We start from the raw sequence: 55,551 nt of genomic DNA on the forward strand, positions 1-55,551 counted from the left end.
CTGCTCAGCAAGCTGGCCTGCGGCCTGGGCATCGATCGCCACGACCGGCGGGCGGGGGTCGATCGCTGGCTCGTGGTGTTCGGCCTGATCCCCCGGGGCCTGCCGGGGCTGGTGTTCGCCACCACGGCGCTGAACCAGGGACTGATCGATGCCGTCCAGTTCTCCTCTCTTGTGTTGATGGTGACCGTCACCACCGTGGTGGGGCTGGTGCTGCTGGAGCGGCGGCTGCAGCCGTCAGGAGTGCAGGGCGAACGGGAGCCGGACGAACCCATGCCTAAGGTTTGGGCCACCCGTGATCCGCCGCGTTGACCGCTCCCGCCACCGCGACCGCCTGGCACGCCCTGGCACCTGAGGCCTGCCTGCAGGCGCTGGAGGCCAGCAGCGAAGGGCTGAGCACCGCCCAGTGCGCCGAACGCCTGGCCAGGGTGGGTCTGAACCGACTGGAACTCAAGGCGGGGCGCAGCAACCTGCGCATCCTCTGGGACCAGTTCAGCAACGTGATGCTGATCATGCTGCTGGCCGTGGCGGCAGTGTCCGCAGGTGTGGCCTACGCCGCCCAGCGGTTCCCCAAGGATGCGATCGCCATCGTGCTGATCGTGGGCCTCAACGCCCTGCTGGGCTACCTGCAGGAAAGCCGCGCCCAGCAGGCCCTGCAGGCCCTGCGCGACATGGCCCAGCCCCTGGTGACCGTGCGCCGGGACGGCATCTGGGAACGGCTGCCGAGCGAGCAGCTGGTGCCCGGGGACCTGATCCGGGTGGAGGCGGGCGACCGGGTACCGGCCGATGCCCGCCTGCTGGAGGTGGCCGAGCTGGGCCTGCGGGAAGCGGCCCTCACCGGCGAGGCCGAAGCGGTGAACAAGCTGGCCGTGCTGGTGCTGGAACCCTCCACGCCGGTCCTGGAGCGCCAGAACTGCCTGTTCCAGGGCACCGAGGTGGTGCGCGGCCGCGGCCTGGGGGTGGTCACCGCCACGGGCATGCAGACCGAACTGGGCAAGATCGCCGAGATGATCAACACAGCGGGTGGCGAGACCACACCGCTGCAGGAACGGCTCGATGGCCTGGCCAACGTGCTGGTGGGCTCCGCCCTGGCCCTGGTGGCCGTGGTGGTGCTGCTGGGCTGGCTGCTGGGGCAGCGCCTGCTCGACCTGCTGGAGGTGGCCCTGTCGATGGCCGTGGCGATCGTCCCCGAGGGTCTGCCGGCGGTGATCACCGTGACCCTGGCGATCGGCACCCAGCGGATGGTGCAGCGGGCCGCCCTGATCCGCCGCCTGCCGGCGGTGGAGGCCCTGGGCTCGGTCACGGTGATCTGCACCGACAAGACCGGCACCCTCACCCTCAACCGCCAGGTGGTGCAGGAGCTGCGCAGCGGCACCACGGCCCTGGCGGTGAGCGGCAACGGCTACGACCCCCACGGTGAGTTCCGCGCCACCGACCTGGCCCCGCCAGCGGGTGCCGCGGGCGGCCTTGCCGCAGGTGGCCGAAATCTGCTGCTCCAGGCCGGGGTCCTGTGCAGCGACGCCGAACTCAAGCAGGAGCCGGACGGGCGCTGGGAGATCCTCGGTGATCCCACCGAGGGGGCCCTGGTGGTGGCGGCCGCGAAGGCCGATCTCGATGGCTTCGCCCTGCGCAGCCACTACAAGCGGGAAGCGGAGATCCCCTTCAGCTCCGAACGCCAGCTGATGGCCGTCTGGGTGCAGGACAGCGAGGGCAGCCTGCAGGCCCCCCTAGGGGCCAGTGCCGCCGGTTCGGCCACCCTGATGATCAGCAAGGGGGCCCCCGAGGTGATTCTCGGCACCTGTGACCGCTGGCTCGATGGGCCCGGCGTGGCGGTCCTGAGCGACGACCAGCGCCAGTGGTGGCTGGAGCAGGCCAGGGACCTGGCCGCCTCCGGCCTGCGGGTGCTCGCCTTCGCCTGCGCCCCCCACCACCCCAGCCCCGAGCACGAACTGGAGCACCAAGTGCTGCTCGGCCTGATGGCCCAGCTGGATCCCGCCCGCCCCGAGGTGGCCCTGGCTGTCTCCCGCTGCCGCGAGGCCGGCATCCGCCCGGTGATGATCACCGGCGACCATCCCCTCACCGCCCGGGCCATCGGCGTCAACATCGGCCTGGTGGACGACGGAGCCGAGGTGGTGCTCGGCCGCCAGCTGGAGGAGGCCGATGCCGGCCAGCTGGCCGCGATCGTCGGCCGCTGCAACGTCTACGCGCGGGTGGCCCCGGAGCAGAAGCTGCGCATCGTCAAGGCCCTCCAGGGCCTCGGGCAGATCGTCGCCATGACCGGCGACGGCGTCAACGACGCCCCGGCCCTGAAGCAGGCCCATATCGGCGTGGCCATGGGCATCACCGGCACCGAGGTGAGCAAGGAGGCCTCCGACATGGTGCTGCTCGATGACAACTTCGCCACGATCGTCAATGCGGTGGAGCAGGGCCGCTTGGTGTATGCCAACATCCGCCGCTTCATCAAGTACATCCTCGGCAGCAACGTCGGCGAGCTGATCACCATCGCCTCGGCCCCGCTGCTGGGGCTGGTGGGGGTTCCGATGACCCCGATCCAGATCCTCTGGATGAACCTGGTCACCGACGGCGTGCCCGCCCTGGCCCTGGCCCTGGAGCCCGGCGAGGCCGGCCTGATGCAGCGCCCGCCCGCCGAACCGGGCGAATCGATCTTCGCCCGGGGGATCGGCAGCTACATCCTGCGCATCGGCGTGGTATTCGCCGCCATCACGATCACGATGATGGTGCTGGCCTCGCGGGCCGGTGCCCCCTGGAAGACGATGGTCTTCACGATGCTGTGCCTCGCCCAGATGGGTCATGCCCTGGCGGCCCGCAGCGACCGTCCGCTGGTGCAGGTGAATCCCTTCACCAACCCCTGGCTGCTGGGGGCAGTGGTGTTCACCACCCTGCTGCAGTTGTCGCTCCTCTACGTGCCGGTGCTGGCCAAATTCTTCGGCACCGTTCCCCTGTCCGCCCGCGACCTGGGCATCTGCGTGGGCTTCAGTCTGGTCTTCTTCCTCTATCTGGAGCTCGAGAAGGTGTGGCGTCTGTGGCGCCGCCATCGCAGCGCCGACGCCTGAGTCCCGCACTGCCCCGGGCCGACTGATAACGAGTACTTGGTGAACCCATAGGTCTTTCCTTCCTGGAAAGGCCTCCGCCCGGCGCCTGGGATCTTAGTGTTCGCCACCACGCGGGCCATCTCCGGTCCCGACCGTTCTCCCGCCATGACCCTGTTCTTCGCCCAGACGGCCTGGCTGGTCCCCCTCTACCCCCTGGTGGCGTCCCTGCTGTCGCTGCTTTGGTCTCCGGGGCTGATCTCCCGCACGGGCCCACGCCCCTGCGGCTATCTCAACCTCACCCTGGTGAGCGTGGCCTTCGTCCACAGCTCCGCCGCGCTGATGGCGCTGCATTCCAATTCCGGCGCCGGTGCGGCCGCTCTCTACAAGCCCCTCGCCTTCGGCTGGACCTGGCTGGAGACCGCCGGGCTCAAGGTGGGCTTCGACGGCCTGATCACCGAGCCGGCCCTGATCGCCATGACGGTGATCACCGGCCTGCATGTGCTGGTGCAGATCTACGCCATCGGCTATCTGGAGATGGACTGGGGCTGGCCCCGCTTCTTCGGGTCCCTGAGCTTCTTCGAGGCCGGTCTTTGCGCCTTGGTGCTCACGGACTCGCTGTTCTTCAGCTATGTGATCCTCGAGCTGCTCACCCTGGGTACCTACCTGATCGTGGGCACCTGGTACAACCAGCCCCTGGTGGTCAAGGGCGCCCGCGATGCGTTCCTCACCAAGCGGATCGGCGACCTGATCCTGCTGGCGGGCCTGATCGCCCTGCTGCCGATCACCGGCACCTGGAACTTCCACGGGCTGCAGGCCTGGGCCGCCGATCAGGTCAACAACGGCAACCCCCTTCCCCAGGTTCTGCCGTTGATCCTGCTGGCCCTGATCGCCGGGCCGATGGGCAAATGCGCCCAGATCCCCCTGCACCTGTGGCTCGATGAGGCCATGGAGAGCCCCTTGCCCTCCACCGTGCTCCGTAACTCCGTGGTGGTGGTGGGCGGCGCCTGGGTGCTGCTGCGGCTCGAGCCCCTGATCGAACTGAGTCCCCTGGTTCAGACCGTGCTCGTGATCGTGGGCGGAACCACTGCGCTGGTGGCCTCCCTGATCGCCCTCGCCCAGATCGATGTGAAGCGCGCCCTCTCCTTCCTTGTGAGCAGCTGGCTCGGCCTGCTGTTCGTGGCGGTGGGTCTGGGCGGTATCAGCGTGGCCGATCACCTGATGCTGGTGTATCCCCTGCCGATGGCGCTGATGTTGATGGTGATCGGCGCCATCGTGATCACCAACGTCACCCAGGACCTCACCCAGCTCGGGGGCCTGTGGAGCAAGCGTCCGCTGATGGGCCTGGCCTTCCTCACAGGCGCCGCCGGCCTGATGGCCTTGCCGCCGTTCGGTGGCTTCGCCGCCCTGCGCGAGCTCATGGAGCTCACGGCCGAGAGCTCCCATCCGGTGCTGCTCGGTTCCCTGGTGCTGCTCACCAATGCCCTGATCAGCGCCGGCCTGATCCGGGTGTTCGGTCTGATCTGGGGCGGGCGTCCGTCGGTATTCACCACCCGCTCCCCGGAGGTGCTGTGGCTGATGGCCCTGCCCACCTTCGTGCTCATGGGTCTGGTGCTGCACCTGCCGCAGCTGATGGTGATCAACGGCGTCTTCGCCCTGTCCCCCCTTCCGGGCTGGGGTCCGCTGGCGGTGCCCCTGCTGATCTCCACCCTCGTGGGCGGCGGCCTCTCGGCGGTGTTCTACCTGCGGCCCCACCCCCTGGCCCATCTGCCCGCAGCCCTCGGCGGCCTGCAGGACTGGCTGGCCCACGACATGCAGACCGAGCGCTTCTACCACCGCACCGTGGTGTGGCTGGTGGTGGCCCTGGCCCGGATCAGCGCCTGGTCGGATGACCGGCTGTTCGAGGGCTTCAGTGGTGCCTCCGGCAGTGCCGCCCTCGAGGGTGCACGCCGCCTCAGCTTCACCACCTCCGGCCGCACCCAGGCCTATGCCCTCACCCTCCTTCTCGGGGTGCTGCTGATGGCCGCCTGGCTGCTGGCCTCCGCCCCTTCCGTTCCGTCCGAACTCGTTCGCCCGTTCCGCTGATGGGATCGTCCTCGCTCCTGCTTCTCCTGGCCGCACCCCTAGCCGGCACCCTGCTGCTGCCCCTGCTGCCGGCAACCGTTCCTTCCGTTCGGGTCCGCGGCATCGCGGCCCTGTTCGGCGCCCTTCAGCTCCTGGTGGGCCTGCTCTGTTGGCAGCACCCCCCCGCCGACCTGCAGCTGTCCTGGCTGCCGAAACTCGGGCTCCGGCTCGATCTCGGTCTGGATGGCCTCTCGCTGCCGCTGGTGCTGCTCACCGCGCTGATCACGTCGCTTTCGATTCTCTCGGCAGCGGCTGACCAGTCCCGGCCGCGGCTGTTCTTCTCCCTGATGCTGGCCACCAACCTGGGTGTCGTCACGGGTCTGCTGGCCCGCAACGCCCTGCTGTTCCTCCTGGCCTTCGAGCTGGTGCTGATTCCGATCACCCTGCTGGTGGCGGTCTGGGGGGGCAAGAAACGGGCCGGTGCCGCGGTGCGTTTCCTGCTCTACAGCGCCGTCTCCGGCCTGGCCCTGCTGGCGGCCGTGCTGGCCTTCGCCTGGTTCAATCCCGCCGGTCCGCTCTTCGCTTTCGAGGATCTTCGCCAGGCCCAGTTCTCCCCCACGGCCCAACGCTGGATCCTGGCCCTGCTGCTGCTCTCCTTCGGCCTCAAGCTTCCCGTCTTTCCCCTGCACGGCTGGCAGCCCTTCACCTACGGCCAGGCCCCCACACCGGTGGTGATGCTGCTGGCGGGCTCCGTCTCCAAGCTGGGCGCCTACGGCCTGCTGCGCTTCGGCGTGGGCTTCCTTCCTGACATCTGGGCCGCCTGGTCGCCCTGGATCGCCGCCGCCGGTGCCATCAGCGCGGTGTACGGGGCGCTCAACGCCATCGCCCAGAGCGACATCCGCCGCCTGATGGCCTTCAGCTCCCTCGGCCACATGGGCCTGCTGGTGCTTGGGCTCTCGGCGGCCACACCCCTCAGCCTGCAGGGGGCGGTGGCCCAGATGCTCGCCCACGGCATCATCGTGGCCCTGCTGTTCGCCTGCGTGGGGCTGATCGAGCGCAAGACCGGCACCACCGCCATCCCCGAGCTCTCCGGCCTGATGAACCCCCTGCGGGGACTGCCGTTCACCATGGGCATGCTGCTGCTGGCCATGATGGCGGCCGCCGGCATCCCCGGCCTGGCGGGCTTCCCTGCCGAGCTGCTGGTGTTCGAGGGCAGCTGGACCACCTTCCCCCGCGCCACCCTGGTCAGCCTGATCGCCTCGGGCTTCACCGCCGTCTACGCCATCCGCCTGTTCAACAGGGTGGGCTTCGGCCGCCTCGACAACGAGCGCGCCGACTGGACTTCCACCTGCTGGAGCGAGCGGGCGCCGGCCATGGCCCTCACCGTTCTGGTGATCGCGGCGGGCCTCTGGCCGACGGCCCTCACGGGCTGGAGTGAGACCGAATCCACTGGCCTGGCCCTGCGCACCCAGCCGTTCCTCAGCCGGGATGCCGCCCAGCCCCTCACCCTCGCCGCCGCCACCTCCCCCCTGGTCGCCGTCACCCTCCCTTCCGCCTCGGAGCTGCGCACGTCATGACGCCCCCCACCGCCACGACCCCCGAGCCCGTCACCGCTCCCCTGATCCCGCCCTCCACCCATCGCTATGCCGATGTGATCCACCGGCTGGAGGCCGGCGGCTCGATGCTGCCGGACACGCCGGAGAACCTGATGCAGATCATCGGCATCTACAAGGCCTATGCCGTGCCGATGGACTTCTACTGGCGCGACCTGCTCTATATCGCCGAGCAGGTGTTTCTCGATCCCCTGCCGGCCTTCAAGTACTTCCCCTCCCAGGAGTACCTGGATCTGCCCAACTCCTACGCCGGCGATCAGTCGAAGCTGCGGATCTGGCGTGGTGGTGAAAAGGCCCATCCTGAACTTCTGGAGTTCATGGAGAAGGGCGAAACCGGCAAGATGTCGAAGCTGCTCCATCACCTCTGGCACGACCGGATCAACATGGAGTTCGCCGAGGCGTGCATGGAAGCCATGCTCTGGCATCAGGGCATGGGCGGCCGCTTCTACGACTATCTCGCCAGTGACGCTTACCGGGTCAACGCCGATCGCGCCATCAAGGCCTACTTCCGCGGCAACCCGCTGATGCTCGGGCTCTATCGCCTGTTCCCTGAGATGTTCATGGAGCAGGTGAAGAAGATGAGCTACTACGCCAACCTCGGCCTGTTCTGGGAGGTGATGGCGCCGGTGTTCTTCGAGATGAGCGACATCTACGACGAGGGAGGTTTCAAGGGTGTTCCCGACGCCATGAACTTCCTGGTGAATGGCATCTTCGCGGTGGCGGGCCGGCCCATCTATCACCACGTCTACATCAAGGGCGAGTGTTTCGAGATCATCCCCAAGAGCGAAGGCTTCACCTGGCTCTATGAAGCGGCTCTCCCCTACGTGGAGGCGGTCTTCTATCGCACGGCGCCATTTCGCGGCACCAAGAGCTACAACGCCCAGGCCTATCAGGTTCCTGCCGATCAGGCCGATTTCCACTACGGCATCCTCTATGCCGACGTGTTCCCCGTGGGATCGGCCGGCATCCCTCCCACCCTGTTGATGCAGGACATGCTGCATTTCCTGCCGCCCTATCTGGAGGAGCTCTACAAGCAGCACAAGCGTGGCGATGAGGACAAGCTCATCCAGCTGGGCATCACCTTCCAGCGCTCCATGTACAACGTCACCTCGGCGGTGATCCAGGCCCTGCGCTGCGCCCTGCTCTATCCGCTGGATGACACCGATCCGGAACACCTGATGGCCAACCGGCGCTTCTTCGAGGCCCAGATGGATCGCTTCCTGCGCCCTGAGGCACGCCTGCCCCAGATCCAGACCCCGGACTACCGCTAGGAGACCCCCATGGCCAACATCATCGAAACCGCCAAGGGTGCCGGCTGCTTCGGCACCCTGCTGACCGCCGTCGAGGTGGCCGGACTCACCGGCGCCCTGGAGAGCCCCGGCCCCTTCACCGTCTTCGCCCCCGTCGACGACGCCTTCGCCGCCCTCCCCCCCGGCACGGTCCAGACCCTGGTGGACAACGTCCCCCAGCTGGCCCGGATCCTCAAATTCCATGTGCTCTCCGGCGCCTACCGGCGGGAGCAACTGATTGAGCAGCCGGAATGGGAGAGCCTGGAGGGGGCTCCGGTGGCGATCCGCCGGGCGGACCCCTTCGAGGTCAAGAACGCCACCGTCGTCTCCGCCGACATCGTCTGCGACAACGGCATCGTGCACGTCATCGACCGGGTGATCCTGCCCGGATGAGCGGGGCGCTGCGGCTGGCGGCCCTTGGCGGCCTGGTCGCCAGCCTGGTGGGCTGCGCCGCCGGCAACGACGCCCCCGGCAGCCCCACCATGGCCAAGATCCGCGAGCGGGGACGGCTGATCTGCGCCGTTGACGGGGCGGTGCCCGGCTTCAGCACGGTGGGACCGGGCGGGGCCTTCGTGGGCATCGACGCCGATTTCTGCCGAGCCGTGGCCGCCGCCGTCCTCGGGGACCCCGCCAAGGTGGAGTTCCGGCCGGTGACGGCGGGGGAGCGCTTCGTGGCCCTGGGCAGCGGCGAGGTGGACCTGCTCTCGATCAGCTCCACCCACACCCTCAGCCGCGACGCACCAGGGGGCAATGCCCTCAGCTTCGGCCCCGTGTTCTTCTACGACGGCCAGGGGGTGATGGTGCCCGCGGCCAGCGGTGTCCGCAGCCTGCGGGAGCTGGCGGGCAAGCCGATCTGCGTCGAGAGCGGCACCAACACTGAGCTGAACCTGGCCGATCGCATGCGGGAACTGGGGGTCGCCTACCAGCCGCTGCGCTTCCAGTCGGGCGAGCAGGCCTACCCGGCCTACGAGCAGGGTCGCTGCGCCGCCATCACCAGCGACAGCTCCCTGCTGGCGGCCAAGCGCAGCGGCTTCAAGCAGCCGGCGGCCCACGTGCTGCTCCCCGATCTCCTCAGCAAGGAGCCCAGCGCCAAGGTGACGATCCAGGCGGATCCGGCCTGGGCCGATGCGGTGCGCTGGGTCACCCACACCCTGGTCCAGGCGGAGGAGAGCGGCCTCACCCAGGCCAACGTCGAAGCCCGCCTCGCCGCGGCCCGGCGGGACCCCAGCCAGGCCGAAGCGCGCCGCTTCCTGGGGGTGGAGGGGGATTTCGGCCGCCAGCTGGGCCTGCCCGCCGACTTCACGGTGCGGGTGGTGAAGGCGGTGGGCAACTACGGCGAGCTGTTCGAGCGGCACCTGGGCAGCGCCACCCCCCTGGGCCTGGAGCGGGGCCTCAACCGGCTCTGGAACAAGGGCGGTCTGCACATCGCGCCCCCCTTCCGCTGAGGAGGTTCCTCAGGGCCTACCTGCACCGGCGCGCACCTGCAACAATGCGGCCACCTTTACGTCGCAGGCATGTTCCGGACCCGGACCCGCTCCCTGGTGGTTTCCCTCTGTGCCGCCGGCCTGCTCGCCGGTTGCGCCGGCGATGGGGGCGGGGTGCAGAGCCAGAAGCTCTCCACGATCACGGGGCGGGGCAAGCTGATCTGCGGCGTAGAAGGCAAGCTGCCCGGCTTCAGCTTCGTGGGCCCCGACGGCAAGTACCTGGGCCTGGATGTGGATGTCTGCAAGGCGGTGGCCGCCGCGGTACTGGGGGATCCCGAGAAGGTGGAATACCGGGACCTGAACTCCAGCGAGCGCTTCGCCGCCCTGGCCAGCGGCGAGGTGGACCTGCTCTCGCGCAACACCACCATGACCCTGAGCCGCGACGCGGCCGGCGGCAACGGCCTCAGCTTCGCCCCCACCACCTTCTATGACGGCCAGGGGGTGCTGGTGCCTGTGGCCAGCGGCATCAAGGACCTCAAGGGCCTGGCCGGCAAGCCCATCTGCGTCGAGAGCGGCACCACCACCGAGCTCAACCTGGCCGACCGCATGCGGGAGCAGAACATCCCCTACACGCCGCTGAAGTTCCAGACCAGCGACCAGACCTTCGCCGCCTACCTCGGCGACCGCTGCGTGGCCGTGACCAGCGACCGCTCCCAGCTGGCGGGCAAGCGCACCAGCTTCCCCAAACCGGACGACCACACCCTGCTGCCGGTGGTCATGAGCAAGGAGCCCCTCACCCCAGCCACCACCAACGGTGATCCAGCCTGGGCCGATGCGGTGCGCTGGATCGTCTACGGCCTGATGCAGGCCGAGGAGAGCGGCATCACCCAGGCGAACGTGGACGCCAAGCTGGCCGAAGCCAAGGCCAACACCAACCAGGCCGACCTGCGCCGCTTCCTGGGGGTGGAGGGTGACTTCGGCAAGCAGCTCGGCCTGCCGCCCGACTTCGTGGTCAAGGCGGTGAAGGCCGTCGGTAACTACGGCGAGATCTTCGATCGCAACGTCGGGCCCGCCTCCGCCCTCAAGCTCGACCGCGGCCTCAACCGCCAGTGGAAGGACGGCGGCCTGATCTACTCGCCGCCCTTCCGTTGATGGCGCCGGTGCCCCCCGCCGACCCGGCCCCTCATCCACCCACTCCCCCATCGCCGCCCTGGTGGCGCGACCGCCGCATCGTGCCCTGGGTGGTGCAGGCGGTGGTGGGCCTGCTGGTGCTGCTGCTGATCGCCTTCCTGCTGGGCAATCTGATCCGCAACCTCACCGCCGCCGGGCTGCTGCTGAGCTGGCGCTGGCTGCAGCAGCCCGCCGGCTTCGACATCTCGGAATCGGTGATTCCCTTCAATGCCCAGCTGCCCTACTGGCGCGCCCTGGCCGCCGGTCTGGTCAACACGATCCGGGCGGTGCTGGTGGGCCTGGTGGGGGCCACCCTGCTGGGCACCCTGGTGGGGATGGCCTCCTTCAGCCACAACGGCCTGCTCCGGCGGCTGGCGCGGGTCTACGTGGAGGTGGTGCGCAACATCCCCCTGCTGCTGCAGCTGGTGTTCTGGTATTTCGTGGTGTTCCTCACCCTGCCGAACGGCTTGGCGGCGATCCAGCTGCCCGGGGTGGTGCTGGCCAAATCGGGGCTCTACATCGCCGGGTTCGGCGAGGGGCTGCGCTGGATGGGGCCCAGCCTCGTCAACGAGGTCTGGCAGGCGCCGCTGCGCCTGAGCGTCGAGTTCGGCGCCCTGCTCACCGGCCTGATCGTGTACTCGGGCGCCTTCATCGCCGAGGTGGTGCGGGGCGGCATCGCGGCCGTGCCGAAGGGACAGTGGGAGGCGGCCTCCTCCCTGGGGCTGAGCTGGTTCGCCACCCTGCGCCGCATCGTCCTGCCCCAGTCCCTGCGGGTGATCGTGCCGGGGCTCAACACCCAGTACATCTCCCTGGCCAAGAACTCCTCCCTGGCGGTGGCCGTGGGCTACACCGACCTCTATTCCGTGGCCGAAACCACCCTCAACCAGACCGGCCGGGCGGTGGAGGTGATCCTGGTGCTGCTGGCCGCCTACCTCACCCTCGATCTGCTGATCTCGGCCCTGATGAACGGTCTCAACCACCTGGTCCAGATCCGGGAGCGCTGAGATGAACGCCCTCCTGAGACGGCTGCGCGCCGAACTGTTCGCCACCCCCGCCGATGGGGCGCTCAGCGTCGCCCTGATCACGCTGCTCAGCCTGGGGGCCTTCGGGTTCCTGCGCTGGGCCCTCACCCAGGCCCAGTGGGCCGTGGTGAAGGTCAACAGCACCCTGTTCGCCGTGGGCCGCTACCCGATCGAGCAGCAGTGGCGCCTCTGGCTGCTCACCGCCCTGCTGGTGGCGGCCAGCGGCGCCACCTGGGGCCTGCTGCGCGCCCATCCCCGTCCCGACCGCACGGGCGTGCTGTGGCCACGCAACGACCGGCTGGCCCTGGTGCTGCTCGCCCTGATCGCCCTGGCCCTGCCCTCGGCCCTCGGACTCACGCTCGCCATCCAGACCCGCTGGTGGGGGCTCCTGCTGCTGCTGGCTCTCTGCCGCTGGCTGGCCGGCCGTTTCGGGGCGAACCTTTCGCCCACCGGCCGGCGGCTGGCCGCCCTGGTGTGGCCCCTGCTCTACCTGGTGGGCATGGTGCTGATCAGCGGCGGCCTGGGTCTGGTCACCGTGTCCCCTTCGGAATGGGGCGGCCTGCTGCTCACCCTGCTGGCCTCCAGCTTCGCGATCCTGCTCTGTTTTCCGATCGGGGTGCTGCTCGCCCTGGGACGCCGCAGCGAGCTGCCCCTGCTGCGCTGGGGCTCGGTGGTCTACATCGAGTTCATCCGCGGCGCGCCGCTGATCACCCTGCTGTTCCTCGGCCAGAACATCCTCGGCTTCCTGCTGCCCGGCGGCCTGGCACCCGAGCGGGTCTGGCGGGCGGCCTGGGTGCTCACCTTCTTCGCCGCCGCCTACCTGGCAGAGGCCGTGCGCTCCGGCCTGGCGGCCGTGCCCCGGGGCCAGCTGGAGGCCGCCCGCTCCCTCGGCCTCTCCTACCCGAAGGCCCTGCAGCACGTGGTGCTCCCCCAGGCCCTGCGGGTGGCCCTGCCGGCCATGGTGGGCCAGTTCATCTCGCTCCTGCAGGACACCACCCTGCTGTCGCTGATCGGATTGCTGGAACTGCTCGGCACGGCCCGCACCGTGATGGCCAATCCGGCTTTCCTGGGCCGCAACGGCGAGGTGTATCTCACCCTGGCGGTGCTGTTCTGGGGCTGCTGTGCCGCCCTCGGACTGGGCAGCCGGGCCCTGGAGCGCCGGCTTGATCCCCACGCCGTGCCCTCCGCCACCTGAGCCGCGTTCCCCTTTCCCTCCTCCCCAGCTCCGATCCCACGTCCCGCCCCATGAGCCAACCCAGCAGCGAACTGATGATCGAGGCGCGGGCCGTCGAGAAGTGGTATCCCAACGGATTCCAGGCGTTGCGCGGCGCCAGCCTCACCGTGCGGCGGGGCGAGGTGGTGGTGATCATGGGCCCCTCGGGATCGGGCAAAAGCACCTTCATCCGCACCTTCAATGCCCTGGAGGACTTTCAGAAGGGCAGCATCACCGTCGACGGCATCGTCCTCTCCAACGACCTGCGCAACATCGACGCCATCCGCCGGGAGGTGGGCATGGTGTTCCAGCAGTTCAACCTGTTCCCGCACCTCTCGGTGCTCGACAACCTGACGCTGGCGCCGGTGCTGGTGCGCAAGCGCCCGAAGGCGGAGGTGGAGAAGCAGGCCCGGGCTCTGCTAGAGCGGGTCGGCATCGCCGAACAAGCCGGCAAGTATCCCGGCCAGCTCTCGGGGGGTCAGCAGCAGCGGGTGGCGATCGCCCGGGCCCTGTGCATGGAACCGCGCATCCTCCTGTTCGATGAACCCACCAGCGCCCTCGACCCGGAGATGGTGCGGGAGGTGCTGGAGGTGATGCAGGATCTCGCCGCCGACGACATCACCATGGTGGTGGTTACCCACGAGGTGAAGTTCGCCCGCCACGTGGCCCACCGGGTGGTGCTGATGGCCGACGGTGAGGTGGTGGAGGAGGCCGAACCGGAGGTGTTCTTCACCAACCCCAGCCACGAGCGCACCCGCCGCTTCCTGGATCAGATTCTCTGAGGGAGGCCGCTAGGCCCTGGTCGCCCAGTCGGCGGCGTTGAGCTGCGGGAACAGCCCGTCCTCCCGCTCCACGCCAACCAGCCACTCCCGGGGCAGGTCGGTGCCGTGCTCGAGGGCATCGATCAGGCGCCAGAAGCGGTCGAGGTGGCGGCGGATCCGCTCCCGCGCCAGGCCGGTGGTGGTGCCGGCCCGCAGGATGAAGCTCCAGTCGGAGCTCTGGGCCAGCAGCAGCTCGCGGCCCGCCTGGGTGAGCAGGGCCCGCTGGGCGGTGCTGCCCACGCCCCGGTTCACCCGCTGCACCATGGCCCGGGAGGCGCGCTGCCACTCCGCCACCACCCAGGCGTTGGTGTCGTTGAGCCAGTAGTCGTGGTAGCCCCCCTGGCCCCAGCTGGAGGGGGCCGGCCGGCAGACCTGCAGGGCCCGGTTCTGGCTGAGCACGTCCCGCAGGTGGGTGAAGCGCACGTCCAGGGCCGGCCCCTGGCGGAACAGCTCGGCCAGGAACCGGGGCCCCTCGAACCACCAGTGGCCGAACAGCTCCGCATCGAAGGGGGCCACCAGCAGCGGCGGCGGCTCGATCGTGGCCGCCAGCTGCCCCATCTGGGCGGCGCGGCCCCGCAGGAAGGCCTCGGCGTGCTCCATCAGCCGCTCGCCCGCCCGCTGGGGGTCGTAGGGCGCCTTGGCGTCCAGGGGGCAGCCCTGGGCGGTGACCCGGTGCAGCTTCAGCCCGAGGGGGCGGCGGTCGTGGATGCCCTGGGCCTCCAGGTCCGCTTCGGGCAGGTCCCAGCCCAGGTCGCGGTGGAACTCCCGGTAGGCCCCATCGCCCGGGTAGCCCTGGCTGGCACTCCACACCGGCAGGGTGGATTCGCTGTCACGGGCGAAGAAGGCCACCCCCGCCGGGGAGCAGATCGGCGCATAGACGCCGTAGCGGGGACGGGGCAGGCCATGGAGCAGGCCGTGGCCGTCGAGCAGGGAATAGCGCAGGCCGCATTCGGCCAGGAGCCGGTCGAGGTCCTCGTAGTAGGCGCACTCCGGCAGCCAGATGCCCAGGGGCCGCTGGCCGAGCAGCCGCTGGTGCTCCCGCACGGCGGTGAGCAGCTGGGCCCGCACCGCCTCCGGTGAATCCCGCAGCAGGGGCAGATAACCGTGGGTGGCCCCGCAGGTGATCAGATCCAGGACCCCCTGCTCCTGCAGCCGCCGGAAGCGGGGCAGGAGATCCCCCTCCATCTCCCGCCACTGGGCCTCGATGGCCGAGAGGGTGCCCTTCAGCTCCCGGGCCGGAACCTCCAGGTCGGGAGCGGCCCCGTCGAGCAGGGTGCGGCGCAGGGCCAGCCAGGCCGGGAAGCGACCGTTGAGGGCCCGGTCGCTCAGCAGCGACAGCAGGGTGGGGGAGAGGCCGAGGGTGAGCCTGGGCCGTTGCTGGGGATCGGCGGCCGCCCGCTCCAGCACCTCCAGCAGCGGCAGATAGCATTCCTGGAGAGCCTGGAAGTACCAGTCCTCCTCGAGCGAACCGGGTTCTCCGGAGCGCACATAGGGAAGGTGGGCATGCAACACCAGGGCCAGATCGCCTGCGGCCATGGGGAAACCCTCTGTGCGGCCACTCTACGTTCCGCTCCCTGACGTTCCCCTCCCGGAGCCGGGTCTTCAGGCCCGTAGAGTGGGTCTAACTCATAGCTGTTCCGCCTAACCCCATGGCCCGCGATCCCGGCCGGGTATTGATCTTCGATACCACCCTCCGCGACGGGGAGCAGTCCCCTGGCGCCAGCCTCAACCTGGAGGAGAAGCTCGCGATCGCCCAGCAGCTGGCCCGCCTGGGGGTCGACATCATCGAGGCCGGCTTCCCCTTCGCCAGCAGCGGCGATTTTCACGCCGTTCAAAAGATCGCCGCCACCGTGGGCACCCCGGACGGGCCCGTGATCTGCGGCCTGGCCCGGGCCGCCAGCGGCGACATCAAGGCCTGCGCCGATGCCGTGGCCCCGGCGGCCCACAGGCGCATCCACACCTTCATCGCCACCAGCGACATCCATCTGGAGCACAAGCTCCGCAAGACCCGCGCCGAGGTGCTTGCCATCACCGCGGAGATGGTGGCCTATGCCCGCTCCCTGGTCGACGACGTGGAGTTCTCCTGCGAGGACGCCGGCCGCAGCGATCCTGAGTTCATGCATGAGGTGATCGAGGCGGCGATCAACGCCGGCGCCACCACCATCAACATTCCCGACACGGTGGGCTACACCACCCCGGCCGAATTCGGCGCCATCATCGCCGGCATCAACCGCTCGGTGCCCAACATCGACCAGGCGGTGATCTCGGTCCATGGGCACAACGATCTCGGTCTGGCCGTCGCCAACTTCCTCGAAGCCGTCAAGAACGGCGCCCGCCAGCTGGAGTGCACCATCAACGGCATCGGTGAACGGGCCGGCAACGCCTCCCTCGAGGAGCTGGTGATGGCGCTGCACGTGCGCCGCAGCTACTTCAACCCCTTCCTGGGCCGGCCGGCCGACCAGCGCGACCCCCTCACCAACGTGCGCACCGAGGAGATCACCAAGACCTCCCGGCTGGTCTCCAACCTCACCGGCATGGCGGTGCAGCCCAACAAGGCAATCGTGGGCGCCAACGCCTTCGCCCATGAGTCCGGCATCCACCAGGACGGGGTGCTCAAGAACCGGCTCACCTACGAGATCATCGACGCCCGCACCGTCGGCCTGGCCGACAACCGCCTCTCCCTCGGCAAGCTCTCGGGCCGCAGCGCCTTCCGGGCCCGGCTGGAGGAGCTCGGCTACACCCTGGAGCGCACCGACCTCGACGACGCCTTCGCCCGCTTCAAGGAACTGGCCGACCGCAAGCGGGAGATCACCGACCGGGATCTGGAGGCCATCGTCAGCGAGCAGGTGCAGCAGCAGGACCAGCCCCGCTATGCCCTGCAGTCGGTGCAGGTGAGCTGCGGCACCAACCTGCAGCCCACCGCCACCGTCACCCTTCGGGATGGCGATGGCATCGACCTGACCGAGGCGGCGATCGGCACCGGGCCGGTGGATGCGGTCTGCCAGGCCCTCAACCACCTGGCCCAGGTGCCGAACGAGCTGGTGGAGTTCAGCATCAAGTCCGTCACCGAAGGCATCGACGCCATGGGCGAGGTGACCATCCGCCTGCGCCATCAGGGGGTGCTCTATTCGGGCCATGCGGCCGACACCGACATCGTCGTGGCGGCGGCCCAGGCCTTCGTGAACGCCCTCAACCGGCTGGTCTCCGGCAGCCAGCGCGCTCCGCTCCATCCCCAGAAGACGGCCCTTCCGGTGGCGGAACTGCCGCGTCTGTGAACGCCCCCAACCGCTCCCCGCTGGCCACCGGGCTGCAGCTGGCCCTGCTGCTGCTGGTGGCGGTGCTGCTGCTGCTGCCCCTGCTGTGGCTGGTCAGCACCTCCCTCAAGGGGCCGGCGGAGGACATCTTCACCAGTCCTCCGGCCCTGCTGCCCAGCCAGCCGAGCCTGGAGGCCTACGGGCGCCTCTTCGCCGCCAACCCGATGGGCACCTACCTGCTCAACAGCACGATCGTCAGCGCCCTGGCGGTGCTGGCCAACCTGCTGTTCTGCTCCCTGGCGGCCTACCCCCTGGCGCGGATGCGTTTCAAGGGCCGCGGACTGGTGCTCGCCCTGGTGGTGGCCACGATCCTGATCCCCTTCCAGGTGGTGATGATCCCCCTCTATCTGCTGATGGTGCAGATCGGGCTGCGCAACACCCTCTGGGCCCTGATCGTGCCCCAGGCGGCCACGGCCTTCGGCATCTTCCTGCTGCGCCAGAGCTTCCTGGCGGTGCCGGTGGAGCTGGAGGAGGCGGCCCGGATCGATGGCTGCACCCCCATCGGCGAATGGTGGAACGTGATGCTGCCGGCGGCCCGGGCCGACCTGATCACCCTGGCGATGTTCGTGTTCATCGGCACCTGGAGTGACTTCCTCTGGCCGCTGATCATTCTCGACGACCCCACCCTCTACACCCTGCCCCTGGGCCTGCAGCAGCTGGCCAGCAGCTTCTCCCTCGACTGGCGCCTGGTGGCGGCCGGCTCGGTGGTCTCGATCCTGCCGGTGCTGCTGCTGTTCGTGCTGCTGCAGCGCTACATCCTGCCCAGCGCCAGCGGCGACGCCGTCAAGGGCTGAGGCCCCCCAGGGAGCTCAGGGGGTGCTCACCGGCGGGGGGCGAAGCACGCCGCCGCCCTCGCCGCGGTCGGCCGGGGCCTGGCCGGGGCGGCCGCCGGGCCCCGGGGAGGGCATCGGTGCGGCGGGGAAGGGGTCCGGATCCCGCTGGGGGCGCCGCACCGCCCGGCCCTGCAGGTCGGCCAGGGCGGAGCGCGACTCGTCCTGCTGCTGCTCAAGAGCCTCCAGCCGCTGGGCCCCGGCTTCCAGGGTCTGGAGGCGCCCCACCATCGCCCGCTGCTGCTCCTCCAGCACGGAGGTGCGATCGAGGGCGCGGCTGTTCTCCAGCCCCTGCAGCCGCTGCTCCAGCTTCATCAGCAGCTGGCTCTGTTCCCGCGTCTTGCCCAGGATCACCAGGAACAGGACAGCGAGCATGGAGCTCAGGCCGATCTGCAGCCAGCTGGTCCAGGCCGGCGGGCCGGAGGCCGGGGGCGGGGGGGAACGCCGGGAGCCGTCGTCTTCGCGGTCGGTGATCGAGACCATGCGCCCCCTGTGCTGACCCATCCTGCCCTGAGCGGCCCGGGGCGTCAGCCGCCGGCCGCGGGCAGGCCGGCGCCGCTGCGGGCGGCGGCACCGGCCAGCAGCTCGGCCACGGTGGAGCGGTAGACGGCGCTCGCCTGCTCCGGATCCCGGCCGATGCAGGTCATGCCCAGCTTGCCGAACTCCGAGAGGCAGCCCAGCAGGTGAAACACGCTGCCCTGCAGGCGGGCCGGATCGTAGTGGAGGCCGGCCTCGGCCACGATGTCGATCAGGTCGAGGGGCATCAGGCCCCGCAGGCGGGGGTCGCTGAGGTTGTCGGTGGCGCGGTAGTGCAGCGGCTGGCCGGTGGGGGAGAGGAAGCAGCCGGTGGCGGGGTCGAGGCTGCCGGCGGTGATCGCCCGCAGGGCCATGAAGGGATGGGTGGTGCCCCCCTGGCGCAGGTTGACCTCGATGGCCTGCAGGTCCCAGCGCTCGCCGAAGCGGCGGGCGATGAAGTCGACCCCGAAGCGCTCGAGGGCCCCTTCGGCGGCGAGGGCCCGGCCGACGGCCAGGCCGTGCTCCATCAGCGCCACCCGGTAGGGCTCGGCGGCAGGGAAGCAGCAGCCCAGGTAGGTCTGGCCACCGGCGCCGCCGAGGATCTGCTCGTGGGTGGAGAGCACCTCCACCATCCCGCCCGGGTGGATCGTGCCCTGCACGCTCGGGGAGCGCAGCGCCTCGCCGCCCTCCAGCCAGGCCTCGGCCAGGGCCCCCTGGCCGGCCAGCAGCTCCGTCCAGCCGGCCGCGGGCATCGGCAGGGCCTCCAGGGCCCGCCGGATCCGCCCGACCCGCTCACGCCGGGCCAGCCCGGCCAGCGCCAGGGGCGTGAAATCGAGGCGGGCATTGCCCTCACCGCTGAAGCCCTCGTTCAGCTTGACGACACAGCCGCCCAGCCCGGGGTCGCCCTCCCAGAGGTCGGCCACCGCCTCCGCCAGGTCATCGAGGCCGTGGGCCAGCCCGGTGCCGGGGGGGTGGGGAACGCCGCAGCGGGCGAACAGCTCCCGGCTGCCCGCCTTGGTGCCCCAGTAGCCCAGGGCCGGATCGGTGCCCAGCAGGGGCACCTGCAGGCGCTCGGAAAGGGTCTTCTCCAGCTCGGTCACCACGTAGCAGATGATGAAACTCCGGCCCGGCCGCAGCCGCTCCCGGATCCGTCCGAGCAGGGCCGGCCGCTCCAGCAGCTTCTGCGTCAGGGGCCGGGCGGAGCCGTCGTCGGTGTCGAACAGGTGCAGCCGGCGGCGGGCATGGGAGGTGGGCACCCCCGGCATCAGCTCGAGGACCGCATCCACCACCAGTTCGGGCAGCAGCTTGCTGGTGACATAGACCACCTGCACGCCTGGGTTGCGCAGCCGCATCAGGGAGAAGAGCTGGCGCTCCTCGTAGTGGTGGGCCCCCGTCACCAGGGCCAGCTGGGAGGGGTCCATGGTGAGCGAGGGCACCATCAGCAGGTCGAAATCCGCACCTGCCCCGCCCCCGGCGTCGCCGTGCTCCCGGCCCCACGGGGCCTGCAGCCCCTGCTGCAGTTCGCGGAAGCTCAGGACCATGGCCGGTTGGGCGGAATGTCGTCATGCTGACCACCACAGCGACCAGCGCCAATGGAGTCGTTCACGGTGAGTGCCCTCGGCTATGGCGCCGCCTCACTCACCACCCTGAGCCTGTTCCCCCAGGCGCTGAAGACCGTGCGCAGCGGCGACACCAGCGCCATCTCGCTGCGGATGTACGGCCTGTTCACCCTCGGGGTGCTGGCCTGGGCCGTTTACGGCCTGCTGCGGGCCGACGGTCCGGTGATCGCCGCCAACCTGATCACGCTGATCCCGGCCTCGGTGGTGCTGGAACGCAAGCTGCGGGCCCTTCTGGAGGGGAGGCGCTGAGGTGGCGGCACCCATGGATAACGGCGCCCTGTTCGTCGCGATCGGAGCGGTGCCGGGGGCCTGGCTGCGCTTCCGGGTGGTCAACCACTTCGAACCGATGCTGCCCCGCAAGCACTGGGGAACGTTCGGGGTGAATCTGATCGCCTGCTTCGCCATCGGCCTGCTAGTGAGCCTGGAGGCCAGCTGCGGACTGGCGGCGGGCCGGGCCCTGCTGCTGCTGGGCACGGGCTTCCTGGGCAGCTTCAGCACCTTCTCCACCTGGATCGCCGAGCTGCACGCGACCCTGCACCAACGCCAGCGCCGCGAGGCCGTCCTGCTCTGCGGCGGTTCGGTGCTGGGGGGCCTGCTGGCCGTCAGCGCCGGCCTGGCCATCGGCGGCAGCTAGGGGAGAACGATGGCGCCATTCCCGAGCGAAAGCCCCCCCAGCCTGCGCCGTGAGGCGCGGGACCTGCTGCTGGTGGCCGCGGGGGCGGTGCCCGGCGCCCTGCTGCGCTGGCGCCTGGAGGACGTCGGCAAGGGCCTGGAGGGGGTGCCCACCGGGCTGATCGAAGCCGACCTGGTGGCCAACCTGCTCGGCACCTTCCTGATCGGTGTGATCGCCGGCCTGCACCCTCCCCGGCCCCGGCTGCTGCTGCTGGGCGGCATCGGCTTCTGCGGCTCGCTCACCACCTTCAGCAGCTGGATGCTGGAGATCAGCCTGGCGCTGCGGCGCGGCCGCCCCGATGAGGCGCTCGCCGTGGTGCTGGTCAGCCTGCTGGGGGGCCTGGTGGTGGTGGCGCTGGGGCTGGCGGCGGGCCGCTGGCTGGGGCGGTGGCGGCTCAGGCGCTGAAGGCCTTGCGGGGGGGGATGGGATAGGGAATGCGGCGGTGGCGCATGCGCTTCCAGACCCGCACGAAGGCGCGGATCACCAGCTCCAGCTCCGCCCGGGAGATGCCGCTGCCGTCGAGCTGGCCGTCGTTCTGGCGGGCCTCCACCAGCCGCCGGACCATCGCCCGGGCCTCAGCTTCGGTGGTGCCCGGCGGCAGGGAGCGCAGGGCGGCCTCACAGCCGTCGGCCAGCATCAGAATCGCCGTCTCCCGGCTGCGGGGCGCCGGACCGCGGTAGCGGAACTGCTCCTCCCGCACCGAAGGGTCCCGTTCCTTGGCCTGGTGGAGGAAGTAGCCCATCTTCAGCCGGCCCTGGTGCTCGGGGATGAAATCCGCCAGGGGGCGGGGCAGCCGGTAGCGACGGGCCAGCTTCAGCCCCTCGTCGACGTGGGCCTGGAGGATGGCGGCGCTGGCGAAGGGATCGTCGAGTTCGTCGTGGGGGTTGGCGCCGTGCTCCTGGTTCTCGATGAACCACTGGGGCCCGTGCAGCTTGCCGACATCGTGATAAAGGGCACCGGTGCGGATCAGGTCCACATCACCCTGGATGGCGCGGGCGCCCTCCTCGGCCAGGCCGCAGATCATCAGGGTGTGCTCGAAGGTGCCCGGCGCCTCCATCGACAGGCGTCGCAGCAGGGGCCGCTCCAGATCGGCCAGCTCCATCAGCCGGGCCCGGGTGAGCAGGCCGAAGAAGCTTTCCACCAGCGGCGCCAGCAGCAGGCCTCCCATCAGCAGGCCCGCCACCAGCAGGGCCTCCTGCAGCAGATCGGTGCTGCTGAACAACCCCTGGGAGGCCTCGAGGCTGCCCAGGTGGAAGAGCTGGATCAGCAGCCACTGCAGCAGCACGGCGCCGATGGGCAGCAGCAGGGCCAGCTGCAGCAGCTGGGCCCGGTTGCGCTGCCGTCCCGCCAGCACCGCCGCGATCGCGGCCACCAGGGCCGCCACCCCCAGCTGGGGAACCAGCAGGCCCTCGACAGGAACCGGCCAGAGCATGGCGGCCACAGCCAGCCAGGCCAGACCGGCGGCCGTGCCCAGCCCCTGGGAGAGCAGCAGGGTGGGGGGAACCAGCAGTGCCAGGGGGCTGACCTGGCTGCCGAGCCAGAGCTTGCACCCCTGCACCAGCACCAGCATCGCCAGGGCCAGCAGGGCCTGGCGGGGTTCGAGGCTGGCGCGCCAGCGGCGCATCACCAGCAGCAGCACCCCGCAGGCGGCCAGGGCCTCACTGAAGCGTCCCAGCCAGGCCAGGGGGCGGGGGCGATGGTTGACCAGATCGAAATGCTCCAGCACGTCGAAGGCCTGGGGGCTGATCGGTTCCCCCTGCCGTGTGATCAGGTCGTTCTTGCGCACCCGGATTGTGGGCAGCCCCTGGCGGGTGAGCAGGTCCTCGATGCGGCGCTGGCTGAGGAAGCTGTCGCCGCGGAGGTTGGTGCGGCCCTGGAGGCTGGCGGCCAGCAGGCGGCTGCCCAGGCTGCGGGCGGGGGGGGAGAGGTCCTGCAGCTGCAGCTCCGCGGCCGTGAGCAGCTGGCCCTCGGACAGGCTGGCCACGACGCCCTGGCTGAGCATGCGCTGCTGGGCCCGGCGCAGGGAGACCTTCCAGCGCATCAGGTCGGGGGGCGTCAGCCCCGTCAGCCAGCGGCGCTCCTCTTCGGTGAGATTGAGGGAATCGGGCCGGGGCTGGTCGTCGGCCACCGTCTGGCGCACCCGCTGCAGCCGCAGCTCCAGCTGCTGCACCAGGGCCTCACTGGCCTGGGGGTCGACCACCTGGATCTGGCTGCGGGGCAGCATCTGGCTGCGGCGCTGCTCCAGGTCGGTGCTGTCGATCACCGTGGCATCGCTCGGGGCCCGGGCCGTGAACGGGGCCGGCATGCCGGGACGCAGGTTCGGCTCCACCAGCCAGGGCCAGCTGGAGAGAAGCGCCACCAGCAGACAGAGCAGAAGCACGAGCAGACCGCCCCCGGGGCGCCAGGCCACCAGGGCCTGGCGGGGACGCTCGAGCCGCAGCAAGTGGCGCCACAGTCCCCTGATCCGCCGCAGCCCGAATCTCATCGGTCCAGGCTAGCCAACGGTTGAGGGTCCCCCTCCGGGTGGCTTCGGTGCATGCTGGGGTTCGGCAACGCACCCCCCCGATGGCCACCCTTCTTGATGGCAGGCGACTGGCGGCGGTGATCGAAGGGCGGCTGCACGCCGTGATCGCCGATGGGCTGGCGGTGGCGGGACGGCCCCCCGGCCTGGCGGTGCTGCGGGTTGGGGATGACCCCGCCAGCGGCGTCTATGTGGCCAACAAAGAGAAGGCCTGCCGCCGCGTCGGCATCAGCAGCCATGGCGGCCATCTGGCGGCGGACACCCCGGAGGAGGAGGTGCTGGCCCTGATCGCGCGCCTCAACGCCGACCCGACGGTCGACGGCATCCTGCTGCAGCTGCCCCTGCCGCAGGGCCTGGACGAGGGGCCGCTGCTGGCGGCGATCGACCCGGACAAGGACGCCGATGGTCTGCACACCCTCAACCTGGGTCGCCTGCTCAAGGGGGAGCGGGGTCCACGCAGCTGCACGCCGGCCGGGGTGATGGCCCTGCTGCGCAGCGCCGACGTGCCGATCGCCGGCGCCCAGGCCGTGGTGGTCGGCCGCAGCATCCTGGTGGGCAAGCCGATGGCCCTGATGCTCCAGGCCGCCGATGCCACCGTCACCATGGCCCATTCGCGCACCCATCACCTCGACGAGGTGACCCGGGAGGCCGAGATCCTGGTGGTGGCGGCCGGTCGCCCGCAGCTGATCGGCGCCCGGCACATCCGGCCTGGGGCGGTGGTGGTGGATGTGGGCATCCACCGGCTGGAGGGCAGGCTCTGCGGCGATGTGGACTACGAGGCGGTCGAGCCGCTGGTGGCGGCGATCACGCCGGTGCCCGGTGGGGTGGGGCCGATGACGGTGGCGATGCTGCTGGTCAACACCGTGCTGGCCTGGTGCGAGCGCCACGGGATCGACACAACGGACCTGGCGGATCTGCGCCCCTGAGGCCCGCCTGGGACGCCCCCCGGACGGCAGCGCCGCTCAGGGCCGGAGCGCCGTGGTGCGGGTGGCGTCGTGGGGTTCGCCGGAGCCGATCAGCAGGGGTACGGCCACGCCGATGCGGACCAGACCCGACGCCAGCAGCAGACCGGCCAGCAGGACGGCGGCGAGGCTGCCGCAGATCACTGGCACCAGGTCCGGCTCGCTGTTCAGGGGGGCCTGCATCGCGCGCTGAGACGTGACTGCATCGAGCATGGCGGCGCTGGGGTACCCGGACCGCACGCCTTCACCGGCCTTCACCGAAGGGTTCGTATCGTGTCGAAACATCAAGGTGGCGGCGCCCGGCCCGTGGCCTGAGAGAATCCGCGCCAACCCTCAGGACCCCATGACCCCGGCGGTGAGCACGGCCTTCGACTTCACCGCCTACCTGGAGGCGGCCCGCTGGCGCGTGGAGGCCGCCCTGGACAGTTCCCTGGGACCCGAGCGTCCGGAGTCGCTGCGGGAGGCGATGCGCTACTCCCTGCTGGCGGGCGGCAAGCGGCTGCGGCCGATCCTCACCCTGGCGGCCTGTGAGCTGGCGGGCGGCGATGCCGACCTGGCCATGCCCACGGCGGTGGCGATGGAGATGATCCACACCATGTCGCTCATCCATGACGACCTGCCCGCCATGGACAACGACGATCTGCGCCGCGGCCGGCCCACCAACCACAAGGTGTACGGCGAGGCCAAGGCCATCCTGGCCGGCGATGCCCTGCTGACCCGCGCCTTCGAGATGGTGGCCCTGCGCAGCCCGGGGGTGCCTCCCGAACGGCTGCTGCAGGTGGTGGGCGAGCTGTCCCTGGCCTCCGGCGCCCCCGGCCTGGTGGGCGGCCAGGTGGTGGACCTGGAGTGCGAGGCCCGCCAGGTGGATCTCGACACCCTCGAATACATCCATCTCCACAAGACCGGCGCCCTGCTGCGGGCCTGCGTGATCTCCGGCGCCCTGGTCGCCGGGGCCTCCGAGGAGCTGCTGACGGCCCTGCGCACCTACGCCCGCGGCATCGGCCTGGCCTTCCAGATCATCGACGACATCCTTGATGTCACCGCCAGCAGCGACGTGCTGGGCAAGACGGCGGGCAAGGACCTTGCCGCCGACAAGACCACCTACCCCAAACTGCTGGGCCTGGAGGAGTCCCGCCGGCGCGCCGATGCGCTGGTGAGCGAAGCCAAGGCGGTGCTGGAGCCCTGGAGCGCCAAGGCCGCCCCCCTGCTGGCCCTGGCCGACTACATCACCAGTCGCGACCGATGAGCGAGGCCATCGGCGCCCTTGACGCCCTGGGCGAGGTTCTGGCCAACGGCGTGCTCGCCTGGGGTCTGGCCGCCTGCGGTGTGGCCCAGCTCTCCAAACTTCTGATCGAGCTGGTGGTGCATCGCCGCTGGCGCCCGGCGGTGCTGATCGAGACGGGCGGCATGCCGTCGAGCCACTCCTCCCTGATGACGGGCACCGCCGCGGGCCTTGGCTGGGAGCTGGGGTTCGCCGATCCCCTGTTCGCCCTGGCGGCGGTGCTCTGCTTCGTCGTCCTCTACGACGCCAGCGGCGTGCGGCGGGCCGCCGGACTGACGGCCCAGCGGGTGAACGGGCTCCCCGACGGTCTCTGGGACACCCTTCCCCAGGGCGGCCCGCCGGAGGGGGCCCCGGTGCTGCGCCCCCTGAAGGAGAACCTCGGCCACACCCGCGCGGAGGTGCTGGTGGGCAGCCTGATCGGGCCCCTGGTGGCGCTGCCGGGCCTGGCCCTGCTCGGCTCGCCGCTGCAGATCGCCCAGGGCGCCGGCTGGCTGCCGCTGGGGTGAGCGATCACGACGGCCTGAGCGACGACCAGCAGCAGGCGGCCGCCGCCTTCGCCGACTGGCTCGGGGCCCCGGCCGACGGGGTGCCCTTCGTGCTGGAGGGCTACGCCGGCACCGGCAAGACCTTCCTGTCGATGCGGTTCCTGGCCCAGGCGGAGCGGGCCGGTCTCTGCTGGACCGTGGTCGCCCCCACCCACAAGGCGGTGGGCGTGCTGCGCCACCACCTGGCCCTGGCGGGTCTGCACCCCACCTGGTACCCCTCCACCATCCACCGCCTGCTGCGGCTCAAGCTGAAGCGGCAGGGGGACCGGGAGCGCTGTGAGGAGACCCTCCAGACCGCCCTGGCGCTGGAGAACCTCGGGCTGGTGCTGATCGACGAGGCCTCCATGGTGGATGGCGGCCTGCTGGAGATCACCCTGCGCTGCGCCCAGGCCTACCGCACCCGGCTGGTGTTCGTGGGGGATCCGGCCCAGCTGCCGCCGGTGGGGGAGGAGCGCAGTCCGGTGTTCGCCATGGGGCGGTCCCGGCGGGTGGCCCTGACCCACGTGGTCCGCCACGGGGGCCCGGTGCTGCGCCTGGCCGGCGGCCTGCGGGAAGGGGCCCTGCCCTGTAGCCGGCCGCCGCTGCTGGATCCGGTGCGCACCACCGAGGGCCGGGTGTCGCTGCTGGGGCGGAGCGACTGGCTGGCGGCCGCCCAGGAAGGCCTGCGCCGCAGCGCCGCAGCCGATGATCCCGACCTGGCCCGGATCCTCTGCTACACGAACCGCTCCCTGGAGCGGCTGGTGCCGATCGCCCGCCGCGCCCTGCACGGGGCCATGGCCGACCAGCTGCCGGTGCTCCCCGGCGAGGTGCTGATCACCCGCACGGCCGTGATGGCGCCGGCCTGCCGGGAAGGGGACGCCGCCGCCGAGGAGCCGGACCTGCTGCTGGGCAGCAACCGGGAGCTGGTGGTGCGGGACGTGCGGCCCGACCGCTGCGATCTGGCCGAGTTCGGCGTCGACGCCTGCCACGGCCCTGCGGTGATCGACACCCTCAACGCCACCGTGGAGTCGGGGGAGGCCCAGCTCAACCTGCGTCTGCTGCCGCCGATCGGCAGCGCCGCGCGGGCCTGCCTGGATGGGGTGCTGGAGCGGCTGCGGCTGCAGGCCAGGGAGGCGGGCCAGAAGGACGGCAAGGCCCTCTGGCGCCGCTTCTTCCTGGTGCGCGACGCGTTCGCCTCCCTCGGACCGGCGGCCGTGCTCACCGTCCATCGCAGCCAGGGCAGCACCTTCGGCGAGGTGTTCATCGACGAGGACGTCTTCTGGCCCCGGGACCTGCCGCTGCGCCAGCGGCTGGTCTACGTGGCGGTGAGCCGGGCCAGCCAGGCGGTGACCCTGATGGCGGGGGCCGCAGACCCCGGCGAGCGGGAGCGCTGGGACCGCTGGCTGCGGGACACCGGCGGCGACGCCGCCGGCGCCTGAAGCGGAGGGGGACCGGTGCGTGCGCAAAAGGGACCGACCCGTTACCCTCATCACGACCGACTCGTGCTGGGCGCCTGATTCGTGCTGGAATCCCGTCCCCCGTCCGCGACCCCCGGCATGGCGCTTCCCCAGGCGGGCCCGATGGCCATGATCGCCACCACCCCGGCCACGGACGGGCAGGCGGTCGGCACCAGAGCCGCCGGCGGATCCGGCGGCGGTGAACTGCTGACGGATGTGGGGGCCCTGGCGATCGCCGCGGCCCTGGTGGGCGTGGTCGTCCTGGTGCGGCGCTGGCTGATGCTGCGCTCCCGCCAGCCCCTGCCTGGCCTGCCGAAGGAGCGCGTGTTGCCCCTCTCCCGCCACGGCGCCCTGCACGACCCCAAGTATCTGGGCCGGATCCTGGAGGCCGAGGAGCCCCCGACGGGCCCCTGAGCACTCACCCCGCCCGCAGGCCTTCCACCCCCTGCCAGCCGAGGTAGATCGCCAGGCCGAAGCAGATGGCCGCCACGATCAGCTCGGCGTTATCGAACAGCCAGAGCTTGCCCGCCTGGAGCACCGGCAGCAGCCGCTCCTGACCCACCAGCACCAGCCCCGCCAGGGGCAGCAGCAGCAGGGTGCCGGAGAACAGGCTGAAGACCGCCGTGGTCAGCACCTCCCGGGGCCGGCTCAGCCCGGCCTCCAGCAGGCTGGCGGCGGTGCGGGCATAGAGGAAAAGGTCGTCCGGGCTGGACACCTGCACGGCGGCGCTGAGGCCGAGCAGGAGCGGCAGGGGCAGGGCGCAGAAGCCGTCCAGCCGGCGGGTCCAGCCGGGGGGACCGCCCCCCTGGCGGCTGCTCAGCAGACCGTTGAGGCCCAGGGCCAGCAGTCCGCCCGCCCCCAGCAGGTCGAGGCCGGTGCGCTGGTCAGTGCCCCGCTCCATCGTGAGCAGCAGGCCATGGCCCACGGTCAGCAGCAGGGCGATGGCCGCCGCGGAGGTGAGCAGCCAGCCGATCACGAACCAGCTGCCGCGGCGGAGCGGGCTGGGGCCCAGCAGGATCAGCAGCAGAAGGCCGATGTGCAGCGGACTGAAGCTGATCGCCAGGCCGAATCCGAACAGTTCACTCCAGAGGCTGGGGGTCGGCATCCATGGGAGTCGTGACGCCCCATTGTCCGGTGCTGGGGGTTCAGGTGCGGATCTCGAACCAGTCCGTGCCCGCCACGGCGACCTGGCCACTGGTGACGCCGCTCACCTGGGCGCCCTGGGGCCCCTTCTCGCACCAGAGACGCAGTTCCACCAGCCGGTCGGGCAGCCCCTCGGCCTCCACCTCCACCGACCCGTCAGGACGGTTGCGGACCCAGCCGCTGAGGCCGAGGTCGATGGCCTTCTGGCGGCAGCCCAGGCGGTATCCCACCCCCTGCACCTGACCACGGACGCTCATGCGCCAGCGCTCATGGGTGGTGGCGGTCACCCGGAGACTGGGTTGCAGGAAACGGCGTTCCTCGGCAGCGGCACGGCGCTGGCGGCGGATCTGGCCAGTCTCGAGGGAATCGCCGGGCATCCAGCCCAGTGGAGGTGCAGCCAGGTGGCGTGAACGGTCGGCGCGCTCCATCCTTCGATCCTCCCGGGTGATCCCCATCCTTCAAGTTGCCACAGGCTCTCGGCCTCTGCCAACACCTCTGCGCCCGAAGGCTGTGGCAGCAGCTGCCAGCGGTGGAACTCATGGCCGCAGAGGGATTCACCGCGGCGCACCAGAAGCCCGTCGGCCACCGGCACGGCCTGGCGGTAGCCGAGGCTGAGGGGCCCCCGTCGGGCGCGGAAGGGGAGCAGGCCGGCCATGGGGTGGGGCAGGCCGTCCGGGTCCTCCAGCTCCCGGCCCAGCAGCAGCAGACCGCCGCATTCGGCCACGATCGGCAGGCCGGCCCGGGCGGCGGCCTGGAGGGATCCGAGGCTGCGGCGGCTGGCCGCCAGCCGGGCGGCATGGAGTTCGGGGTAGCCGCCGGGCAGCAGCACCGCCCGGCAGTTCGGGGGGAGGGGATCGTCGGCCAGGGGGCTCCAGGGCACGGGGCTGAGGCCGCAGGCCTGGAGCAGCTCCTGGGCTTCCGGGTAGCGGAAGTGGAAGGCCGCATCGCTGGCGATCGCCACCGGCAGGGGGGTTCCGGCCCCGGCGGCTACCGAAGACCCGGCGGCCCCAGCCGCTGCCGCAGCCCCGGCGGGGGCCGGCTCCGGCGGGACCTGGTCGAGGCACCAGCGGATCGGATCGCGCCGTTCCGGCGCCGGCTCAGGCGGGGCCAGCAGCGGCCACAGCCGGGCCAGGTCGAGGTGCTCCTCAGCCAGAGCCGCCCAGATTCGCTGGCGCTCCCCCAGGTCGCCCAGCTCGCCCGGGGTGAGCAGGCCCAGGTGGCGGGAGGGCAGCTCCAGGCTGGGATGGCTGGGCAGCACCCCCAGCAGGGGCACCTCGATGGCGGCCAGGGCCTCGGCCAGCAGCAGCCGGTGCCGCTCGCTGCCGACCCGGTTCAGCACCACCCCCGCCAGGCTCACCCGGGGCGGGCCGTGGTCGCGGAAGCCGCGCACCAGGGCCGCCAGGCTGCCGGCCTGGCGCGACGCCTCCACCACCAGCACCACCGGCAGCCCCAGCAGGGCCGCCACGGCGGCGGAACTGCCCTCACTGCCGGACCCGCGGCCGTCGAACAGGCCCATGACCCCCTCCACCAGCACCCGTCCGGCGCGGCCGCCGTGCCAGCGGTAGCAGCGCCGCACCCACTCCTCGCCGCAGAGCAGGGGATCGAGGTTGCGGCAGGGGCGGCCTGCCACCGCCCCCAGCAGCTGGGGGTCGAGGTAGTCGGGACCCACCTTGAAGGGCTGGATGGTCTCCCCCCGGGCCCGGGCCACGGCCGCCAGGCTGAGGCTGAGCAGCGTCTTGCCGCTGCCGCTGCAGGGGGCCGCGATCAGGCAGCTCATGCGGTCGGCGGCATCGGCCGCTCCGGCGGAAGGTGCCTCAGCCTGGCAGCAGGCTCGCCGCCAGCGGGGCGGCCGCCGCCAGCAGCGGGGAGGTGGAATCGTGGCCCCCCGAGAGCAGGCGGGCCATCTCCATCTCCTCGCTCTCCTCGGGCAGGGGCACCACCCCCTCCGCCAGCTCCATGCTGGCCATGCCCCCGGACTCCAGGCGCATGCAGCCGCCGGACTCCGAGCAGAGAATCACGCACAGGGGGGGCCGCTGCTGCGGTTCGCAGATCAGCCGCATGCCGACGATGGCGCCGGGGTGGGTCTTGGGCACGCCCATGGGCACGGGCATCAGGGTGAACTGGACCGCCACCCCGTCGGTGCGCTCGAACTCCGCCGTGATCCCCGGGCCGGGACCGTCCACCTCCACCGTGTAGCTGGTGATCAGGTGCCAGCCGAGGCGGTCGGCGATCCAGGCGGCCAGCAGCAGCCCCTTCACGGGGTGGTCGCCCTCGACATCGATGTCGAGCTGCACCACGTGGCCGAGGGCATCGCGGCGGGACGGGGGATCGAACACCATGGCCAGGGATTCGCGCCAGGTGCGCAGCCGCAGCCAGTTGAGATCGTTGACGGCCTGGCCGGCGCTGATCCGGGCCAGCATCAGATCGAGGCAGCGGCGCGGCTCCCCGAGGGAGCTGTCGATCACCAGCCGCCGGGGCAGCGGCGCCAGGGCCTCGAGCATCTCGGAGGGCTCATCCAGGCTGCTGTTCCACCACACCCAGCAGGGCAGGGAGTCGTCCACCAGGGAGACTATCAGATCGAGGCTCTGCTTCAGGGCGCCCATGCCGCCGCGCAGCACCACCACGTCGCCGCAGGCGGCGCCGGCGCCGCCCTCCTCCGGCAGCGGGCAGTAGGCCGCTACCAGGGTCTCGAGCGGATGGCCCGGGTCGAGGGTGGGAGCCAGGGTGATCAGGCGCCGCGGCATGTGGGCGCTGATGGCGCTCTCGACGAACTGGCCGCGCAGGTCCTCGGGCCGGTGGTTCCCTTCCTTCTGGCCGATGGCCCAGGCCAGGCGGGGATCCATGGGCGCCGTGCTGTACGGCAGACCGGTTTCGGGCACGGCCTGGCGGGCCGCCTCCAGCAGCTCGGCGCGCAGCAGGCCGGTGATCGGCCCGTCGACCCGGCCGATGCGCACCATCTGCTGCTCCAGCCAGGAGGGCTCCCACACCACCAGGGTGAAGGTGGCGGCCCCGGTGGAGCCCTCCAGGTCATGGGTCCAGAGGCGGTGCAGGTAGGGGTTGACCTCCTCGGGCGGCAGATCGAGGGGGGCCTGGAGGGTGAGCTGGGGAGCCATGGGGGGAGGCAGGGGGCGGAGGTCGCTGGGCTGGGGAGCTGGAGGGAGAGGTGGCCTGACCCGTGTCTCAGGGACGCCGCCAGATCAGGCCGTCACTGGCCAGGAGGCCATCGGCGGCGGTGGGCCCCCAGGTGCGGGCCTCGTAGGGCTGGACCGGCAGCTGCCAGGGGGATTCCTCGATCAGGGACAGCAGCGGTGTGTACAGCCGCCAGGCCGCCTCCACCTCGTCACTGCGGGTGAACAGGGTGGGATCGCCCAGCATGGCGTCGGCGAGCAGGCGCACGTAGCCCTCGTCGGAGGGCTCGCCGAAGGATTCGTCGTAGCTGAAGGCCATGTCGACAGGGCGGCTGCGCATGCCGGAGCCGGGGGCCTTGACCTCGAACTTGAACTCGGCGCCCTCGTCGGGCTGGATGCGCAGGATCAGCTGGTTGGGGGTGGGGGCACCACCGGCGGCGTCGAACAGGTGCACCGGGGCCTCACGGAAGGTGAGCACCACCTCGCTGAGGCGTTTCGGCAGCCGCTTGCCGGTGCGCAGATAGAAGGGCACCCCCTGCCAGCGCCAGTTGTTGATGGCCACCTTCATGGCCACATAGGTTTCCGTGGTGCTGTTGGCGTTGACCCCGGGCTCCTGGCGGTAGCCGGGCAGGGGTCGGGCCATGCTGCCGCCAGCGGCGTACTGGCCCCGCACGCAGCATTTCCAGGGCTCCTCCTCGTTGGCCAGGCTGGCCGACTGCAGCACCTTGGCCTTCTCGTTGCGGATGGCCTCCGGATCGAAGCGGCCGGGGGCCTCCATGGCGGTGAGGGCCAGGATCTGGGTGAGGTGGTTCTGCACCATGTCCCGCAGGGCGCCGGACGACTCGTAGTAGCCGGCCCGTTCCTCCACCCCCACGGTTTCGGCGGCGGTGATCTGGACGCTGGAGATGTAGTTGCGGTTCCAGATCGGCTCGAAGATCGTGTTGGCGAAGCGCAGCACCAGGATGTTCTGGACCGTTTCCTTGCCCAGGTAATGGTCGATGCGGAACACCTGGCTTTCCTTGGCGCAGGCCTGCACCACCTTGTTGAGGGCCTGGGCGCTGGCGTAGTCGCGGCCGAAGGGCTTCTCGATCACCACCCGGCTGCGCTCGGCATCGGCCAGCAGGCCGGCACCGGCCAGGGCGCGGCAGCCGCTGCCGTAGAACTCCGGCGAGACCGAGAGGTAGAAGGTGCGGTTGCCCCGGGTGGCCCGCAGCCGGTCGATGCTCTCCAGCCGCTGGCCGAGGCGCACCAGGTGGTCGGGCTGCTGCAGGTCGACCGGCTCGTAGAAGAGGCCCTGGGCGAACTGCTCCCAGGCGGTGCGATGGGAGGCGATCTCATCGGCCAGGGCGGCCCCCATCTTTTCGCGGAACTCCTCATCGCTCCAGGGCCTTCGGGCGCAGCCGAGCACGGCGAACTCGCTGGGCAGCCGTCGCTGGCGGAACAGCTCGAACAGCGCCGGGATCAGCTTGCGGTGGGTGAGATCACCGCTGGCCCCGAAGATGACGATGCACTGGGGCGAGATCACCCGCTCCTGGCGCAGACCAACCCGCAGCGGGTTGGTGAGGATGGCGGTCATGGGGAGGGCGTCCGGTCATCCCTGGTTTAACGGCGGCGCAGGCATCCCGCTGCATCGCTGCGACAGGGAGCCTGCCGGTGTGAGCATTCTCGGATCGTCAGCCATGAAAAAGGCCCGCTGGAAGCGGGCCTTGCAACGGGGGCGGTGTGCCCCGGGGTGCGATCGGCTCAGTAGGTCTCGACGTGCCAGCGGTCGGCCTTCTTGAGCTGGGGCCGCAGTTCGCTCCACTCGAGGCCCTTGGCGGCGGCGGCGGCGGTCATGGCCTCGTCGATGCCGGGCTCCATGCCGCGCAGACCGCACATGTACACGTGGGTCTTGGGATCCTCGATCAGGGAGAAGATCTCGTCAGCGTGCTCGGTGACGCGGTCCTGGATGTACATCCGGCCGCCACTGGGGTTCTGCTGCTCGCGGCTGATCGCCTTGGTGTAGCGGAAGTTCTCGGGGAACTCGGCCAGGTAGCGCTGGAAGTCGTCCTCGTAGAGGAGGTTGGGCGTCTTGGGGACCCCCATGATCAGCCAGGCCTTGCCGCGGAACTGGTACTCGGGGTTCTTGGCCCGCTCGGAGGGCTCGAACATGCGGCGCAGGTAGGCCCGCATCGGAGCGATGCCGGTGCCGGTGGCCAGCATGATGATGTTGGCGTCCTCATCGGGGGGCAGGAGCATCTCCTTGCCCACGGGGCCGGTGATCTTCACCTTGGCGCCCGGCTCGATGTCGCAGAGGAAGGTGGAGCAGACACCGTTGATGGTGGTGCCGTCCTTCTCGTACTGGAGCTGGCGCACGCAGAGGGAGACCGTGCCGCCCTCGCAGTTGTCGCCGTGGCGGGTGCTGGCGATCGAATAGAGACGCAGCTTGTGGGGCTTGCCGTTGGCGTCCTCGCCATCGGGAATGATGCCGATGCTCTGGCCTTCGATGTAGTGGAGGTTGCCTTCCGAGAGGTCGAAGGTGATGTGGTTCACCCGGCCGATGGCCCCCTCGGCCAGGAGGCTGTAGTTGCCGGTGACCGTGCCGATGAAGGGATCCTTCGGCTTGTAGAGGTTGACCGGGACGTCGGCGTGGCTCACGGGGGCTTTCTTGGCGGGGGTGGGGGTGGCGGCCGGGGCGTCGGAGACCGCAGCGTCAGAGGGGGCCGGAGCGGAGCCGGCGGGGACCTCCTCGGCGTTGACGGCCAGGATGCGACCGCCCTGCTGGGCGATGGTCTGCATCAGCCGCTGCAGCTGGGGGAAGGGCACGGTGATCCGGCGCTCGGCCCGCCGCTGAAGGCCGACGCCGAAGCCTTCGACCACAACCGTGAACATGCGGCCGTCGGACTGGGTGGCCTTGCCGGTGGAAACACGCATGCGGGCGTCGGAGCCGAAAATCGGCCCGATCATAGAGAACTCGCCCCACGCCCCTTCGGTGCGGATTCGTTGACCGGATTCCGGAGACACCGGTTAGTTTGTGTTCCGTCGCACCAATCCCGGTGCCGACCGCTGCCACCCTCACGCAAGCCCCGAGCGAGCTCCGATCCGTCTTGGCACAGCTTCTGGCGTCGTTTCCCCGCCCCGTGCACCTCCCTTCCACTGAGGCCATGGTCGCCAGCGAGGCCAGTTGCGCCCTCGACACGATCCAGCAGGAGATGGAGCGTCTCCCCCAGGGCACCCGGCGCCTGGCGGTGCAGCTGCGCCTCGATCTCCCCCCCGAGTGGATCTGGTCGGTTCTCACCGACTACGACCATCTCGATCGCTTCATTCCCAATCTCGCCAGCTCCCGCCAGCTCTGGCGCCGCGGCAATCTGGTCGCCCTGGAGCAGGTGGGCACCCAGCAGTTCTGCGGCCTGCGCTTCAGTGCCCGCGTCCAGCTGGAGCTCAGCGAGGAGCCGGAGCAGGGTCGCCTGGCCTTCCGCATGCTGGAGGGCGATTTCCGCTGCTTCCAGGGCGTCTGGCAGGTGGGCGCCGACGACACCAGCACCTGGCTCCTCTACGACCTCACCGTGCAGGGCAAGCCGGGCATGCCGATCGGCCTGATCGAGCAGCGGCTCAAGGAGGATCTGGCCAGCAACCTGCGGGGCGTGCAGCGGGAAGCCCAGCGCCGCGCCCAGCAGCTCTGAGGCTCTTCGCCAACCGGCCCTCCTGCCAACGGCATGAGGTGGGGGCTGATTAACAGCACCTCTGAAAAAGTGGCGCGGGTCAGGACGAAACCGCCCCGAGCCCGGAACCGATGCATACCCCCAAGGGGATTCGAACCCCTGTCGCCTCCGTGAAAGGGAGGTGTCCTAGGCCTCTAGACGATGGGGGCGAGGCCACAGCCGGCTTGGCGCCGATCTGATGTGCTGGACGCTACGGGCCGGAGGGACCCTTCGTCAAGGAAGGTCCTCGGCCGTGGGCCGGCCAGGGAGGGAACGGTCCGGTTCCGGGGAGCTCTGGCCGGTCCAGACCGGCACGGTGAAGTTGAAGCAGGCGCCCTCGCCGGGTTCGGACACCACCCAGATGCGGCCGCCGTGCACCTCGGCGATGCGGCGGCACACCGACAGGCCCACGCCGAAGCCGGAGGTGGTGCCGGAGGTCTGGGGCAGCCGCACCCGGTCCTGGAAGATGCGGTGCTGCTCCTCGCGGGGAATGCCCGGCCCGCTGTCGCAGATGCTCACCTGCACCCACTGGCTGGTGCGGTGCATGAGGCTGAGGCTCACCTTGCCGCCGTCGGGGGTGAACTTGAGGGCGTTCTCCAGCAGGTTGAGGAACACCTGCCGCATGCGCCGCTGGTCGGCATGGACGTCGGGCAGGTCGGCGGGGATGTCGGTGACCAGCTGCAGGCCCCGGCCCACCCAGAGCTTCTCCAGCTCGAGGATGGCCTCGGCCGCCACCTGGCTGAGATCCAGGCGCTGGGGGTTGAACAGGGCCTCCCAGCGGGTGGTGCCCACCTCCAGAAGATCCCTGGAGAGGGCCTCGATGTCGTCGAGGCGGCGGTTGAGCACGTCGCGGAAGCGGCTCTCGTCGATCTGGCCCAGGGCATGGCTCTGCAGGGCCAGCTTGGCGGCGGTGAGGGGGGTGCGCAGCTCGTGGGCCACCATGCGCAGCAGCCGTTCCTGGACGCCCAGCCGCTCGATCAGGGTTTCGTTCTCCTGACGCAGCACCAGCAGCTGGTCCTCGAGCTGCACCTCCCTCTGGCTGCGGCTGCCATCCATCTCCGCCGGCCGCAGGCTCAGCCCCAGGGTGGTGACCACCTCCATCTGCTGCCAGCGGGGCAGCCAGATGCGCAGCTGCTGGGCCAGGGTGTTGCCGGCGAAGACCTGCTTGGGCAGGGGATCAAGTTTGATCAGGGCCGGGGTGGCCACCAGGCGGTGCAGTTCGAGCAGCTCGGGATGGTCGGCCGGATCGGCCACCTGGAGGGACACCTTGCAGGTGCAGTCCTCCGATTGCAGGAAGGCCAGCAGGGCCCGCAGGTCAGCGGAGGCCATGTGATGGCGGGCCGCCACCAGCAGCAGCTTGAGCGGTTTCTGGGCCTCACCGGTGGCGGTGCCGGCCTCGGCCACCGCCGACGGCGACGGCGACATGGGCGGGAAATCGGGCTCCCCCAGGACCGGCAACGGCAGGAATGCGGCAATGCACCCAACCTTATGGGGTTTTGGGCAGAACCCGGAAACGTCGCTAGGACTTCAGGAATCGCGCCCCTGTGCCCGGATGGGCCAGCCATGACCACACCGACCCATCCCGGTCTCACCAGGGAAACGCCCGTGCAGAGCCGCATCCGCCTCGACACCAGCGTGAGGCGCTGGTTCGCCCGCAACCTGGGGCTCTGGCGATCGCGCCGCACCTACTTCTTCACCAAGGACGACGAGGTGCTGCGGGTGGACATGAACCTGCGCATCGAGGTCCACGGCGAGCTGGTGGACGGGGATGAGGGCTACCGCTTCACCTGGTGGGCGGAGGGACATCAGCCCTTCTTCGAGACCAAACCCGACTACCGGCCCGAGGGCACGATGGAGGCCTGGCTGTGTGGTCACCAGCTGCGGCGCAGCTGCGGCTATCTGGCGGGGGCCCCCACGGTCAGCCAGATCCGCCAGATCGATGAGCACACCATGGCCTTCCAGTCCCACTACGACGACTGGGACGTCCTCGAGCAGATCCGCCTGGTGGATGGGGACAACTACCGCTCCCGCTCGATCCACACCTGGCGTCACGGCAGTCTCGAGCTGGTGGAGCTCCACCACGAGATCCGGCTGGAGGCGGCGGGAGAGCCGATCGGTTAATCGCTGTCAGGGCCGGGGCCCCGCCGGCTGGGCCGCCTCGCGGAGCGGTCTCTGCGGCGGGTGTGGCGGCTGCTGCGATGCAGCACGATGGTGGTTCATGAATCCCTACCCCTTGTCTCACCTGCTCCGCCGCTCCCGGCCGCTGCTGGCCCCCCTGGTCGCCATGCCGTTGCTGCTGGCACCTCTGGCGGCGCACGCCGCCCCCGCCACCCCCGCCGAGATGGGGCTTTACACCCGCATCGGCGCCGTCAACGTCTGCATCTCCCGCGCCGCCGGCATCGACTTCGAGAAATCGGTGGGCATCGCCGGCGAAACCATCGCCCAGCTGATCCTCGGCCAGCACAAGGGCGAGATCCAGCAGGTGGGGACCAAGGCCCTCACCATCGAGGAGCTGCGCCGCGGCGCCATCAACTCGGCCGTGCTCGGAGCCGCCGAGATCTGCCCCAAGGAGGTGCCGGCCGACGTGATGAAGAAGGTGCAGGACGCCATCAAGCAGCAGGGTGCCGCCCGGCCTGGGGCACCAGCTCCTGCGACCCCGGCGGCCCCCAGGTAAGCCCCTGATGGCCGTCGTCCACCTCGCCGACTACCGTCCGGCGCCTTACCTGCTGGAGCGCACCGATCTGACGGTGCGCCTGTTCGCCGACCATGCCCTGGTGGAGGCGCGGCTGGCGTTCCTGCCCAGGCCCGGCGCGGCGGTGGAGCCCCTGGAGCTCCGCGGGGTGGATCTGGAGCTGCGGGCCCTGGCGATCGATGGCGTGCCCCTGCCCCCCGAGGCGTATCGGCTGGAGGACGACCGCCTGTTGGTGCTGAAGCCGCCCCGGCGGCCGTTCGTGGTCACCAGCACGGTGTGGCTTGATCCGCGGGCCAACACCAGCCTCGAGGGGCTTTACGTGAGCGGGGGGATGGTCACCACCCAGTGCGAGGCGGAGGGCTTCCGCCGCATCACCTATCACCCGGATCGCCCCGACCTGCTCAGCCGCTTCCGGGTGCGGATCGAGGCCGACCGGGACAGCTGCCCGGTGCTGCTCTCCAACGGCAACGGCATCGAGGCCGGCGACCTGCCCCCCGGGCCAGGCGGAGAAGCCCGTCACTACGCCGTCTGGGACGATCCCTTCCCCAAGCCCTCCTATCTGTTCGCCCTGGTGGCGGGCCGGCTGGAGGAGGTGCGCGACACGTTCGTGACCGCCGATGGGCGCACCGTGCAGCTGCGCCTGCACGTGGAGCCGGGCGATGCCCCCTTCACCGCCCACGCCATGGCCTCCCTGAAGCGGGCGATGGAGTGGGACGAGCGCGTCTATGGCCTGGCGTACGACCTCGACGAGTACAACATCGTCGCCGTGCGCCACTTCAACATGGGCGCGATGGAGAACAAGAGCCTCAACATCTTCAACTCCAAGCTGGTGCTCGCCGACGCCGCCACGGCCACCGATGGTGAGCTGGAGCGGATCGAGAGTGTGATCGCCCACGAATACTTCCACAACTGGACAGGCAACCGCATCACCTGCCGCGACTGGTTCCAGCTGTCGCTGAAGGAGGGGCTCACCGTCTTCCGGGATCAGAGCTTCTCGGCCGATCTGCATGGCCATGCGCTCAACCGGATCGAAAACGTGGCGATGCTGCGCAACACCCAGTTCCGGGAGGATGCGGGTCCGACGGCCCATCCGGTGCAACCGGATCAGTATCAGGCGATCGATAATTTCTACACCACCACGATCTACGAAAAGGGATCGGAGGTGATCCGGGTGCTGCACACCCTGCTGGGGGAGGAAACCTTCCAGCGGGGCATGGCCCTGTACGTGGAACGCCACGACGGCACCGCCGCCACCTGCGAGGACTTCGTCCAGGCGATGCAGGATGCCGCCGGCGAAGTGGCCGACAGCTGCCGCCTGCCGCCCTTCGATTTCGTGCAGTTCCGCCGCTGGTACCACCAGGCGGGCACGCCGGTGCTGCAGGTGAGGCGCCGCTGGAACAAGGCCGCCGGGACCCTGGAGCTGTTCGTGCGCCAGTCCACCCCCGCCACCCCGGGCCAGCCCCACAAGCAACCCCTGGTGATCCCCCTGGCCATCGGTCTGGTGGGCCAGGCCGGCCAGCCCCTGCCGATGCGGCTGGTGGCCGAGGATCCCGACCACGGTGCGGCGCCTCTGATGGGCCGCCGCTGGGGGGCGGGCACGCGGCTGCTGCTGATCGATCAGGAGGAGCAGGTGTTCCGCTTCGAGGGGCTGCCGGCCCAGGCGCCGCCACCGGCCCTCTCCCTGCTGCGCCAGTTCTCGGCTCCGGTGAAGGTGGCGCTGGGGCGGCCCTCCAGCGAGCTGGTGCATCTGCTGGCCGCCGACAGCGACCCCTTCGCCCGCTGGGACGCGGCCCAGGTGCTGCTGCGCCGCGCCCTGCTGCGCCGGGCCGCCGGCCGGGTGGATGGGGTGCTGGAGGACGCCCTGATCGACGCCTTCGAGCGGATCCTGGCCGACCCCTCCCTCTCGGAGGCCAGCCGCAGCGTGCTGCTGGCCCTGCCGGGGCTGGCCGAACTGGAGGATGGGGCGCCGGAGCCCGATCCACCGGCCCTGTTCGCCGCCCTGCAGGCCCTGCGCCGCCGCTTCGGGGAGGCTCTGGCCGAACCCCTGGAGCGGGCCCTGGAGCGGGTCAGCGAGCAGTGGGGGCTGGCGTGGCCGGAGGGGGTGGGCGACCGGATGCTGACGGGCTCGATCTGGAGCTGGCGGGTGGCCGCCGGCGACACGGCGGCGATCGCGGCGGCCCGCGCGGCGGTCGACGGCCCGTCGATGACCCTGGCCCGGGCGGGCCTGCGGGCGCTGCAGGACCACCCGATCGCCGCCCGCCAGGAGGCGGTGGATGCCTTCTACGCCCGCTGGGAAGAGAAGCCCGTGATCCTCGATTCCTGGTTCGCCCTGGAGGCCGCCGCCCCCTTCGCCGACGGTCTGGAGCGGGTGCAAGGGCTGCTCGACCATCCCCGCTTCGATCCGGCGGCCCCCAATGCGGTGCGGGCGGTGCTGGGGGGGCTGGCGGGCAACCCACCGGTGTTCCATGCCGCCGACGGCAGCGGCTACCGCTTCATGGCCGACCAGATCGTCGCCCTCGACCAGCGCAACCCGATCACGGCCTCGCGCATGGCCAAGGTGTTCAGCCGCTGGCAGAGCTACGGCCCCGGACGGCGGGAGCGGATGCGGGAAGCCCTGGAGGGGCTGGCGGCAGCCGAGCTCTCCACCAACACCCGCGAGGTGGTGGGCCAGTGCCTCGGGGTGGCTAGCGGGGAGGCCTAGCGGCCGCCGAACACCTCGCGGTTGAGGCGGCGGAAGGCGGCCTGGCGGGCGGCGGCCCCCTCGGGGCCGGCGTACTGGCCCCAGAGCCCCTCCCAGTAGAAGAAGATCACGCCGTGGCCGCGGGCGGCGGAGAGGCGCACCTTCTGCTCAAGGGTGGCCATGTCGGGGGTGCGGCCGCCGAAACCGGAGAGGATGCCGATCTCCACCGGCATGCCCCAGCGGCGGGCCTTCACCAGCGCCGGCTGGTCGAGGTCGCGGGCGAAGCCCTTCACCGAATAGGCATAGTTCTGGACGATCAGGTCGTCGACCAGTTCGCCCAGGGCCCAGAGCTCCCAGTCCTGCAGCCAGTGGTTGTAGGCGAAGCGGAAGGGGCCCGGCGAGAGGCTGATCACCGTGCGCCGCGGACCGCCCGCCTCCTGCATCGTGCTCCGCAGTTCCCGCAGCAGGGCGGTGAGCTGCTGGCGGCGCCACTTCATCCAGTAGCGGTCGTTGAAGTTGGCGGGCGGCTCCCGGCCGGTGTCCGCCACGTAGAGGGCGCGGGTGTAGGGGTCGTAGCCCAGCTCCACCGGCCAGGCGAAGTGGTCGTCGAGCTGGATGCCGTCGACGCCGCAGCGCTGGACGATCTCCTTGATCAGGCCGATGAAGCGGGCCCGCACCCCCGGGTGGGCCGGATTCAGCCACACCCGCAGATCCTTGAGCGGGGAGGTTTTCAGGTTGGCGCCGTGCATGGCGTAGAGGGCACTCCCATCGACGCGGCGCAGCACCCACTCCGGGTTCCGCTGCACCACCTCCGCATCGGCGGGCTCCATCAAGCCGTACTCGAACCAGGGGATCACCTGCATGCCACGGCGATGGGCGGCCTTGGTGAAGCGGCAGATGGGGTCGAGGCCGGGGTTGGAGCGGGCCAGGGCCGGCTCCAGCGGCGCCCAGCGGCTGCGGTGGAAGGTGGCGCCCCGGCTCCAGACGTTGGGGTAGAGGGTGTTGAAGCCGGCGGCGTCGAGCTGGGCGACGGCGGTCTCGATGCGTGCGGCGTCGTAGTAGAGGGGGCTGGGGCTGTTGGTCAGCCACACCCCGACGCGGCGCTCGAACCCCTTGGGCAGGCGGCTTTGGGCGTCGGCCGGCCGAGGGGCCCCCACGGTGAGGGCCAGCAGGGCCGTGACGAGCACGGTGAGGGGCACCGGCAGGTGGCGCTTGAGATGGGCGAAGCGTTTCAGGGGCACCCGACGGGCCGGTGCAGCGGGAGCCTCCATGGTGGTGGCGCTCAGCGGAACATCGAGCTGACCGAGCTCTCCTGGTGGATGCGCCAGATCGTTTCACCGAGCATGTTGGCGATCGAGAGCACCCGCAGCTGGGGGAAGTGCAGATCGGGGGGCAGGGGGATGCTGTTGGTCACCACCACCTCCTCGAACAGGCCCGGGGTGGAAAGACGCTCAACGGCGGGGGGGGAGAAGACGGCGTGGGTGGCGCAGGCCAGCACCCGTGCCGCCCCCCGGGCCCGCAGCAGCTGGGCGCCCTGGAAGATGGTGCCGCCGGTGTCGATCATGTCGTCGATCAGGATCGCCGTCTTGCCGACCACGTCACCGATCACGGTGAGGCTCTCGGCCACGTTGTGGCCGGAGCGGCGCTTGTCGATGATCGCCAGGGGCGCATCCTTCATCTGCTTGGCGAAGGCCCGGGCCCGGGCCACACCGCCCACGTCGGGGGACACCACCACCACTTCACCCAGGTCCCGGGTGGAGAGGTAGTCGACCAGCACCGGTGAGCCGTAGATGTGGTCGCAGGGGATGTCGAAGTAGCCCTGGATCTGGGAGGAGTGCAGGTCCATGGCCAGCACCCGCTCGACGCCGGACTTGACCAGCAGGTTGGCCACCAGCTTGGCGGTGATCGATTCGCGGCCGGCCGTCTTGCGGTCGGCCCGGGCGTAGCCGTAGTAGGGGATGACCGCCGTGATCTGGCGCGCCGAGGCCCGCCGGCAGGCATCCACCATGATCAGCAGCTCCATCAGGTGATCGTTCACCGGAGCGCAGGTGGGCTGGATCAGGAAGACGTCGCAGCCGCGGATCGACTCCTGGATCTGGATGTAGAGCTCGCCGTCGGCGAAACGCTTGATCACCCTCGGGCCGTCGGGCACACCGAGATAGGCGCCGATCTCGCGGGCCAGATCGGGGTTGGCATTGCCGCAGAACAACCGCAACCGGCGAGGGTCGTGGCTGGTGAGGGGCGGCTGCCCGCTCTGCTCCACCCGTTCAGCGGTCGAGAAAGTGGACAAGGGCGCAGGCGGCGTTGCTTCGCAGCACGATGGTAGAAGCGAGCCGGCCCAGACAGTGCAAACAACCATGTCGGTTTCAGGGTTCGGCGCGGAGCCGAAAGGCGGCCTGCTGCTGGTGGGCCTGGGGAGGCAACGGGAGCTGGAGGGCCTGGCGGCGGTGGCGGCGCGGCTGGCCGCCGCCGAAGGCGTGGCCCTGCGGGAGCTGGCCGGCGCCTCCGATCCCGATGCCGGCCTGGCGGCCCTGAGCGCGGCGGCGACGGGCCCCTGGCTGGCCGCCCTGCCCGTCGATGCGGGCCTGCCGCTGGAGCGGGGCGGCAGCTGGGCCGAGGCCCTAGGGGCCTGGCGCCAGCCCTGCCTGCTGGTGCTGCGGGGCGAGCAGATGGACACGGGGCTGCCGGCGGCCGGCGCCGCCCTGCTGGAGCACTGGCGGGTGCCCCTGGCCGGGCTGGTGCAGGTGGGCGGCGACTGGCAGCCGGCGATGCGCCGCCGCGACGGCCTGCCCTGGCTGGGCTGGCTGCCGGAGACCGCCGCCGAGAGCGGCGCGGAAAGCGAGGAGGCCGGAGCCGCAATGGCGGCGCTGCAGCAGGTGCTTCGGGGCCGCTGGCGGGTGCTGCAGGCGGCCTAGGGGGGTGCGGCCCTCACTCGCCCCGTTCCTCCCCGCCGTTCTCGCCCTCTTCGGCTTCACCGCCGGAACCGCCCGCCGCTGGGGCCCCGGGCTCCATGGTGACGCCGAGCTCGCGGCAGGTGCCGATCGGATCGACGCCCGGTGCCAGGCCGAGGGCCTTGCGCAGGGCATCGATCTGGCCGACCGACTGGAGATCGATGGTGTTGGCGACCTGCTGGCAGGCGATCGTCTGCAGGGCCCGGCCATCGGGGCGGCCGCAGCCGGCCAGGAGGCCGAGGGCCGCAAGGGCGGCAAGAGAGACGACCCGAGTCATGGGGATGCCGGAGAGAACGCCCGCCAAGGTAAGGGCGCCAGGCTCACTCCCCAAGGGCCTCGGCCACGGCGCGCTGGAACACCGCCTCCTCGGGGGTGACACCGGTCCATTGCTCGAAGATCTGCATGGCCAGCTGCACCAGCATCTCGACGCCATCCACCACCGGACAGCCGTGGCTGCGGGCCGTGGCGAGGAACGGGGTGATGCGGGGGTTGGTGATCACATCCACCACCACGCAGGCCGGATCCACCGTGTCCCAGCGGACGGGCACCGGCTCCAGCTCCGGCGCGCAGCCCAGGTGGGTGGCGTTCATCAGCAGGGTGGTGTCCGCCGGCACCGAAACCTCCCCCTCCCACGGCTGCCACACCGCCGGCACGCCGGAGGCGCGGGTGACGGTGTCCGCCACCTCCTGGCCCTGCTCCTGCCGCCTGGTGATCAGGGTGAGGTGGGATGCACCGGCCCAGGCCATCTCCACCGCCATCGCCCGGCCGGCCCCGCCGGCCCCGAGCATCACCACCCGCCGGCCCGCCAGGGGCGCCAGCTTCTCGATCGCCTTCACCACCCCCTTGCCGTCGTTGTTGTGGCCGATCAGGCGGCCCGCCTCGATGGTGAGGTAGTTGGCGGCACCGATGGCCCGCACGTCGTCATCGACGTCATCGAGCAGGGGCAGCACCGCCACCTTGTACGGCACGGTGATGGCCATGCCGCTGTAGCCCAGGGGCACCAGGGCCCGCACCGCCAGGGCCAGGTCCGCCGCGTTGGCGATGTCGTTCTTCCAGAACTGCCAGCACAGCCCGTGGTGGGCATACACCGCATCGAACATCCGATCGATCGGGTTCTCGGCCACCGGATGGCCGAGCATGCCGGTCATCTGCTTCTGGGGAGGGATCAAGGGGAGCGGGCGGGAGGACCCAGGCTGGCAGGGGTGGGGCGATGGGGCGGGATCAGGAGGCCGGGGTGCTGCCGTTGACCCGGCGCAGGCCGGTGAAGCCCATCACCACCGGCGCCTGGATCGGGGTGAGCTGCTGGGCGGTGGCCTCAAGGAAAGCGACAAGGATCGTGATCAGCAGGATGTAGTGACGCAGGGAAGGATCCGAGGGGCCTTGGGACGAGGACAGCTGGATCGATCAGCGCGAGCCGGCTCACCAGGGCCACCTTGGCGCCGAGGAAACCCAGGGGGCGATCGGGAAGGAACAGCCCGTCGCATTTGTCCGCCGCCAGGGCTCAGCCGACATCGCACTGACCCTCCAGCCGTCGATGCAGGTAGGCCTGGAGCTCCGGATCACAGGCGTAGACCCAGCAAGCCTTCGTGCCCCGGCTCATCAGGGTGCGGTAGGTGTTGCGAATGATCGCGTCCGCCTTCAGTCGGATCGCCTGGGGCTCGCGATTCAGACCCACCTTGTAGCCCTTCAGTGACTGATCGGATCGTGCCCTTGCCGTCGGAACCGACACAACCTGGCCATCACGGAATGCCAGATCCGGCCCGATGATCACCCCGATCGTCTCCAACTCCAGCCCCTGGCAGGTGTGGATGCAGCCCACCTCCTCCACCGTTCCCTTTTTCATGATCCACACGCTGCCATCCTTACTCAAGTTCCAGCGTGCCCTATACCCGTAACGCTCGATCGTGATGTCCCAGGCCTTGGGGTGATACTTCGACGCCCAGTTCCAGCAATAACCGGCCACCATCCGTGCCTGGTTCCCATGATTGGCCTGTCGGATCGACTCGTGCAGGGCCACCGGATCGTCGAACACACGGAAGTCGTAGCTGCCTTGCTCCAGCCGACCGTTCGCTGTGTCGCGGATGCCGAGGGTTTGATCCAGCCAAGCCAGATAGCCATCGGAGCCACTGCAACGGAACTGCGATGGCAGCATGTCACGGTGCAATTCAGCTTCATGGAATTGGCACCATTTCTCGATCTCACCCGTGCTCCCGATATCATCAAAAGTGACGCGCTGATCCTCATCGAGGAAGAACACTGTCAGCTTACTGGCGTGGATGATCTCCTTGATCTGGTTTTCCCCCTCCTTGTCGTAGATGGTCTTGGTCATCAGCCGGTGGCTTTCATCCACTATCAGGGTGTCGTAGAACCCCTCCGGGCACCCCACGAAGCAGGCTGAGCCACAGAAAAGATTGTCGTACTCCCCTTTCGTAAGGGAGCCGGTGAGCTTGGCCCGGTAAACATGTCGGGGTGCCATGTTCTTACTGACATAGCGAGCGTTCAGCCCCATCCCAAGCAGCCTGGCCAAGAGGTTCACAGCTACGACCGATTTGCCGGTGCCGGGCCCGCCCTGCACCAACAGCACACAATGCCGTCCTTCCCGGAGCTGACGTGCCAAGGCCAGCGCCTTTTCGAACACCACCTTCTGCTCGTCGATCAGCACGAACTCGGCGTTGCCCTTCAGCATTCGCTCCACTGCGTCGGCGAGCTGCCGGCTCGGCTTGGCCTTCCCATCGCGGATCTGCTCGATCGTGCGACCTCGGTCACCCTCCTCCAGGCAGCGGCGCAGGAAGGCAGCCATGGCAGCATTGTCATGACGTAGGAACAATGGCGCCTGCTCTAGATAGGGTTGGTAACGGGCATCGGTGATGCCGCTGCCGTCTTTGCAGTTGTGCAGGTAAGCGCAGGGGCTAAGGGCAATCTTGTGCTCCACCACCGCCGTGTTGAATCCCCGGAGCAGCGCCCCGTAGCTCATCGCCTGATAGGAGGGATGCGTGGTCTCGCGCGGTCCCTTACCCAGAAAGGTGCGCACTACCCCATCCAGATCGGTGGGTTCCACCGTTTCCCACTGCTTCAGTTCCACGATCACCGCAGCCGGATCTCCAGCCTGGTTGCGCCCTGATAGCAGCAAGTCAATACGCTTGGCGGTGTTGTGGATACGGTATTCGATCGCCACCCCCAACTCTTTGGGGATCGCCTCGAACTGCAGCACGTTGCCCACGCACTGAAGCGAATTCTGCCAGGCGCGAAACTCATTGGCAGCCACTTTGTGACCGGTCATGGCGATGTAGCGCTCACGCACCTCCTCTTCGATACGCTGCTCGCGAACGTGCTTGAGGAACTCTTCCCGCGTTTCGAGGTAGATGATCACGTCGGTAAAATGCTCAAAGAAGGCGCCTGAGAGGATGCAGGCTCTAGGTTGCTGATGTTGTTGCAGTTCGGTCTCAAGGCAAGCTTGAGCCAAGCAGGATACGAGTTTGCCACCGCCTCATTGACCACCTCGATCGATCGGCGCAGACCCTTGAACTGCACCTCCGACGTGGGCTTGTCGATCCTGAGCACGAGCACCTTTTCCTCTCACCTGTGAGCACGCTCGCCAGGATATGGGCGAATCGAACTCGTTGGCGTTGCTGGTGACGGGGAGGGACATGGTCAGGGGCGGTGGGGAAGGCCATAGGTCCAGGGGTTTATCAGCTCCAAGCCGATCGCCTCGAAGTTTGCGGGTTTCGGGGTGGCAAGTTGGGCGCATTGGGCATGGGTGGTGGCGGCGATCACGGCATCGGCAGTGGCGATCGGTCTGGCCTGTCGCTCACACCGGCTCACCAGCGCACCCCTCGTGCGAAAGACTGGTGGGGTCTCCCCGGTTGCTGTCGCCATGGCGTCCCTGCGCTGCCACCTGCTGATCGGCCAGCCCGCCAGCGGCAAGACCACCCTCGCCCGGGCCCTGGCGCCCCTGCTGGCCGGCCCCGGCGATCCCCCCGCCCTTGTGCTCTCCACCGACGCGATCCGGGAGGAGGTCTTCGGGGATGCGGCGGTGCAAGGCCCATGGGTGGACATCCAGCAGCGGCTGCACCAGCGCCTGGTGGAAGCCGTGGCGGCGGGCGTCCCGGTGATCGTGGATGCCACCCACGCCCGCCGGGCCTGGCGGCTGGCGATCACCCAGGCCCTGCCCCTGCCGGCACCGGTGGAGTGGATCGGCTGGTGGCTGTACACCGATCTGCCCACCTCGCTGGCGTGGAACGCCCGGCGCCGCCGGCCGGTGCCGGTGCCGGTGATCCAGGAGATGGCCGCCGCCCTGGCCGATCCCCACTTCGGCCCGATGCGTGCCGAGGGCATCGCCGCCCTCTGCACCGTGGTGCCCAGCCACCACAGCGACCTGGCGCCGGTGCTGGCGGCCGAACTGGCCGGGCTCGACCGCCGCATCCGCTCGGCCACCAACCGGGAGCGCCAGGTGCAGCGCCACGGCTACTCCCGCCTGCTCGATCTGGAGCGGCTGCTGCACCTGATCCGGCTGCTGAGCACCTGGCCCGACCTGGCGGCCAGCGATCCCGCCGGCGCCGAGGAGCTGGCGGCAATCCTCTCCCCGCTGCCGGAGGGCGATCTGGCCGATCGGGCCGCCGCCTTCCTGGGCCGCCTGCACGGCAGCTGCTACGCCGATGCGGCCGCGATCCGGCAGGACCTGGCCTGGCTGGAGGCCAACGGCTTCTGCAGCGCCCTGCCGGCCACGACACCGATCCAGCTGGCGCCGCTGGCCCGCAGCCGGCCAGGGGCCGTCCATGGCGGCCTGCCGCCGATGGGCGATGGGCCGGTGTTCGTGCGGGTGATGACCCTGCTGCGCCACCTGCTCCAGGTGCCCTTCGACCGGCCGGCCGAGCGCGGCGGCAACCTGCACAAGCACCTGATCGCCGCCACCGAGGCGATCCCGGGGGCCTACCTGCCGGGGGAAACGGCCACCCTGCGCAAGGACCTCGAGAAGATCCTCACCCCCTACGGCTTCCGCAGCCGCAACGACAACGTGCGCCACGGCTACTGCCTCGGCACCGCCGTGCTCTCGCCGCCACGGCTGCGGGAGCTCCACAACGTGGTGCGCCAGACCGCCGGGCGCCTGGCCGACCCCTCCGCCCAGGACCTGCTCAGCGAACTCGACGAGCGGCTGGGCTGGTCCGGCATCAGCGCCACCGAACAGGCACCTGTGCGCAGCTACGCCCGCCACGCCGTGGTGGACATGGCCCTGGTGCGGCGCGATTCGCTGGCCGCGCCGCGGCGCGCCGAGGCGATCGAGACGGCGATCGTGGAGCACCGCCGCGTGCTGCTGAAACGTTTTGCGGAGATGGGGAGCTTTGCCGACGGCCCCAGCGGGGAGCTGCGGGTCTGGCCGCTGCAGCTGATCTTCCACCACGTGGGCTGGTATCTCCTGTTCGAGGAGGACCACCTCGGTCACGACCAGGGGCTGATCCGCAGCGAGCGGCTCGATCGGCTCGCCATGGCCCAGGCCCACGGCGACCTGCGCCGCAGCGCCGACAGCCACGCGGCGACCCTCAAGCGGCTGGAGCGGCTGCTGCACCACAGCGGCGGCATCTACTTCGGCACCGACCTGGAGCAGCAGCGGCAGATCACCGGCGCCTCGCCCCAGCGCCGCGGCCAGGCGCTGGAGACCCTGCGCTTCCGCTGTGCCCCCTGGGCCTTCGCCTTCATCCGCGAGGGCCTGCAGCGCTATCCGATCGAGCACACCCGCTTCTCCCGGCCGCTCCCGGAGGACACATGGTGGCACCACCCCAGGGCCCCCCACGTGCTGGAGCCCGGCCCGGCCGGCAGCAGCAACCCCTACCCGGTGGAACTCGACCTGCCCCCCTGGACCGTGGCCGCCGACATCGACCTGCGCAGCTGGCTGTTCGCCTTCGGCGGCGGCATCCGCATCGAGAGCCCCGACTCCCTGCGTCTGGAGCTGCTGCAGCGCTGCCGCGAGACGATCGAGGCGAACGGCGCCGAGAAATCCCTCCCTAACAGTTTCGGCTTCCGCAGAGGGGGCAGGCCTGATTAGCACCCGGCTTGCATTCGGATCAGCCGTTTAGCCTTTGAGTGAGAGATGCAAAGACAATTCGATTCTGACTGAGCAGCTCTCCATACAACTCACCAAACTGGTCATCGAGAGTGGAAGTGACTTGGCGACCTTCTACGAGGCCTGCGAGCGTGCTCAGCACGAGGTGGCGGCTCTGCCCCCGGCACTCATCAAGCAAGTATCCAGCCATTACTCGAAAACCGAGTACTCTCCGTTTATTCGGAATCCGAGTGGCCATGGGTGGGGAAGAGGCGGTCATCCGTTCACCGGCCCAGCTGGGGCAGCTGGTGCAGACCCTCAGGCGCCAGCGGAACCTCAGCCAGAGGGAGTTGGCCCAGAGCGCTGGCGGCATCAGCCAGGCGCGGATGTCGGCCCTTGAGCTCCATCCCGAGCGCCTCACCCTGGATCGCCTGCTGCTGATCACCGCCGCCCTCGACCTGGAGCTGGTGGTCCGCCCAAGAACCGCACCTGCACCAGTGGCGGAGTGGTGATGGGACGACCCAGGCAATCGCGGGAGCTGACGGTCTGGATGAATGGTGAGCAGGTAGGAACCTGGGTACTGCCGGCGCGCAGGTCCCAGGAGTTCCATTACGCCAGGAGTTGGCTGTCGTCCCCGAACCATCGCCCCCTGTCCCTGTCGCTCCAGCCGGTGCCAGCAGCCACCGTGTTGCGGGGCCTTGCGGTGGAGGCCTGGTTCGAGAATCTTCTTCCCGACAGCGCCTCCATCCGCCAGCGCGTGCAGCAGCGCTTCAGGACCGCCAGCACCGGTGCCTTCGATCTCCTGGAGGCTGTTGGTCGTGACTGCGCGGGGGCTGTTCAACTGCTGCCTCCTGGCGAGCAGCCTTCCGGGCTGGATCGCATCGAAGCGGACCCCCTCACAGACAGAGCCATCGGGCACCTGCTGAGGGGTGTCACCGCTCCAACGGCCTCAGCACTGGCCGGGCCATCAGACGAGGAGCTGAGGCTTTCGGTGGCCGGTGCCCAGGAGAAAACGGCGCTGCTGTTCCACGGCGATCGCTGGTGCCGCCCATTGGGCAGCACCCCCACCAGCCATCTGTTCAAGCTCCCCATGGGTGTGGTGGGAACCGGCCAGATCGATCTCAGCACCTCGGTGGAGAACGAGTGGCTGTGCGGTCGCCTCCTGGAGGCCTACGGTCTTGAGGTGGCCAATGCCCAGATGGCCGCGTTTGATGGTCAGCGCTGCCTGATCGTGGAGCGCTTCGATCGCCGGCTCCATCCCAAGGGGAGCCACTGGCTGCGGCTTCCCACCGAGGACTTCTGCCAGGCCACCGCCACCCCACCCCGATTCAAATACGAAAGCGAAGGGGGCCCTGGCATGGTGGCAATCAGCCAATGGCTCGCCCAATCCGCCACTGCTGAGAAGGATCTGCAAACCTTTTTCTCTGCCCAGGTGCTGTTCTGGATGTTGCGTGCCATCGATGGCCACGCCAAAAACTTCAGCCTCTTTCTGCAGCAGGGAGGCCGCTATCAGCTCACCCCCCTCTACGACGTTCTCTCGGCCTGGCCCGTCATCGGTAAAGGCGCGGGCCTGTATGCCCAGCAAAAGATCCGGATGGCCATGGCCTGGCATGGAACCAAGAGCCGCACCTACAAACCCCTGCAGATTCAGCGGCGTCACCTAACCACCACCGCCTCCCGTCTGGGCCTGGGCGGCCGTGCGAACGACCTGCTGGAGTCCTTGATCGTCAGAACCCCCGGGGTGATCGCAGCTGTCGCCGCCAAGCTCCCAAAGGATTTCCCGGCTGCCGTTGCAGAGCCGATCTTTGAAGGGCTGCAGGCCTCCGCGACTCAGCTCAGCCATCAGCCATAAGAAGCCCTCACCAGCAGGGATTGCAGGGCCACGAAACCAGGCTCAGGATCCAGGAGAGCCATGACAACGCCCACCGATTCGCACCCACAAGCTCAAGAGGCTTGCCGTGTTGGCCAATCTGTCACCCGTCATCGACACGTTGCTGATGCACACCTTCAACGCCAAATCTCACACCCGCAGCGTCACCCGGCTGAGCAGGGTGCTGGCGCCGGTGGCGATGAACTGCACCCCGATCGCCAGGGTGAACAGGCCCATCACCTTGATCAGCACCGTCATGCCCACATGGCCCAGCACCCGGGTGAGGCGGGTGGCGAAGGTGAACATCAGGCCGATCAGGATCGCCATGGTCAGGATGGCCCCGAACAGCTCGATGCGGTGATTGAGGGTGTGGGCGCCTTCGGCGTACACCGTGATCGTCGACATCGTGCCGGCCCCGGCGGTGAGGGGCAGGGAGATCGGCACGATCGCCGAAGAGGTCATCTGCCCCACATCCATGCGCGACACGTCGAAGTTCTTCTCGTGGGAATCGCCCGGATCGGTGGCATTGAGCATGCTCAGGCCGCTGAAGCCCAGCAGCAGGCCGCCGGCGATCTGGAAGGCACTCACGCTGATGCCGAAGAACTGGAGCACCGCCGTGCCCAGGAAGTAGGCGCCCAGCATGATCAGCAGGCTGGAGAAGGTGGTGATGCGGATCACCCGCTTCACGTGGCTGGCTGGCAACCCCTGGCTCAGGGTGAGGAACGGCCCGATGGCGGGGAAGTTGTTGGCCACGGCGAACAACCCCAGCAGGTAGTGCTGGAAGGTGCTCGGCACCAGGAACTCGGGAGTGATGGCCATGGTGGCCAGTATCGCTACGGGGCCGCCGGCTCCTTCCACAGCGGCGGGGTCGCACTGGCCTCCAGCTGGCGCAGGCCCTTGTGCTTCTCCTCGGCGGGCTTCAGCGGCAGGCTGGCGAACTGCACCGGCTTGCTGCCGTCCAGTCCGGCCGCCAGCAGGCTGAGGGTCTCGCCCGGCGTCAGGTTGGTCTGCACCTTCGGCTGCAGCTGGTTCACCAGGAACGGCAGCTTCGCCAGCCGCTCCGGCTGCAGCATCCGTTCCCTGAGACTGGTGGCCACCAGCTGCTGGTTGCTGCGGCGGCCGGTGTCGCCCAGCCAGGTGTCGCGGAAGCGCACCAGCTGCTCCACCTTGTTGCCCCCCAGCTGCTGCAGCCCGGCCTGCAGGTCGATGGTCAGCTTCTGGGTCTGATCGGTGTAGCTCATCCGCCGCGGCGGGCTCAGTTCCAGACCCCCCAGCCCGTTGACCAGATCCCTCAGCGCCCCCCGGGAGAGCACCAGGTAGCGGTCGGGGGCGGGGGGCTGCAGCCCCACCAGCTCCCGCACCGCATCGGCGGTGAGCGCCACACCCCCGAGGCGGAAGGCCTCACCCAGGCGCTTGGGGCCCTTCTGCCCGGGCAGGTTCACGGCCACTTCGGTGGGCAGGTTGAGCACCTGCAGGGGCCCCTGCGGGTTGACGCGCACCAGCAGCAGGGCGTCGGCGTTGGCCGGCCCGGCGGGGGCGGCCTTGTTGATCGGCGCGCCGACCGTCTCGGCATCACTGCCGATCACCAGCAGGGTGATGGCCCGCGCCGGCGGGGCGGCCAGGCTGGCCGGGCCCACCTCGGGCGTGGGGGCCAAGGCCCGGTCGGGCATCGGCCAGAGCAGCCCCAGGACGCCCATCCCCACCACGGCGCCGGCGGCGGTGACGCCGAGGCTCTTGAGCAGCCGTCCGGTGGCCAGGCGCCGCTGCGGAGCCGGGGCCTTCGGGGTCCCGGTGCCGGGGGCTTCGGTTGGGCGGGGCTTCCGGCGGGCGGGCATCGGGGCCGAAACGGAGGGGAGCTGCAGGCACTCTCGCGCAGGCGACGCCGCGGGCCGGCGGCATGGGAGCGCAACGACGGATAGCTTGAGCGTCGAGCTCCTGCGCCCACCACCGCTTGTCCTCCGTTCCTTCACCGGCGCCGTCGTCCCTGGCGCCGCACGATCGAGCCCGACCCCTGGCCAAGGGCAGCCCCAAACCCGCCAAGGATCTCTGCAGCGACTGCGGCCTCTGCGACAGCCGCTGGGTGGCCTACGTGCGCCGGGCCTGCGCCTTCCTCGAGCAGCGCTTCGAGGCCATGGAGGAACAGGCCCACGGCCGCAGCCGCCGCCTCGACGACGAGGACGAGCTCTACTTCGGTGTCCACCAGCGCATGGTCACCGCCCGGCTGCGCCAGCCGATCGAGGGGGCCCAGTGGACGGGCATCGTCAGCCGCATCGGCGTGCGGGCCCTGGAGAGCGGCCTGGTGGATGCGGTGCTGTGCGTGCAGCAGAGCGAGGACGACCGCTTCACCCCGGTGCCGGTGCTGGCCCGCACCCCGGAGGAGGTGCTGGCGGCGCGGGTGAACAAGCCCACCCTCTCCCCCAACCTGGAGGTGCTCGAGCAGCTGCCGGGCAGCGGCATCGAACGGCTGCTGGCCATCGGCGTGGGCTGCCAGATCCAGGCCCTGCGGGCGGTGCAGGCCACCCTGCCCCTGCAGAAGCTCTACGTGCTCGGCCTGCCCTGCGTCGACAACGTCAGCCGGGACGGGCTGCAGACCTTCCTGGAGAGCGCCAGCCGCTCCCCCGACACGGTGGTGCACTACGAGTTCATGCAGGACTTCCGCATCCACTTCCGCCACAGCGACGGCCAGGAAGAAACGGTGCCCTTCTTCGGCCTCGACACCCCCGCCCTCAAGGACGTGTTCGCCCCCAGCTGCCTGAGCTGCTTCGACTACACCAACGCCGGCGCCGATCTGGTGGTGGGCTACATGGGCGCCACCTTCGGCCGCCAGTGGGTCACCGTGCGCAACCCCCTCGGCCAGGAGCTGCTGGATCTGGTGGAGCCGGAGCTGGATCTTGCGCCGGTGACCAGCTCCGGCGATCGCCGCCAGGCGGTGCAGCAGGGCATCGACGCCTACGAGAAGGCCCTGAAGCTGCCGATGTGGCTCGCCGAACTGGTGGGGGTGTTCGTGCAGCGCTTCGGGCCCAAGGGGCTCGAGTACGGCCGCTTCTCGATCGATTCCCACTTCACGCGCAATGCCCTCTGGCTGCAGCGCCACCACCCGGAGAAGGTCGACGCCCACATCCCGGCCTTCGCCCGCCGGATCGTGGACCGCTATCGCCTGCCGACACCGTGAGCAGCGACCCCCGGGCCTGCGGCGTACTGCTCCACCCCACGGCCCTGCCGGGCACCCGGGCCTGCGGCAGCTTCGGCGCCGCCGCCCGCGACTGGATCGACCTGCTGGCCGCCGAGGGGGTGGGGGTGTGGCAACTGCTGCCCCTGGCCCCCACTGACGGCACCGGCTCCCCCTACAGCTCCCCCAGCGGCTCGGCCCTCAACCCCTGGCTGATCGATGCCGACGACCTGGTGGCCGAGGGCCTGATCACCGCCGCCGACCGGGACGCCCTGCCCCTGGGAGCTGGGGATCGCCTCGATCCGGCCATCGCCGGCGAGCGCGCGGCCGCCATCGCCGCAGCCCTGGCCCGGGGCTGGGCCGGGCAGCCGCCGGAGCGCCGGGCGGCCTTCGATCGCTGGGAGGAGCGCCAGCGCTTCTGGCTGGTCGACCACTGCCGCTTCATGGTGATCCGCCGCCTCCAAGGGGGGCGGCCCTGGTGGGAATGGCCGGAGCCCCTGGCCCGGCGCCAGGCCCCCGCCCTGCGGGCCCTGGTCGACGCCCAGAGCCAGGCCCTGCAGGAGGAGGCTCTGCTGCAGTGGCAGCTCCAGGTCCAGTGGGGCCGGCTGCAGGAGCGGGCCCATCGCCAGGGGCTGCGCCTGGTGGGCGACCTGCCCTTCTACGTGGCCCACGACAGCGCCGATGTCTGGAGCCACCGGCGCCTGTTCTCCCTGCGGGCCGGCGGCGGCCTGGTGGAGCAGAGCGGGGTGCCGCCGGACTACTTCTCCACCACCGGCCAGCTCTGGGGCACCCCCGTCTACCGCTGGTGGGTGCATCGCCTCACCGGCTTCCGCTGGTGGC

General features: G+C 70.2%; 51 protein-coding genes and 1 tRNA gene (2 of these 52 running past the window's edge). 31 read left to right on the forward strand and 21 right to left on the reverse strand.

Annotated features, from left to right (window positions below):
* From KUG39_RS07940 to KUG39_RS07990, 11 genes are all read left to right on the forward strand, one after another.
* Positions 1-309, forward strand: partial view of a cation:proton antiporter gene (locus KUG39_RS07940; protein ID WP_216914179.1) — the 3' portion only. The gene continues 903 nt to the left of window position 1, outside the view; 309 of the gene's 1,212 nt are visible here — the last part of the coding sequence; its start codon lies off the left edge, out of view; it ends in the stop codon at positions 307-309.
* On the forward strand, positions 306-3,071 hold the full coding sequence (locus KUG39_RS07945) for a cation-translocating P-type ATPase (protein WP_216914181.1): 2,766 nt from the start codon (positions 306-308) through the stop codon (positions 3,069-3,071). Before KUG39_RS07940 ends, KUG39_RS07945 begins: the two co-directional genes overlap by 4 nt.
* Before the next feature lie 144 nt (positions 3,072-3,215).
* Positions 3,216-5,132, forward strand: a complete 1,917-nt coding sequence (locus KUG39_RS07950; protein WP_216914244.1) for an NAD(P)H-quinone oxidoreductase subunit F — start codon at positions 3,216-3,218, stop codon at positions 5,130-5,132.
* A complete protein-coding gene (locus KUG39_RS07955; RefSeq protein ID WP_216914183.1) occupies positions 5,132-6,688 on the forward strand; it encodes an NADH-quinone oxidoreductase subunit M in 1,557 nt (518 codons plus the stop codon). Before KUG39_RS07950 ends, KUG39_RS07955 begins: the two co-directional genes overlap by 1 nt.
* Positions 6,685-7,995, forward strand: a complete 1,311-nt coding sequence (locus KUG39_RS07960) for a CO2 hydration protein (protein WP_216914185.1) — start codon at positions 6,685-6,687, stop codon at positions 7,993-7,995. The genes KUG39_RS07955 and KUG39_RS07960 overlap by 4 nt, the downstream gene beginning before the upstream one ends.
* A 9-nt stretch (positions 7,996-8,004) precedes the next feature.
* Positions 8,005-8,406, forward strand: a complete 402-nt coding sequence (locus KUG39_RS07965; protein ID WP_094586048.1) for a fasciclin domain-containing protein — start codon at positions 8,005-8,007, stop codon at positions 8,404-8,406.
* A complete protein-coding gene (locus tag KUG39_RS07970; protein ID WP_216914187.1) occupies positions 8,403-9,458 on the forward strand; it encodes an amino acid ABC transporter substrate-binding protein in 1,056 nt (351 codons plus the stop codon). The genes KUG39_RS07965 and KUG39_RS07970 overlap by 4 nt, the downstream gene beginning before the upstream one ends.
* Before the next feature lie 69 nt (positions 9,459-9,527).
* Positions 9,528-10,589 (forward strand): amino acid ABC transporter substrate-binding protein, encoded by a 1,062-nt coding sequence (locus KUG39_RS07975; RefSeq protein ID WP_094586050.1) that lies wholly within the window; start codon positions 9,528-9,530, stop codon positions 10,587-10,589.
* Positions 10,589-11,611, forward strand: a complete 1,023-nt coding sequence (locus KUG39_RS07980; protein WP_216914189.1) for an ABC transporter permease subunit — start codon at positions 10,589-10,591, stop codon at positions 11,609-11,611. Before KUG39_RS07975 ends, KUG39_RS07980 begins: the two co-directional genes overlap by 1 nt.
* Before the next feature lies 1 nt (position 11,612).
* Positions 11,613-12,824, forward strand: coding sequence for an amino acid ABC transporter permease (locus KUG39_RS07985; protein WP_216914191.1), 1,212 nt, complete (start codon positions 11,613-11,615; stop codon positions 12,822-12,824).
* 50 nt (positions 12,825-12,874) lie between these two features.
* Complete coding sequence (locus tag KUG39_RS07990) at positions 12,875-13,624, forward strand: amino acid ABC transporter ATP-binding protein (protein ID WP_094586053.1); 750 nt, start codon at positions 12,875-12,877, stop codon at positions 13,622-13,624.
* 9 nt (positions 13,625-13,633) lie between these two features.
* Here the strand turns inward: KUG39_RS07990 and KUG39_RS07995 are convergent, their stop codons facing one another.
* Entirely contained in the window at positions 13,634-15,199 is a 1,566-nt protein-coding gene (locus tag KUG39_RS07995) for a glycoside hydrolase family 57 protein (RefSeq protein WP_216914193.1), read from the reverse strand.
* A 113-nt stretch (positions 15,200-15,312) separates the two neighbouring features.
* Between KUG39_RS07995 and KUG39_RS08000 the strand changes: the two genes are divergently transcribed.
* Together KUG39_RS08000 and KUG39_RS08005 are read left to right on the forward strand one after the other, a co-directional pair.
* Positions 15,313-16,938: a 2-isopropylmalate synthase gene (locus KUG39_RS08000; protein ID WP_216914195.1), complete on the forward strand. Its 1,626-nt coding sequence runs from the start codon at positions 15,313-15,315 to the stop codon at positions 16,936-16,938.
* On the forward strand, positions 16,935-17,771 hold the full coding sequence (locus tag KUG39_RS08005) for a carbohydrate ABC transporter permease (RefSeq protein ID WP_094586056.1): 837 nt from the start codon (positions 16,935-16,937) through the stop codon (positions 17,769-17,771). Before KUG39_RS08000 ends, KUG39_RS08005 begins: the two co-directional genes overlap by 4 nt.
* A gap of 15 nt (positions 17,772-17,786) precedes the next feature.
* Here the strand turns inward: KUG39_RS08005 and KUG39_RS08010 are convergent, their stop codons facing one another.
* Both KUG39_RS08010 and KUG39_RS08015 read right to left on the reverse strand, forming a co-directional pair.
* Positions 17,787-18,290 (reverse strand): hypothetical protein, encoded by a 504-nt coding sequence (locus tag KUG39_RS08010; RefSeq protein WP_216914197.1) that lies wholly within the window; start codon positions 18,288-18,290, stop codon positions 17,787-17,789.
* A gap of 44 nt (positions 18,291-18,334) precedes the next feature.
* Positions 18,335-19,864, reverse strand: coding sequence for a peptide ligase PGM1-related protein (locus KUG39_RS08015; RefSeq protein ID WP_216914199.1), 1,530 nt, complete (start codon positions 19,862-19,864; stop codon positions 18,335-18,337).
* Positions 19,865-19,915: 51 nt separating this feature from the next.
* On the opposite strand from KUG39_RS08015, the gene KUG39_RS08020 reads away from it, so the two are divergent.
* Genes KUG39_RS08020 through KUG39_RS08030 form a run of 3 tightly spaced genes read left to right on the forward strand, consistent with a single transcriptional unit; the run spans position 19,916 to position 21,020 of the window.
* Complete coding sequence (locus KUG39_RS08020; protein WP_106219804.1) at positions 19,916-20,191, forward strand: SemiSWEET family sugar transporter; 276 nt, start codon at positions 19,916-19,918, stop codon at positions 20,189-20,191.
* 13 nt (positions 20,192-20,204) lie between these two features.
* A complete protein-coding gene (locus tag KUG39_RS08025; protein WP_190609249.1) occupies positions 20,205-20,576 on the forward strand; it encodes a fluoride efflux transporter FluC in 372 nt (123 codons plus the stop codon).
* A 9-nt stretch (positions 20,577-20,585) separates the two neighbouring features.
* A complete protein-coding gene (locus KUG39_RS08030; RefSeq protein ID WP_216914201.1) occupies positions 20,586-21,020 on the forward strand; it encodes a fluoride efflux transporter FluC in 435 nt (144 codons plus the stop codon).
* On the opposite strand, the gene KUG39_RS08035 is transcribed toward KUG39_RS08030, so the two are convergent.
* Positions 21,010-23,100, reverse strand: coding sequence for an HDIG domain-containing metalloprotein (locus KUG39_RS08035; RefSeq protein WP_094586062.1), 2,091 nt, complete (start codon positions 23,098-23,100; stop codon positions 21,010-21,012). The two genes, KUG39_RS08030 and KUG39_RS08035, sit on opposite strands and share 11 nt — an antisense overlap.
* An 80-nt stretch (positions 23,101-23,180) precedes the next feature.
* Here KUG39_RS08035 and folD point away from each other — a divergent pair, with 80 nt between their 5' ends.
* Positions 23,181-24,062 carry a bifunctional methylenetetrahydrofolate dehydrogenase/methenyltetrahydrofolate cyclohydrolase FolD gene (gene folD / locus KUG39_RS08040; protein ID WP_216914203.1) on the forward strand — a complete coding sequence of 294 codons (882 nt, stop codon included), beginning with the start codon at positions 23,181-23,183 and terminating at the stop codon, positions 24,060-24,062.
* 36 nt (positions 24,063-24,098) lie between these two features.
* On the opposite strand, the gene KUG39_RS08045 is transcribed toward folD, so the two are convergent.
* Positions 24,099-24,281, reverse strand: a complete 183-nt coding sequence (locus tag KUG39_RS08045; RefSeq protein WP_216914205.1) for a hypothetical protein — start codon at positions 24,279-24,281, stop codon at positions 24,099-24,101.
* Positions 24,282-24,441: 160 nt separating this feature from the next.
* Here KUG39_RS08045 and crtE point away from each other — a divergent pair, with 160 nt between their 5' ends.
* From crtE to KUG39_RS08065, 4 genes are all read left to right on the forward strand, one after another.
* Positions 24,442-25,344, forward strand: coding sequence for a geranylgeranyl diphosphate synthase CrtE (gene crtE, locus KUG39_RS08050; RefSeq protein ID WP_190609248.1), 903 nt, complete (start codon positions 24,442-24,444; stop codon positions 25,342-25,344).
* On the forward strand, positions 25,341-25,886 hold the full coding sequence (locus tag KUG39_RS08055) for a divergent PAP2 family protein (protein ID WP_216914207.1): 546 nt from the start codon (positions 25,341-25,343) through the stop codon (positions 25,884-25,886). Before crtE ends, KUG39_RS08055 begins: the two co-directional genes overlap by 4 nt.
* Positions 25,883-27,343 carry an AAA family ATPase gene (locus KUG39_RS08060; RefSeq protein ID WP_216914209.1) on the forward strand — a complete coding sequence of 487 codons (1,461 nt, stop codon included), beginning with the start codon at positions 25,883-25,885 and terminating at the stop codon, positions 27,341-27,343. The genes KUG39_RS08055 and KUG39_RS08060 overlap by 4 nt, the downstream gene beginning before the upstream one ends.
* Before the next feature lie 117 nt (positions 27,344-27,460).
* A complete protein-coding gene (locus tag KUG39_RS08065) occupies positions 27,461-27,775 on the forward strand; it encodes a hypothetical protein (protein WP_216914211.1) in 315 nt (104 codons plus the stop codon).
* Between the two features lie 4 nt (positions 27,776-27,779).
* Here KUG39_RS08065 and KUG39_RS08070 read toward each other — a convergent pair whose 3' ends face one another.
* From KUG39_RS08070 to petH, 6 genes are all read right to left on the reverse strand, one after another.
* The gene (locus tag KUG39_RS08070; RefSeq protein ID WP_094586068.1) at positions 27,780-28,466 is read right to left on the reverse strand and encodes a GAP family protein; all 687 of its coding nucleotides are present in this window, start codon (positions 28,464-28,466) and stop codon (positions 27,780-27,782) included.
* A 40-nt stretch (positions 28,467-28,506) separates the two neighbouring features.
* A complete protein-coding gene (locus KUG39_RS08075) occupies positions 28,507-28,761 on the reverse strand; it encodes an acylphosphatase (RefSeq protein WP_286190937.1) in 255 nt (84 codons plus the stop codon).
* A gap of 26 nt (positions 28,762-28,787) precedes the next feature.
* Positions 28,788-30,281, reverse strand: a complete 1,494-nt coding sequence (locus KUG39_RS08080) for a cobyrinic acid a,c-diamide synthase CobB (RefSeq protein WP_216914213.1) — start codon at positions 30,279-30,281, stop codon at positions 28,788-28,790.
* Positions 30,282-30,318: 37 nt separating this feature from the next.
* Positions 30,319-31,617 carry a glucose-6-phosphate dehydrogenase assembly protein OpcA gene (locus KUG39_RS08085; RefSeq protein ID WP_094586071.1) on the reverse strand — a complete coding sequence of 433 codons (1,299 nt, stop codon included), beginning with the start codon at positions 31,615-31,617 and terminating at the stop codon, positions 30,319-30,321.
* A 67-nt stretch (positions 31,618-31,684) separates the two neighbouring features.
* Complete coding sequence (gene zwf / locus KUG39_RS08090) at positions 31,685-33,208, reverse strand: glucose-6-phosphate dehydrogenase (RefSeq protein ID WP_190609242.1); 1,524 nt, start codon at positions 33,206-33,208, stop codon at positions 31,685-31,687.
* Positions 33,209-33,375: 167 nt separating this feature from the next.
* A complete protein-coding gene (gene petH, locus KUG39_RS08095) occupies positions 33,376-34,545 on the reverse strand; it encodes a ferredoxin--NADP reductase (protein WP_216914215.1) in 1,170 nt (389 codons plus the stop codon).
* Positions 34,546-34,775: 230 nt separating this feature from the next.
* Here petH and KUG39_RS08100 point away from each other — a divergent pair, with 230 nt between their 5' ends.
* Positions 34,776-35,294 carry an SRPBCC family protein gene (locus KUG39_RS08100; RefSeq protein ID WP_094586073.1) on the forward strand — a complete coding sequence of 173 codons (519 nt, stop codon included), beginning with the start codon at positions 34,776-34,778 and terminating at the stop codon, positions 35,292-35,294.
* Between the two features lie 115 nt (positions 35,295-35,409).
* Here KUG39_RS08100 and KUG39_RS08105 read toward each other — a convergent pair.
* Positions 35,410-35,482: transfer RNA gene (locus KUG39_RS08105), tRNA-Glu, on the reverse strand.
* 64 nt (positions 35,483-35,546) lie between these two features.
* A complete protein-coding gene (locus KUG39_RS08110; protein WP_286193025.1) occupies positions 35,547-36,737 on the reverse strand; it encodes a histidine kinase in 1,191 nt (396 codons plus the stop codon).
* 138 nt (positions 36,738-36,875) lie between these two features.
* Between KUG39_RS08110 and KUG39_RS08115 the strand changes: the two genes are divergently transcribed.
* The 3 genes from KUG39_RS08115 (at position 36,876) to pepN (ending at position 40,705) form a co-directional block, all read left to right on the forward strand.
* Positions 36,876-37,433, forward strand: coding sequence for a hypothetical protein (locus KUG39_RS08115; protein ID WP_190609240.1), 558 nt, complete (start codon positions 36,876-36,878; stop codon positions 37,431-37,433).
* A 112-nt stretch (positions 37,434-37,545) separates the two neighbouring features.
* A complete protein-coding gene (locus tag KUG39_RS08120; RefSeq protein WP_233133985.1) occupies positions 37,546-37,986 on the forward strand; it encodes a DUF8650 domain-containing protein in 441 nt (146 codons plus the stop codon).
* Positions 37,987-37,993: 7 nt separating this feature from the next.
* Positions 37,994-40,705, forward strand: coding sequence for an aminopeptidase N (gene pepN / locus KUG39_RS08125; RefSeq protein WP_216914217.1), 2,712 nt, complete (start codon positions 37,994-37,996; stop codon positions 40,703-40,705).
* Here pepN and KUG39_RS08130 read toward each other — a convergent pair.
* On the reverse strand, positions 40,702-41,955 hold the full coding sequence (locus KUG39_RS08130; RefSeq protein WP_216914219.1) for a glycoside hydrolase family 10-like protein: 1,254 nt from the start codon (positions 41,953-41,955) through the stop codon (positions 40,702-40,704). The genes pepN and KUG39_RS08130 overlap by 4 nt on opposite strands.
* A gap of 11 nt (positions 41,956-41,966) precedes the next feature.
* Positions 41,967-42,974 (reverse strand): ribose-phosphate pyrophosphokinase, encoded by a 1,008-nt coding sequence (locus tag KUG39_RS08135; protein ID WP_190609237.1) that lies wholly within the window; start codon positions 42,972-42,974, stop codon positions 41,967-41,969.
* A 67-nt stretch (positions 42,975-43,041) separates the two neighbouring features.
* On the opposite strand from KUG39_RS08135, the gene KUG39_RS08140 reads away from it, so the two are divergent.
* Complete coding sequence (locus tag KUG39_RS08140) at positions 43,042-43,599, forward strand: hypothetical protein (protein ID WP_216914221.1); 558 nt, start codon at positions 43,042-43,044, stop codon at positions 43,597-43,599.
* Positions 43,600-43,612: 13 nt separating this feature from the next.
* On the opposite strand, the gene KUG39_RS08145 is transcribed toward KUG39_RS08140, so the two are convergent.
* From KUG39_RS08145 to KUG39_RS08160, 4 genes are all read right to left on the reverse strand, one after another.
* Complete coding sequence (locus KUG39_RS08145; protein ID WP_216914223.1) at positions 43,613-43,912, reverse strand: hypothetical protein; 300 nt, start codon at positions 43,910-43,912, stop codon at positions 43,613-43,615.
* 43 nt (positions 43,913-43,955) lie between these two features.
* A complete protein-coding gene (locus KUG39_RS08150) occupies positions 43,956-44,804 on the reverse strand; it encodes a shikimate dehydrogenase family protein (RefSeq protein ID WP_286193026.1) in 849 nt (282 codons plus the stop codon).
* A 332-nt stretch (positions 44,805-45,136) separates the two neighbouring features.
* Entirely contained in the window at positions 45,137-47,005 is a 1,869-nt protein-coding gene (locus KUG39_RS17595) for a DNA/RNA helicase domain-containing protein (protein ID WP_216914225.1), read from the reverse strand.
* Positions 47,002-47,202 (reverse strand): hypothetical protein, encoded by a 201-nt coding sequence (locus KUG39_RS08160; RefSeq protein WP_216914227.1) that lies wholly within the window; start codon positions 47,200-47,202, stop codon positions 47,002-47,004. The genes KUG39_RS17595 and KUG39_RS08160 overlap by 4 nt, the downstream gene beginning before the upstream one ends.
* 307 nt (positions 47,203-47,509) lie before the next feature.
* Here KUG39_RS08160 and KUG39_RS08165 point away from each other — a divergent pair, with 307 nt between their 5' ends.
* The 3 genes from KUG39_RS08165 to KUG39_RS08175 all read left to right on the forward strand — a co-directional run bounded on the left by KUG39_RS08165 (position 47,510) and on the right by KUG39_RS08175 (position 51,524).
* Positions 47,510-49,675, forward strand: a complete 2,166-nt coding sequence (locus KUG39_RS08165) for an AAA family ATPase (RefSeq protein ID WP_216914229.1) — start codon at positions 47,510-47,512, stop codon at positions 49,673-49,675.
* A 254-nt stretch (positions 49,676-49,929) separates the two neighbouring features.
* Entirely contained in the window at positions 49,930-50,184 is a 255-nt protein-coding gene (locus KUG39_RS08170) for an XRE family transcriptional regulator (RefSeq protein ID WP_094586083.1), read from the forward strand.
* A complete protein-coding gene (locus KUG39_RS08175; protein WP_286193027.1) occupies positions 50,184-51,524 on the forward strand; it encodes a type II toxin-antitoxin system HipA family toxin in 1,341 nt (446 codons plus the stop codon). The genes KUG39_RS08170 and KUG39_RS08175 overlap by 1 nt, the downstream gene beginning before the upstream one ends.
* A 168-nt stretch (positions 51,525-51,692) precedes the next feature.
* On the opposite strand, the gene KUG39_RS08180 is transcribed toward KUG39_RS08175, so the two are convergent.
* Positions 51,693-52,361 carry a MarC family protein gene (locus KUG39_RS08180; protein WP_216914231.1) on the reverse strand — a complete coding sequence of 223 codons (669 nt, stop codon included), beginning with the start codon at positions 52,359-52,361 and terminating at the stop codon, positions 51,693-51,695.
* Between the two features lie 14 nt (positions 52,362-52,375).
* Positions 52,376-53,377: an LCP family protein gene (locus tag KUG39_RS08185; RefSeq protein ID WP_216914233.1), complete on the reverse strand. Its 1,002-nt coding sequence runs from the start codon at positions 53,375-53,377 to the stop codon at positions 52,376-52,378.
* 149 nt (positions 53,378-53,526) lie between these two features.
* Between KUG39_RS08185 and KUG39_RS08190 the strand changes: the two genes are divergently transcribed.
* Together KUG39_RS08190 and malQ are read left to right on the forward strand one after the other, a co-directional pair.
* A complete protein-coding gene (locus tag KUG39_RS08190) occupies positions 53,527-54,714 on the forward strand; it encodes a Coenzyme F420 hydrogenase/dehydrogenase, beta subunit C-terminal domain (protein WP_502988643.1) in 1,188 nt (395 codons plus the stop codon).
* Positions 54,711-55,551, forward strand: partial view of a 4-alpha-glucanotransferase gene (gene malQ / locus KUG39_RS08195; protein ID WP_216914237.1) — the 5' portion only. It continues 713 nt past the right edge of the window; the window shows 841 of its 1,554 coding nt (coding positions 1-841); its start codon is at positions 54,711-54,713; the stop codon falls past the right edge of the window. Before KUG39_RS08190 ends, malQ begins: the two co-directional genes overlap by 4 nt.

This window comes from Synechococcus sp. CCAP 1479/10 (assembly GCF_019038515.1).
GTDB lineage: Bacteria > Cyanobacteriota > Cyanobacteriia > PCC-6307 > Cyanobiaceae > Cyanobium.

What these genes read in the sequence shown, in the direction of transcription:
- KUG39_RS08100 (WP_094586073.1), top strand. Translation starts at nt 34,776, where the DNA reads ATGGTCGCCAGCGAGGCCAGTTGCGCCCTCGACACGATCCAGCAGGAG.
- KUG39_RS08020 (WP_106219804.1), top strand. Translation starts at nt 19,916, where the DNA reads ATGGAGTCGTTCACGGTGAGTGCCCTCGGCTATGGCGCCGCCTCACTC.
- KUG39_RS08180 (WP_216914231.1), bottom strand. Translation starts at nt 52,361, where the DNA reads ATGGCCATCACTCCCGAGTTCCTGGTGCCGAGCACCTTCCAGCACTAC.
- KUG39_RS07950 (WP_216914244.1), top strand. Translation starts at nt 3,216, where the DNA reads ATGACCCTGTTCTTCGCCCAGACGGCCTGGCTGGTCCCCCTCTACCCC.
- KUG39_RS07980 (WP_216914189.1), top strand. Translation starts at nt 10,589, where the DNA reads ATGGCGCCGGTGCCCCCCGCCGACCCGGCCCCTCATCCACCCACTCCC.
- KUG39_RS08170 (WP_094586083.1), top strand. Translation starts at nt 49,930, where the DNA reads ATGGGTGGGGAAGAGGCGGTCATCCGTTCACCGGCCCAGCTGGGGCAG.
- crtE (WP_190609248.1), top strand. Translation starts at nt 24,442, where the DNA reads ATGACCCCGGCGGTGAGCACGGCCTTCGACTTCACCGCCTACCTGGAG.
- KUG39_RS08175 (WP_286193027.1), top strand. Translation starts at nt 50,184, where the DNA reads ATGGGACGACCCAGGCAATCGCGGGAGCTGACGGTCTGGATGAATGGT.
- KUG39_RS08130 (WP_216914219.1), bottom strand. Translation starts at nt 41,955, where the DNA reads ATGGAGGCTCCCGCTGCACCGGCCCGTCGGGTGCCCCTGAAACGCTTC.
- KUG39_RS08070 (WP_094586068.1), bottom strand. Translation starts at nt 28,466, where the DNA reads ATGCCGACCCCCAGCCTCTGGAGTGAACTGTTCGGATTCGGCCTGGCG.
- KUG39_RS08185 (WP_216914233.1), bottom strand. Translation starts at nt 53,377, where the DNA reads ATGCCCGCCCGCCGGAAGCCCCGCCCAACCGAAGCCCCCGGCACCGGG.
- KUG39_RS07955 (WP_216914183.1), top strand. Translation starts at nt 5,132, where the DNA reads ATGGGATCGTCCTCGCTCCTGCTTCTCCTGGCCGCACCCCTAGCCGGC.
- KUG39_RS08075 (WP_286190937.1), bottom strand. Translation starts at nt 28,761, where the DNA reads ATGAGCGTCCGTGGTCAGGTGCAGGGGGTGGGATACCGCCTGGGCTGC.
- KUG39_RS08065 (WP_216914211.1), top strand. Translation starts at nt 27,461, where the DNA reads ATGGCGCTTCCCCAGGCGGGCCCGATGGCCATGATCGCCACCACCCCG.
- folD (WP_216914203.1), top strand. Translation starts at nt 23,181, where the DNA reads ATGGCCACCCTTCTTGATGGCAGGCGACTGGCGGCGGTGATCGAAGGG.
- KUG39_RS07975 (WP_094586050.1), top strand. Translation starts at nt 9,528, where the DNA reads ATGTTCCGGACCCGGACCCGCTCCCTGGTGGTTTCCCTCTGTGCCGCC.
- zwf (WP_190609242.1), bottom strand. Translation starts at nt 33,208, where the DNA reads ATGACCGCCATCCTCACCAACCCGCTGCGGGTTGGTCTGCGCCAGGAG.
- KUG39_RS08030 (WP_216914201.1), top strand. Translation starts at nt 20,586, where the DNA reads ATGGCGCCATTCCCGAGCGAAAGCCCCCCCAGCCTGCGCCGTGAGGCG.
- KUG39_RS08045 (WP_216914205.1), bottom strand. Translation starts at nt 24,281, where the DNA reads ATGCAGGCCCCCCTGAACAGCGAGCCGGACCTGGTGCCAGTGATCTGC.
- KUG39_RS08145 (WP_216914223.1), bottom strand. Translation starts at nt 43,912, where the DNA reads ATGACTCGGGTCGTCTCTCTTGCCGCCCTTGCGGCCCTCGGCCTCCTG.
- KUG39_RS07965 (WP_094586048.1), top strand. Translation starts at nt 8,005, where the DNA reads ATGGCCAACATCATCGAAACCGCCAAGGGTGCCGGCTGCTTCGGCACC.
- KUG39_RS08015 (WP_216914199.1), bottom strand. Translation starts at nt 19,864, where the DNA reads ATGGTCCTGAGCTTCCGCGAACTGCAGCAGGGGCTGCAGGCCCCGTGG.
- KUG39_RS08110 (WP_286193025.1), bottom strand. Translation starts at nt 36,737, where the DNA reads ATGTCGCCGTCGCCGTCGGCGGTGGCCGAGGCCGGCACCGCCACCGGT.
- KUG39_RS08085 (WP_094586071.1), bottom strand. Translation starts at nt 31,617, where the DNA reads ATGGCTCCCCAGCTCACCCTCCAGGCCCCCCTCGATCTGCCGCCCGAG.
- KUG39_RS08115 (WP_190609240.1), top strand. Translation starts at nt 36,876, where the DNA reads ATGACCACACCGACCCATCCCGGTCTCACCAGGGAAACGCCCGTGCAG.
- KUG39_RS08165 (WP_216914229.1), top strand. Translation starts at nt 47,510, where the DNA reads ATGGCGTCCCTGCGCTGCCACCTGCTGATCGGCCAGCCCGCCAGCGGC.
- KUG39_RS08000 (WP_216914195.1), top strand. Translation starts at nt 15,313, where the DNA reads ATGGCCCGCGATCCCGGCCGGGTATTGATCTTCGATACCACCCTCCGC.
- petH (WP_216914215.1), bottom strand. Translation starts at nt 34,545, where the DNA reads ATGCGTGTTTCCACCGGCAAGGCCACCCAGTCCGACGGCCGCATGTTC.
- KUG39_RS07995 (WP_216914193.1), bottom strand. Translation starts at nt 15,199, where the DNA reads ATGGCCGCAGGCGATCTGGCCCTGGTGTTGCATGCCCACCTTCCCTAT.
- KUG39_RS07990 (WP_094586053.1), top strand. Translation starts at nt 12,875, where the DNA reads ATGAGCCAACCCAGCAGCGAACTGATGATCGAGGCGCGGGCCGTCGAG.
- KUG39_RS07970 (WP_216914187.1), top strand. Translation starts at nt 8,403, where the DNA reads ATGAGCGGGGCGCTGCGGCTGGCGGCCCTTGGCGGCCTGGTCGCCAGC.
- pepN (WP_216914217.1), top strand. Translation starts at nt 37,994, where the DNA reads ATGGCCGTCGTCCACCTCGCCGACTACCGTCCGGCGCCTTACCTGCTG.
- KUG39_RS07960 (WP_216914185.1), top strand. Translation starts at nt 6,685, where the DNA reads ATGACGCCCCCCACCGCCACGACCCCCGAGCCCGTCACCGCTCCCCTG.
- KUG39_RS08010 (WP_216914197.1), bottom strand. Translation starts at nt 18,290, where the DNA reads ATGGTCTCGATCACCGACCGCGAAGACGACGGCTCCCGGCGTTCCCCC.
- KUG39_RS08035 (WP_094586062.1), bottom strand. Translation starts at nt 23,100, where the DNA reads ATGAGATTCGGGCTGCGGCGGATCAGGGGACTGTGGCGCCACTTGCTG.
- KUG39_RS07985 (WP_216914191.1), top strand. Translation starts at nt 11,613, where the DNA reads ATGAACGCCCTCCTGAGACGGCTGCGCGCCGAACTGTTCGCCACCCCC.
- KUG39_RS08080 (WP_216914213.1), bottom strand. Translation starts at nt 30,281, where the DNA reads ATGAGCTGCCTGATCGCGGCCCCCTGCAGCGGCAGCGGCAAGACGCTG.
- KUG39_RS08140 (WP_216914221.1), top strand. Translation starts at nt 43,042, where the DNA reads ATGTCGGTTTCAGGGTTCGGCGCGGAGCCGAAAGGCGGCCTGCTGCTG.
- KUG39_RS08055 (WP_216914207.1), top strand. Translation starts at nt 25,341, where the DNA reads ATGAGCGAGGCCATCGGCGCCCTTGACGCCCTGGGCGAGGTTCTGGCC.
- KUG39_RS08025 (WP_190609249.1), top strand. Translation starts at nt 20,205, where the DNA reads ATGGATAACGGCGCCCTGTTCGTCGCGATCGGAGCGGTGCCGGGGGCC.